This is a genomic window from Nocardia sp. MH4, assembly GCF_019266065.1.
Classification (GTDB): domain Bacteria; phylum Actinomycetota; class Actinomycetes; order Mycobacteriales; family Mycobacteriaceae; genus Nocardia; species Nocardia canadensis.
In genome coordinates this window covers 343,191-398,014 of record NZ_LPNR01000112.1, presented here as the reverse complement: position 1 = coordinate 398,014, position 54,824 = coordinate 343,191, and the positions used below count along the sequence as shown (strand labels likewise).

57 protein-coding genes (2 of these 57 cut by a window edge) are annotated in these 54,824 nt (G+C 70.0%); 36 read left to right on the top strand and 21 right to left on the bottom strand.

The window, feature by feature from the left end:
• Positions 1–815: the 3' portion of an FAD-binding protein gene (locus ATM97_RS24025; protein WP_308248598.1), read on the top strand. Its footprint begins 787 nt before the window's first position; 815 of the gene's 1,602 nt are visible here — the last part of the coding sequence; its start codon lies beyond the left edge, outside the window; its stop codon occupies positions 813–815.
• 9 nt (positions 816–824) lie between these two features.
• Here the strand turns inward: ATM97_RS24025 and ATM97_RS24020 are convergent, their stop codons facing one another.
• Complete coding sequence (locus tag ATM97_RS24020; RefSeq protein WP_218720370.1) at positions 825–1,157, bottom strand: plasmid stabilization protein; 333 nt, start codon at positions 1,155–1,157, stop codon at positions 825–827.
• 396 nt (positions 1,158–1,553) lie between these two features.
• On the opposite strand from ATM97_RS24020, the gene ATM97_RS24015 reads away from it, so the two are divergent.
• From ATM97_RS24015 to ATM97_RS24005, 3 genes are all read left to right on the top strand, one after another.
• Positions 1,554–1,991: an anti-sigma factor gene (locus tag ATM97_RS24015; RefSeq protein WP_218720369.1), complete on the top strand. Its 438-nt coding sequence runs from the start codon at positions 1,554–1,556 to the stop codon at positions 1,989–1,991.
• A 76-nt stretch (positions 1,992–2,067) separates the two neighbouring features.
• Complete coding sequence (locus ATM97_RS24010) at positions 2,068–2,904, top strand: RNA polymerase sigma factor SigF (protein ID WP_255588271.1); 837 nt, start codon at positions 2,068–2,070, stop codon at positions 2,902–2,904.
• A gap of 109 nt (positions 2,905–3,013) precedes the next feature.
• Positions 3,014–3,427, top strand: coding sequence for an STAS domain-containing protein (locus ATM97_RS24005; protein WP_218720367.1), 414 nt, complete (start codon positions 3,014–3,016; stop codon positions 3,425–3,427).
• Here ATM97_RS24005 and ATM97_RS24000 read toward each other — a convergent pair.
• From ATM97_RS24000 to ATM97_RS23990, 3 genes are read right to left on the bottom strand one after another with little or no spacing between them, the layout of a single operon-like run.
• Entirely contained in the window at positions 3,385–4,419 is a 1,035-nt protein-coding gene (locus tag ATM97_RS24000; RefSeq protein ID WP_218720366.1) for an iron-containing redox enzyme family protein, read from the bottom strand. The genes ATM97_RS24005 and ATM97_RS24000 overlap by 43 nt on opposite strands.
• Positions 4,416–4,628 (bottom strand): CDGSH iron-sulfur domain-containing protein, encoded by a 213-nt coding sequence (locus ATM97_RS23995; protein WP_218720364.1) that lies wholly within the window; start codon positions 4,626–4,628, stop codon positions 4,416–4,418. Before ATM97_RS23995 ends, ATM97_RS24000 begins: the two co-directional genes overlap by 4 nt.
• Positions 4,615–5,286 carry a HemK2/MTQ2 family protein methyltransferase gene (locus tag ATM97_RS23990; RefSeq protein WP_218720362.1) on the bottom strand — a complete coding sequence of 224 codons (672 nt, stop codon included), beginning with the start codon at positions 5,284–5,286 and terminating at the stop codon, positions 4,615–4,617. Before ATM97_RS23990 ends, ATM97_RS23995 begins: the two co-directional genes overlap by 14 nt.
• Before the next feature lie 155 nt (positions 5,287–5,441).
• Between ATM97_RS23990 and ATM97_RS23985 the strand changes: the two genes are divergently transcribed.
• Together ATM97_RS23985 and ATM97_RS23980 are read left to right on the top strand one after the other, a co-directional pair.
• Entirely contained in the window at positions 5,442–6,068 is a 627-nt protein-coding gene (locus ATM97_RS23985) for a TetR/AcrR family transcriptional regulator (RefSeq protein ID WP_218720361.1), read from the top strand.
• Between the two features lie 187 nt (positions 6,069–6,255).
• Positions 6,256–6,702, top strand: coding sequence for a hypothetical protein (locus ATM97_RS23980; RefSeq protein WP_218720359.1), 447 nt, complete (start codon positions 6,256–6,258; stop codon positions 6,700–6,702).
• 62 nt (positions 6,703–6,764) lie between these two features.
• On the opposite strand, the gene ATM97_RS23975 is transcribed toward ATM97_RS23980, so the two are convergent.
• Positions 6,765–8,432 (bottom strand): FAD-binding dehydrogenase, encoded by a 1,668-nt coding sequence (locus ATM97_RS23975; protein ID WP_218720358.1) that lies wholly within the window; start codon positions 8,430–8,432, stop codon positions 6,765–6,767.
• A gap of 84 nt (positions 8,433–8,516) precedes the next feature.
• On the opposite strand from ATM97_RS23975, the gene ATM97_RS23970 reads away from it, so the two are divergent.
• Positions 8,517–9,143 (top strand): TetR/AcrR family transcriptional regulator, encoded by a 627-nt coding sequence (locus tag ATM97_RS23970; protein ID WP_218720356.1) that lies wholly within the window; start codon positions 8,517–8,519, stop codon positions 9,141–9,143.
• 22 nt (positions 9,144–9,165) lie between these two features.
• Here ATM97_RS23970 and ATM97_RS23965 read toward each other — a convergent pair whose 3' ends face one another.
• The 4 genes from ATM97_RS23965 to ATM97_RS23950 form a co-directional block, all read right to left on the bottom strand.
• Positions 9,166–9,345, bottom strand: coding sequence for a hypothetical protein (locus ATM97_RS23965; protein WP_218720355.1), 180 nt, complete (start codon positions 9,343–9,345; stop codon positions 9,166–9,168).
• A gap of 49 nt (positions 9,346–9,394) precedes the next feature.
• Positions 9,395–10,081 (bottom strand): DNA alkylation repair protein, encoded by a 687-nt coding sequence (locus tag ATM97_RS23960; protein ID WP_218720354.1) that lies wholly within the window; start codon positions 10,079–10,081, stop codon positions 9,395–9,397.
• A 93-nt stretch (positions 10,082–10,174) separates the two neighbouring features.
• Positions 10,175–12,652: an aminopeptidase N gene (gene pepN, locus ATM97_RS23955; RefSeq protein ID WP_218720352.1), complete on the bottom strand. Its 2,478-nt coding sequence runs from the start codon at positions 12,650–12,652 to the stop codon at positions 10,175–10,177.
• Positions 12,653–12,722: 70 nt separating this feature from the next.
• Complete coding sequence (locus tag ATM97_RS23950) at positions 12,723–13,880, bottom strand: acyl-CoA dehydrogenase family protein (protein WP_218720351.1); 1,158 nt, start codon at positions 13,878–13,880, stop codon at positions 12,723–12,725.
• 187 nt (positions 13,881–14,067) lie between these two features.
• On the opposite strand from ATM97_RS23950, the gene ATM97_RS23945 reads away from it, so the two are divergent.
• The 10 genes from ATM97_RS23945 to ATM97_RS23900 all read left to right on the top strand — a co-directional run bounded on the left by ATM97_RS23945 (position 14,068) and on the right by ATM97_RS23900 (position 24,929).
• Positions 14,068–15,567 carry a CoA-acylating methylmalonate-semialdehyde dehydrogenase gene (locus ATM97_RS23945; RefSeq protein WP_218720349.1) on the top strand — a complete coding sequence of 500 codons (1,500 nt, stop codon included), beginning with the start codon at positions 14,068–14,070 and terminating at the stop codon, positions 15,565–15,567.
• Positions 15,568–15,573: 6 nt separating this feature from the next.
• Positions 15,574–16,713, top strand: a complete 1,140-nt coding sequence (locus tag ATM97_RS23940) for an acyl-CoA dehydrogenase family protein (RefSeq protein WP_218720348.1) — start codon at positions 15,574–15,576, stop codon at positions 16,711–16,713.
• On the top strand, positions 16,710–17,780 hold the full coding sequence (locus tag ATM97_RS23935) for an enoyl-CoA hydratase/isomerase family protein (protein ID WP_218720347.1): 1,071 nt from the start codon (positions 16,710–16,712) through the stop codon (positions 17,778–17,780). The genes ATM97_RS23940 and ATM97_RS23935 overlap by 4 nt, the downstream gene beginning before the upstream one ends.
• Positions 17,777–18,673 (top strand): 3-hydroxyisobutyrate dehydrogenase, encoded by an 897-nt coding sequence (gene mmsB / locus ATM97_RS23930; protein WP_218720345.1) that lies wholly within the window; start codon positions 17,777–17,779, stop codon positions 18,671–18,673. Before ATM97_RS23935 ends, mmsB begins: the two co-directional genes overlap by 4 nt.
• Positions 18,670–19,446, top strand: coding sequence for an enoyl-CoA hydratase (locus tag ATM97_RS23925; RefSeq protein ID WP_218720344.1), 777 nt, complete (start codon positions 18,670–18,672; stop codon positions 19,444–19,446). The genes mmsB and ATM97_RS23925 overlap by 4 nt, the downstream gene beginning before the upstream one ends.
• A gap of 31 nt (positions 19,447–19,477) precedes the next feature.
• A complete protein-coding gene (locus ATM97_RS23920; RefSeq protein ID WP_218720342.1) occupies positions 19,478–20,689 on the top strand; it encodes an acetyl-CoA C-acetyltransferase in 1,212 nt (403 codons plus the stop codon).
• A 2-nt stretch (positions 20,690–20,691) separates the two neighbouring features.
• On the top strand, positions 20,692–22,857 hold the full coding sequence (locus ATM97_RS23915; protein ID WP_218720341.1) for a 3-hydroxyacyl-CoA dehydrogenase NAD-binding domain-containing protein: 2,166 nt from the start codon (positions 20,692–20,694) through the stop codon (positions 22,855–22,857).
• A 5-nt stretch (positions 22,858–22,862) separates the two neighbouring features.
• On the top strand, positions 22,863–23,555 hold the full coding sequence (locus ATM97_RS23910) for a TetR/AcrR family transcriptional regulator (RefSeq protein ID WP_218720339.1): 693 nt from the start codon (positions 22,863–22,865) through the stop codon (positions 23,553–23,555).
• A gap of 39 nt (positions 23,556–23,594) precedes the next feature.
• Positions 23,595–24,092 carry an SRPBCC family protein gene (locus ATM97_RS23905; protein ID WP_218720337.1) on the top strand — a complete coding sequence of 166 codons (498 nt, stop codon included), beginning with the start codon at positions 23,595–23,597 and terminating at the stop codon, positions 24,090–24,092.
• Positions 24,093–24,197: 105 nt separating this feature from the next.
• The gene (locus ATM97_RS23900) at positions 24,198–24,929 is read left to right on the top strand and encodes a hypothetical protein (protein WP_218720335.1); all 732 of its coding nucleotides are present in this window, start codon (positions 24,198–24,200) and stop codon (positions 24,927–24,929) included.
• Positions 24,930–25,184: 255 nt separating this feature from the next.
• Here ATM97_RS23900 and ATM97_RS23895 read toward each other — a convergent pair whose 3' ends face one another.
• The gene (locus tag ATM97_RS23895) at positions 25,185–25,958 is read right to left on the bottom strand and encodes a uracil-DNA glycosylase (protein WP_218720333.1); all 774 of its coding nucleotides are present in this window, start codon (positions 25,956–25,958) and stop codon (positions 25,185–25,187) included.
• Between the two features lie 80 nt (positions 25,959–26,038).
• On the opposite strand from ATM97_RS23895, the gene ATM97_RS23890 reads away from it, so the two are divergent.
• Both ATM97_RS23890 and car read left to right on the top strand, forming a co-directional pair.
• The gene (locus ATM97_RS23890; RefSeq protein ID WP_218720331.1) at positions 26,039–27,565 is read left to right on the top strand and encodes a carboxylesterase/lipase family protein; all 1,527 of its coding nucleotides are present in this window, start codon (positions 26,039–26,041) and stop codon (positions 27,563–27,565) included.
• Entirely contained in the window at positions 27,562–31,062 is a 3,501-nt protein-coding gene (gene car / locus ATM97_RS23885; RefSeq protein ID WP_218720329.1) for a carboxylic acid reductase, read from the top strand. Before ATM97_RS23890 ends, car begins: the two co-directional genes overlap by 4 nt.
• Before the next feature lie 14 nt (positions 31,063–31,076).
• Here car and ATM97_RS23880 read toward each other — a convergent pair whose 3' ends face one another.
• Complete coding sequence (locus ATM97_RS23880) at positions 31,077–32,495, bottom strand: NAD(P)/FAD-dependent oxidoreductase (protein WP_255588269.1); 1,419 nt, start codon at positions 32,493–32,495, stop codon at positions 31,077–31,079.
• A 199-nt stretch (positions 32,496–32,694) separates the two neighbouring features.
• On the opposite strand from ATM97_RS23880, the gene ATM97_RS23875 reads away from it, so the two are divergent.
• On the top strand, positions 32,695–33,333 hold the full coding sequence (locus tag ATM97_RS23875) for a TetR/AcrR family transcriptional regulator (protein WP_218720326.1): 639 nt from the start codon (positions 32,695–32,697) through the stop codon (positions 33,331–33,333).
• Between the two features lie 13 nt (positions 33,334–33,346).
• Here the strand turns inward: ATM97_RS23875 and ATM97_RS23870 are convergent, their stop codons facing one another.
• Complete coding sequence (locus ATM97_RS23870; RefSeq protein ID WP_218720324.1) at positions 33,347–34,270, bottom strand: oxygenase MpaB family protein; 924 nt, start codon at positions 34,268–34,270, stop codon at positions 33,347–33,349.
• Positions 34,271–34,390: 120 nt separating this feature from the next.
• On the opposite strand from ATM97_RS23870, the gene ATM97_RS23865 reads away from it, so the two are divergent.
• Positions 34,391–35,062 carry a TetR/AcrR family transcriptional regulator gene (locus tag ATM97_RS23865; RefSeq protein WP_218720322.1) on the top strand — a complete coding sequence of 224 codons (672 nt, stop codon included), beginning with the start codon at positions 34,391–34,393 and terminating at the stop codon, positions 35,060–35,062.
• Positions 35,063–35,064: 2 nt separating this feature from the next.
• Here ATM97_RS23865 and ATM97_RS23860 read toward each other — a convergent pair whose 3' ends face one another.
• Genes ATM97_RS23860 through ATM97_RS23850 form a run of 3 tightly spaced genes read right to left on the bottom strand, consistent with a single transcriptional unit; the run spans position 35,065 to position 36,882 of the window.
• Positions 35,065–35,673, bottom strand: a complete 609-nt coding sequence (locus ATM97_RS23860) for a GDSL-type esterase/lipase family protein (RefSeq protein WP_218720320.1) — start codon at positions 35,671–35,673, stop codon at positions 35,065–35,067.
• Between the two features lie 44 nt (positions 35,674–35,717).
• Complete coding sequence (locus ATM97_RS23855; RefSeq protein WP_218720318.1) at positions 35,718–36,296, bottom strand: VanZ family protein; 579 nt, start codon at positions 36,294–36,296, stop codon at positions 35,718–35,720.
• 22 nt (positions 36,297–36,318) lie between these two features.
• Entirely contained in the window at positions 36,319–36,882 is a 564-nt protein-coding gene (locus tag ATM97_RS23850) for a TetR/AcrR family transcriptional regulator (RefSeq protein ID WP_218720317.1), read from the bottom strand.
• Between the two features lie 93 nt (positions 36,883–36,975).
• On the opposite strand from ATM97_RS23850, the gene ATM97_RS23845 reads away from it, so the two are divergent.
• Genes ATM97_RS23845 through ATM97_RS23835 form a run of 3 tightly spaced genes read left to right on the top strand, consistent with a single transcriptional unit; the run spans position 36,976 to position 39,201 of the window.
• Positions 36,976–37,446 carry a DUF4334 domain-containing protein gene (locus ATM97_RS23845; protein ID WP_218720315.1) on the top strand — a complete coding sequence of 157 codons (471 nt, stop codon included), beginning with the start codon at positions 36,976–36,978 and terminating at the stop codon, positions 37,444–37,446.
• Positions 37,446–38,534: an NAD(P)-dependent alcohol dehydrogenase gene (locus ATM97_RS23840; RefSeq protein ID WP_218720313.1), complete on the top strand. Its 1,089-nt coding sequence runs from the start codon at positions 37,446–37,448 to the stop codon at positions 38,532–38,534. The genes ATM97_RS23845 and ATM97_RS23840 overlap by 1 nt, the downstream gene beginning before the upstream one ends.
• A 28-nt stretch (positions 38,535–38,562) precedes the next feature.
• Positions 38,563–39,201, top strand: a complete 639-nt coding sequence (locus tag ATM97_RS23835; RefSeq protein ID WP_218720312.1) for a TetR/AcrR family transcriptional regulator — start codon at positions 38,563–38,565, stop codon at positions 39,199–39,201.
• A 13-nt stretch (positions 39,202–39,214) separates the two neighbouring features.
• On the opposite strand, the gene ATM97_RS23830 is transcribed toward ATM97_RS23835, so the two are convergent.
• Positions 39,215–39,874, bottom strand: a complete 660-nt coding sequence (locus ATM97_RS23830) for a TetR/AcrR family transcriptional regulator (protein WP_218720310.1) — start codon at positions 39,872–39,874, stop codon at positions 39,215–39,217.
• A 142-nt stretch (positions 39,875–40,016) separates the two neighbouring features.
• On the opposite strand from ATM97_RS23830, the gene ATM97_RS23825 reads away from it, so the two are divergent.
• The 5 genes from ATM97_RS23825 to ATM97_RS23805 all read left to right on the top strand — a co-directional run bounded on the left by ATM97_RS23825 (position 40,017) and on the right by ATM97_RS23805 (position 44,879).
• Positions 40,017–40,817, top strand: coding sequence for an alpha/beta fold hydrolase (locus tag ATM97_RS23825; RefSeq protein ID WP_218720309.1), 801 nt, complete (start codon positions 40,017–40,019; stop codon positions 40,815–40,817).
• Positions 40,814–42,262 (top strand): NAD(P)/FAD-dependent oxidoreductase, encoded by a 1,449-nt coding sequence (locus ATM97_RS23820; RefSeq protein ID WP_218720307.1) that lies wholly within the window; start codon positions 40,814–40,816, stop codon positions 42,260–42,262. The genes ATM97_RS23825 and ATM97_RS23820 overlap by 4 nt, the downstream gene beginning before the upstream one ends.
• Positions 42,259–43,923, top strand: a complete 1,665-nt coding sequence (locus tag ATM97_RS23815; protein ID WP_218720305.1) for a GMC family oxidoreductase — start codon at positions 42,259–42,261, stop codon at positions 43,921–43,923. Before ATM97_RS23820 ends, ATM97_RS23815 begins: the two co-directional genes overlap by 4 nt.
• A 20-nt stretch (positions 43,924–43,943) precedes the next feature.
• Positions 43,944–44,477: a DUF4334 domain-containing protein gene (locus ATM97_RS23810; RefSeq protein ID WP_218720555.1), complete on the top strand. Its 534-nt coding sequence runs from the start codon at positions 43,944–43,946 to the stop codon at positions 44,475–44,477.
• A gap of 78 nt (positions 44,478–44,555) precedes the next feature.
• On the top strand, positions 44,556–44,879 hold the full coding sequence (locus ATM97_RS23805; RefSeq protein ID WP_218720304.1) for a hypothetical protein: 324 nt from the start codon (positions 44,556–44,558) through the stop codon (positions 44,877–44,879).
• Positions 44,880–44,936: 57 nt separating this feature from the next.
• On the opposite strand, the gene ATM97_RS23800 is transcribed toward ATM97_RS23805, so the two are convergent.
• Positions 44,937–45,581: a TetR/AcrR family transcriptional regulator gene (locus ATM97_RS23800; RefSeq protein WP_218720302.1), complete on the bottom strand. Its 645-nt coding sequence runs from the start codon at positions 45,579–45,581 to the stop codon at positions 44,937–44,939.
• Positions 45,582–45,677: 96 nt separating this feature from the next.
• Between ATM97_RS23800 and ATM97_RS23795 the strand changes: the two genes are divergently transcribed.
• The 4 genes from ATM97_RS23795 to ATM97_RS23780 all read left to right on the top strand — a co-directional run bounded on the left by ATM97_RS23795 (position 45,678) and on the right by ATM97_RS23780 (position 49,162).
• Positions 45,678–46,049 (top strand): nitroreductase family deazaflavin-dependent oxidoreductase, encoded by a 372-nt coding sequence (locus tag ATM97_RS23795; RefSeq protein ID WP_218720301.1) that lies wholly within the window; start codon positions 45,678–45,680, stop codon positions 46,047–46,049.
• A 94-nt stretch (positions 46,050–46,143) separates the two neighbouring features.
• Positions 46,144–47,400 carry an MFS transporter gene (locus ATM97_RS23790; RefSeq protein ID WP_218720300.1) on the top strand — a complete coding sequence of 419 codons (1,257 nt, stop codon included), beginning with the start codon at positions 46,144–46,146 and terminating at the stop codon, positions 47,398–47,400.
• A gap of 25 nt (positions 47,401–47,425) precedes the next feature.
• On the top strand, positions 47,426–47,608 hold the full coding sequence (locus ATM97_RS23785) for a hypothetical protein (protein WP_218720299.1): 183 nt from the start codon (positions 47,426–47,428) through the stop codon (positions 47,606–47,608).
• Positions 47,609–47,692: 84 nt separating this feature from the next.
• Positions 47,693–49,162, top strand: a complete 1,470-nt coding sequence (locus ATM97_RS23780; RefSeq protein WP_218720298.1) for a hypothetical protein — start codon at positions 47,693–47,695, stop codon at positions 49,160–49,162.
• A gap of 123 nt (positions 49,163–49,285) precedes the next feature.
• Here ATM97_RS23780 and ATM97_RS23775 read toward each other — a convergent pair whose 3' ends face one another.
• Entirely contained in the window at positions 49,286–49,675 is a 390-nt protein-coding gene (locus tag ATM97_RS23775; protein WP_218720296.1) for a MerR family transcriptional regulator, read from the bottom strand.
• A gap of 50 nt (positions 49,676–49,725) precedes the next feature.
• Here ATM97_RS23775 and ATM97_RS23770 point away from each other — a divergent pair, with 50 nt between their 5' ends.
• Complete coding sequence (locus tag ATM97_RS23770; RefSeq protein ID WP_218720295.1) at positions 49,726–50,601, top strand: NAD(P)-dependent oxidoreductase; 876 nt, start codon at positions 49,726–49,728, stop codon at positions 50,599–50,601.
• Between the two features lie 4 nt (positions 50,602–50,605).
• On the opposite strand, the gene ATM97_RS23765 is transcribed toward ATM97_RS23770, so the two are convergent.
• Entirely contained in the window at positions 50,606–51,709 is a 1,104-nt protein-coding gene (locus tag ATM97_RS23765; RefSeq protein WP_218720293.1) for a glycosyltransferase, read from the bottom strand.
• A gap of 138 nt (positions 51,710–51,847) precedes the next feature.
• On the bottom strand, positions 51,848–52,573 hold the full coding sequence (locus tag ATM97_RS23760) for a Sir2 family NAD-dependent protein deacetylase (RefSeq protein ID WP_255588267.1): 726 nt from the start codon (positions 52,571–52,573) through the stop codon (positions 51,848–51,850).
• A 126-nt stretch (positions 52,574–52,699) separates the two neighbouring features.
• Here ATM97_RS23760 and ATM97_RS23755 point away from each other — a divergent pair, with 126 nt between their 5' ends.
• Positions 52,700–53,437: a hypothetical protein gene (locus ATM97_RS23755; protein ID WP_218720292.1), complete on the top strand. Its 738-nt coding sequence runs from the start codon at positions 52,700–52,702 to the stop codon at positions 53,435–53,437.
• On the opposite strand, the gene ppk2 is transcribed toward ATM97_RS23755, so the two are convergent.
• On the bottom strand, positions 53,434–54,369 hold the full coding sequence (gene ppk2 / locus ATM97_RS23750; RefSeq protein ID WP_218720290.1) for a polyphosphate kinase 2: 936 nt from the start codon (positions 54,367–54,369) through the stop codon (positions 53,434–53,436). The genes ATM97_RS23755 and ppk2 overlap by 4 nt on opposite strands.
• 204 nt (positions 54,370–54,573) lie before the next feature.
• Between ppk2 and ATM97_RS23745 the strand changes: the two genes are divergently transcribed.
• Positions 54,574–54,824, top strand: partial view of a sugar porter family MFS transporter gene (locus tag ATM97_RS23745; RefSeq protein WP_218720288.1) — the 5' portion only. It continues 1,228 nt past the right edge of the window; only the first 251 of its 1,479 coding nucleotides appear in the window; the start codon lies at positions 54,574–54,576; its stop codon lies off the right edge, out of view.

Sequence of the window (54,824 nt, the reverse complement as noted above, 5' to 3'; positions counted from 1 at the left end):
GATTCATCGCCAACGGCGCGATGGTCGCCCAGCACGCCCCCGACTACCCGTGGTCGCAGGGCCTGCCGCTGGGCACCGCGGGCGACGACGGCAGCGGCATCACCATGGCCCAGGCGATCGGCGCCGCCAGCGGCAAGATGGACGCGCTGTCGACCTGGCGCTTCATCGCCCCACCCAGCGCCCTGTTCGGCGCGATCGCCGTGAATGCGCTGGGTCAGCGCATGATCGACGAATCCCGCTACGGCGCCGCGCTCGGCGCGGCCGTGGCCACGAGTCCCGGCCACCGGGCATGGCTGCTGGTCGACGCGGAACTCGAAGCCGAGGCGCGCGCCCAGATCGGACCGCAGTCGGTGTGGTTCCAGCGCATGCAGACCGAGCGATTGCTGCGGATGGGGCGCGCCCGCGGCCGGACCGTCGAAGAGGCGGCCACCCGCGCGGGCGTCGACGCGGCCGCGCTGCGCGAGACGGTAGACGCCCACAACCGCGCTATCGACCACGATCTGCCCGATCCCCTCGGGAAGCCCGACGACATCCGCCGCCCGCTCCGCACCGGACCCTTCACCCTGCTCGACATCTCGTTCAGCGCCCGGCTGACCTACCCGATGCCGATGCTCACCCTCGGCGGCCTGCTGGTCGACGAGGACACCGGCGCGGTCCGGGCCGAGGCGGGCGGAATCGTGCCGGGTCTGTTCGCGGCGGGACGCGCCGCGGTCGGCATCTGTTCGAACTCCTATGTCAGCGGACTGTCGCTGGCCGACTGCGTCTTCTCCGGTCGCCGCGCGGGCGTGCACAGCGTGGCCCTGCGGGGGAGCTGACGCGAGGGGTCAGTCCCGGCCCAGCGCGTGGGCCAGCTGCTTCTTGTTCATCTTCGAGCGGCCCTCGATATTGCGGTTCCGGGCTTCCTCGTAGAGCTGATCGCGGGTGAGCCCGCGCGGTCCCTTCCGGTGCGCACGCTGACCACCGCGTCGCCCGGAGGACATATCCGTCCGGGACAGTCTGCTCGACGTCTTCGATTCCCCCGCGCGGGCGCGCTCCTTGTTGACGGTGCGGGCGGCGACCTCCTCTGCCCTGTCCTCGCCGACGCCACGGTCGCGCTGGGATTGCTTGATGTGCTGGTACTGGCGTTCGCGCTTGTCGCTCCACGCCTGCTGCGGCATGACCGCTCCCTCCTGCGGTGAGGTCCGATCTCGTTCATCGTGGCCGTACCCGGCGTCGGGAGGGGGAAACAGCGCGTGGCCACGGATTCCCGCGCGGGACTCCCGTGCTCGGGTCATCGATGCCTTCGTGACCCGGCGAAGTACTTCGCGTGATCCATCGCGATTGAGGTCGGCGGTGGTGGGTACGCGCGCCGTATGGAGGTCCTGCTGATCATTGCGCTCGTTGTCGTCGTCGCGGTAGTTCTGCTGAACCGAAGACGGTCCCCGAAGCGGCCCGACGAACCGGAGTCGACCGGGAACGACCCGAAGTGATGCCCGGATTGTCCTGTGCGAGAAGGGCAGCGGACGCGGGGTAGTCTGCGACCATTCGGTGGAGGTGTGCGAGGGAGGCGGCGCGTGCGAGACGAAGATCGTGAGACGACGCCGCGATCGAGAACGGTCGGATTCCAGGTCCAGGCCGAACTCGATCAATTGACCATGGCGCACGCGCTGGCCGAGACCGTTCTGCTCGTCGAGGGTTTCGCCCTCGACGAGATCACCGATCTGCTGCTGGCGGTGGACGAGGTGGTCACCGCCCTGGTGTTGGTCGCCGCGCCGGCGGCCGTCATCGAATGCACGCTGACCGGCGGCGACGGCGCGCTCGGTGCCCGCATCGCCACCCACGCCCGCACCCCGGTGGCGATCGACGAGAACGCCTTCGGCTGGCACGTCGTCGCCACCCTGACCGACGCGCTGAGCACCCACTACGAAGACTTCGATCCGCGCGGCAACGGCTACCCGACCGCCGTCGAATTCGGCTGGATCCGCCGGGTGCGCGGACCAGCGGCGTCCTGATCCACGCATAGTTTCCCGCCGGAAGGGGTATACCGGAGATATCCGAGAACACCGCCCGGAAGCGAGGCAACTGGCGATGACATTGGAAGCCCCCACAGCCGAACACTCGACCGCCCAGCGATCCCATTCGCGTGGTGACAGCTACGACAACATCGAACCCTGGTTCGAGAAGATGCGAGCACTGCCGCCCGGTGACGAGAACTACGCGGCCGTCCGGGCCGAAGTCATCCGCCTGTGTCTGCCGCTGGCCGATCACATCGCCCGGAAATTCACCGGCCGCGGGGAGCAGTTCGACGATCTGGAGCAGACCGCTCGGGTCGGACTCCTGCTGGCTGTTGACCGGTTCGACGTCACCCGCGGCTATACCTTCCTGTCCTTCGCGATCCCCACGATCATGGGGGAGGTCCGCAGGCATTTCCGGGACCGCACCTGGGCCGTGCACGTCCCGCGCAGGCTCAAGGAGATCCAGCAGCTGATCGGCCCGGCCACCGAGGACCTGTCCCAGCGCCTGGGCCGCGTCCCCAACGCCCAGGAGCTCGCCGCCGAACTCGATGTCGACCTCGTCGAGGTCACCAGGGCGCTCGTCGCGAGCAACGGCTACCAGACCAACTCGATCGACGGGTTCACCCAGGACGATCGCGACAACTCCGCCCAGCCGATCACCGACACCCTCGGTGCCGACGAGCCGTGCTATCAGCTGACCGAGGACGCGATCGCGGTCCGCCCGCTGATCGCCGCGCTGCCGAGCGAGGAGCGCCGCGTGCTGGTGATGCGGTTCTACGAGAATCTGACGCAGAGCGAGATCGCGCGGCGCCTGGGGGTCTCCCAGATGCAGGTCTCGCGAATCCTCGCGCGCACCTTGGGGTCGCTGCGAGAGCAGGCCCTCGGCGAGGAGCCGATGCCCGCGCAGTGACAGCGGTGCACGCGCGTGCCAGAATCAATCCAGGTTGAGACGTCCAGCCACCCCGGTCCGTCGCGGAGCCTCGCGGCGGTCCGTAATGCCCTCTCGAGCGGGAGGCCCCATGGCTGTCGTCGCTGGTCGTCGGCATGCGAGCCGGTTGCGCTGGTACCTCGGATCGTCGCGTGGGTGGGTGGCGCGGCGATTGCGACGTGCCGGTCGGCCCGGCTGCTGGGTCCTGTTCGCCGGTCGTGAGCTCGATGCCGCCCATCGACCCCACCTGCGGGCACTGCTGGATCGCACGCGGAGTTCCGGAACCCGGGTGATGGTCCTCGATCTGCGCGAGACCGAATTCCTGAGCATTCGCGTCGCCGCCTCGCTCGCCGAGATCAAAGCCGACGCCTGGCGGCACGGGATCGAACTGCGCCTGGTCACCGGCGGTGCGGCGGCCGAACGCGCACTGGAACTGGTCGGTGTCCGCCAGCTGTTTCGCTACTACACCTGCGTCGACGACGCGGTCAGGCCGCCGATCGACTGATCCCGCCCCGCGATCAGCGATGTCCGCTCCGCCGCCCAGCAGCTCAGCACGTGGTCGGCGAAGCGGTCCTCGAGCAGCGAGGTCGCCTGGATGCCGAACACGACGACGGCGGCGGCGTCGGGTTCGGCATCGAGCAGCGCGCCGATGACGTCGTGGCGCATCACCTGCTCGTGCACGGCGTCGGCTTCGACATGCTCGGCGTAGAAGTGCGCGCACGCGGGGTCCGGCAGCAGGGTGCGGGCGAGCTCGGCGAAGCGGCGCGAGGCCGGCGACGAGGTGATCTCGGCGGTCGCGAAATGCCCGATCGAGGCGGCCCGCAGGCCACGATGCAGCCCGAACAGCGACATCATGTCGACCAATGCCAGCATCGGCGCGGGCACCACATCCAGGTAGTGCAGATAGCGGGGATCGAGCCCGGCGCCGGCGAGCAGGTCGGCGTAGAGCCGCGCGTGGACGCGCTCGCCTCGGCCGCCGCCGAACTCGTCGAACTCCACCGCGACCAGCGCCGCCTTCGCCGTCCCGCGCAGCCGCGGGATCACCCAGGCGTAGGGGTCGGCTTCGATGTGGTGGTAGATCGAGCGGTGGACGAAGTACTCGCGCAGGTGATCGGCGGTGCCCTGCTCGGCGAGGAATCCGGCGATGCCGACGCCCTCGGGTGACGGTTCCAGGAGGCGGTCGAGTTCGCCGGTGACATCGGCGCCGCCGGGAACATCGGCGCGCAGGGCCGCGAGCAGGTCCGCCTCCAGGGTCGCGCGCAAGCGCAGCAGGCCCGGATCCCACTCCCAGTCGTCGTCGACACCGGCGAAGCCGTGATAGTGCAGTTCGTAGCAGGTGTGCAGGGCCAGCAGCAGATCGTCGCCGTAGGGGTCGTGCCCGGCGCCGGTCGGCGCGGTGGAACCCGGTGGGAGTGTCAGCAATTCGACGACCCCGGCGGAAAGGTCACCGCGCGGTGCGGGCAACTGGCGGTGGGGCGCGACGTCGACGGTCCTCACGCCGAGTCCGCCTGTTCGCGCCGACGGCGCAGGCGATGGCTGGTGTCGCACAGCGGGTAGATCGAGGAGCGCTTGCACAGGCACAGCGCGACCCGGAACCGATCGCAGTGCAGCACGCTGCCGTCGGGGGTGACCAGATCGACCGGACCGTCGATCAACGCGGGGCCGCTGTCGACGAGGACGACGCGCCTCGGCTCAGGAGTGGTCACCGACGGGACACGATGTTCGGTCGACACGGATCACCACCAATTCCTCGTGACGCTGTCCGGGCGCGAGATGGCCCTGCGCGGCCAGCCAACCGGCGCGCGAGCGCAGGACCGGCCCGAACGGGATGGTGTCGGAGGTGACCACCCTGGCATCGACACCGCGATCGCGCAGCTGCGCCAGACTGCGGTCGGTATCGCTCATCACCGAGTGCACGATCAACCCGACGCCGCGTTCGGTGAGCAGATCGGGCAGCGTCGCGCACAACCGGTCGAGCACATTCCTGCCGTCGGGTCCCGCGTCCCAGGCGAGCGCGGCGCCGCGGGCGGTGTGCGCCGCGGAGGGGACATACGGCGGGTTGGCCAGCACGAGGTCGAATCGCGCCAGCCGCAGTGCGGCGGTGAAATCGCCGTGCAGCAGTTGCACCGTGACGCCACGGAGGCGACAGTTCAGCCAGGTCGACATCAGCGCGGGCCAGGACAGGTCGACCGCTGTGACACTGTGCGCCCCCGCCGCGGCGGCGGCCAGGCTCAGCACGCCGGTGCCGGCGCAGACGTCCAGCACGCGTCCACCGCCCACCGGTGACAGCTCGCGCAGCGCTCGGCACAGCAACCAGGTGTCGGCCTGCGGGCGGTACACGCGCGGAGCGCGCACAACCAGCACGTCAGCGCTCCGCGACGGGTCGGCGAATTCGGGTCATGTGGACCGAATGCCCCGAGAGCGCCGGGGTAATCAGCACAGGACGGCTCGGTCCGCTGCCGCCACAATTTTGCACACCTTTGCGCAGATGTGGGAGGGTGGTGGGTGAAAGGACGTACGTGACTGCGACGACGCACTCGACCACCGCAGGCCTCGGGCCGCGCGCACTGGCCAACCGGCGACGGATCATCGCTGTGGCCGGGGACGAGTTGTTGCGTAATCCGCTGGCGAGCATGGAAGACATCGCCGCCGCCGCGGGCATGGTCCGGCGCACCCTCTACGGTCATTTCCCCACCAGGGAAGCGTTGATCGACGGCATGCTCGACGAAGCCTTCGAGCAGGTCGATCGGGCGCTGGACAGTATCGACACCGCGCAACCGCCCGCCAGGGCGATCGCCGATATGGCGGTCGCGCTGTGGGCCGTCGGTGACGGGTTCCAGCTGCTGCTCCGCCTGGAGGAAGCCGGGTCGCGGGCGCGGATGACCGACCGGCTCGCGCCCGTTCGCGCCCGCCTGGTCACCTTGATAGCCGCTGGTCAAGCCGACGGAACCTTCGCCGACCACCTTCCGCCCGCGGCGGTGTCCAGGGTACTCACGGCGCTGGTGCTCGCCTTGCTGAACGCGCACAGCGACGGTGAGTGGGTCGATGCGGACGCCGCGCGGGACGCGGCCCTGGCGTGCCTGCTCGCGACGGGCGTCGATCGCCGCGCGGCCGCCGAGATCGCGCACATCGCCGCGCGGCACTGACCGCGGTCTCGCGGCAGCGATCGCACCTCGAAACACGCTGTCCGCGAGGAGATCCGGGTGTGCTGTCGGGCACGCAGCCGGGGGTCTGTGAGTCCCCCCACGACCGCTTGCACACGCTTGTGCACCGGGCGTATTTTCACAATAGCGTGCAATTGCACGCAGGTGTGAAAATGTCGAAGGAGCGGATATGACCAGCCAGGTGGCAACCGTGCGCATGGCGTACGCGACCCAGACCTCCACCACCGGGGGAGCCCCCGTCGATGTGCCCTCGTGGACGCTGCGCGGAGTGGGCGCGATTCGCGTCCTGTACGGCATCGTCCTCTTCGCCGCGCTGATCCTGGGAGCCGACGTCGGCACCGGAATGGCCGTTCCGGTCTTCGTCGCGGCCGGGCTGGTATCGGTCCTGCTGGGCCTGGCCACCGTCGCGCTGACCCCGCGCCTGCTGGACCGCGATGATCTCGTGCTGGCCGCGGTGGTCGTCGACGCGGCCGTGGTGATCCTGGGTGTGGCCGCCCTCATGGTGGGCTGGGCGCAGTTCGCGATCTTCGGCGCGGCGGTCGTCCTCGCCGGAGTCGTGATCGCCGCGCTGTCCGCGGCGGTGGTCGCGATCGTCACGGCGGTGCGCGACGCCTGATCGGCCGACGCGGTAGCGGCACGGCGCCTCCGGAATTCGGAGGCGCCGTGCCTGTTTCGCTGTCAGGCGTCGGCGGCCGCCCGGCCCGCCGACCGCCCGGAGAAGATGCACCCGCCGAGGAAGGTGCCCTCGAGGGCGTTGTAGCCGTGCACGCCGCCACCGCCGAAGCCCGCGGCCTCACCCGCCGCGAACAGGCCGGGGATCGGGGTGCCGTCGGCGCCGAGTGCCCGCGAGTGGAGGTCGGTCTGGATGCCGCCGAGCGACTTGCGCGTCAGGACATGGAGTTTCACGCCGATCAGCGGCCCGGCCGCCGGATCGAGGATGCGGTGCGGTGCGGTGGTGCGGGTGATCCGGTCGCCGAGGTAGCGGCGCGAGTTGTGGATGCCTTGGATCTGGGCGTCTTTGCTGAAGGCGTTGTCGACCTGCAGATCCCGGGCGACGATCTGCTCCCGGAGTCGGTTCGGGTCGAGCAGGGGCTGCGCGGTGAGCGTGTTCATCTTCGCGACCAGCTCGTCGAGAGTGTCGGCGACCACCCAGTCCGCGCCGTGCTCCTTGAACGCCTCCACCGGCGCGGGCGCACCCTTGCTGAAGACGCGCTCCCGGATCATGCCGACCCGGTTCTTCGCGGTGATGTCGGGATTCTGCTCCGACCCCGACAGCGCGAACTCCTTGGCGACGATCCGCTGCGTGGTGACGAACCAGGAATGGTCGTGCGCGGCCAGGTCGGGGGTGGTGCGCAGGTAGCGCAGCGTGCCCAGGGTGTCGTAGCCGGGCAGGTAGGGAGCGGGCAGGCGCCGGCCCAGCGCGTCGAACCACAACGACGACGGACCGGGCAGGATCCGGATCGCGTGCTCGGGCCAGACCGGGTTCCAGTTGCGGATGCCTTCGGTGTAGTGCCACATGCGATCCCGGTTGACCAGCCGGACACCGGCGTCGGCGGCGATGTCCAGCATGCGCCCGTCGACATAGGCGGGCACGCCCGTGATCATGGTCGCCGGCGGCGCGCCGAGGCGCGTGGGCCAGTGTCGCCGGACGGTCTCGTGGTTGCCGCCGATGCCGCCCGTGGCGAGCACGACCGCGGCGGCGCGGAATTCGAACTCGCCGATCACGTCGCGGTTGGACGGTGCGCCGCGGTCGGCGTCGTCGTCGGCCAGGATCGCCCCGCGCACGCCGGTGACCGCGCCGTCGGTGCACACCAGATCGTCGACGCGGTGCCGATGCCGGAAGGTCACCAGTCCCTGGTCCGCGGCGCGCAGCGCGGACTCGGTGAACGGCCCGACCACGCCGGTACCGGTGCCCCAGGCCACGTGGAAGCGGGGGACCGAGTTGCCGTGGCCGTCGGCGCGCAGATCGCCGCGCTCGGCCCAGCCGACCGACGGCACGAATCCGATACCGAGATCGGTGAGGTACGAACGCTTCTCGCCCGCGGCGAACTCGACGTAGGCGCGGGCCCAGCGGGCGGCCCAGCTGTCCTCGTCGTCGAGCCGGTCGAATCCGGCGCTGCCGGACCAGTCGTTCCAGGCCAGCTCCAGCGAGTCCCGGATGCCCAATCGGCGCTGCTCGGGACTGTCGACCAGGAAGATCCCGCCGAAGGACCAGAATGCCTGCCCGCCGAGGTTGGCCGCGTTCTCCTGGTCGACCACCAGGACGCGCTTGCCCCGGCGCGTCAGCTCGTGGGTCGCGACCAGACCGGCCAGGCCCGCACCGACCACGATGACATCGGCATCCATCCGGACTACCTCCACTCTCCGCAAAAGCTTCACTGCTGTATCCGATACGCTAATGCATCGGATGATGAGAGGTATCGTCAATCCGTGAACACGACCGAGACGGCCAAGCCACCCCGCGTGACCCGGCGCCGGGCCGAGACCAGAGCGCGCCTGCTCGAGGCCGCATTCGCCGTGTTCGCCGAGAAGGGTTTCGGGCTGGTCCGCATCGAGGACGTGTGCGGTGCGGCGGGATACACCCGGGGTGCGTTCTACTCCCAGTTCGACAGCCTCGAGGAGCTGTTCTTCGTCCTCTACGACCAGCGCGCCACCTTGATCACCGAGCAGGTGCGCGCCGCGCTGGCCGCGGTCGACGATCCCGCCGACGTGCGCGGGTTCGTCGACCGCCTCGCGGCCACCCTGCTCCTCGACCGCGACTGGCTCCTGGTGAAGACCGATTTCCTCACGCACGCCGCCCGCCGTCCTGAGATCGCCGCCCGGCTGATCACCCACCGCGCCCAGCTGCGCGCGGCCATCGCCGACAAACTCGCCGCGAGCGGATTCACCGTGCCCCCGGAACTCGGCTCGATCGCCGAACTCGCCCACTCGGTCGTCGCCGCCTACGACGGCGTCACCGTCCAGCTCCTGCTCGACAACGACCAGCCCGCCGCCCGGGACTGGCTGTCCCGCTTGATCATTCGTCTCGGCGTGACAGGCCGGGACTCCGCCGGGTGAGGTGACCGGCGGGTTGCGACGATCAGGGGCAGTTGGCGTAGGGCCAGGTGGGCTTCAGGATCAGGCAGGTGACGGAGTTCAGTAGGTCGCTCGAGCCGGTGGCGCTGCCCGAGGAGGGCGTCTGGGCGGCGGCCGGGGCGCCGAGGGCGGTCACGACGGCGGCGGTGAGGATCAGGGTGGCGCTGAGGTGGCGATGGATCACGCCTTAAGTGAACCAGGGTGATTCCAGTTCTGGTGGGGTTTGCCCGCGACTAGGTCCGGGTACGGCGGCGGACCATTTCGGTGATCCAGATCGGGGCGTAGGGGGAGGTGCAGTGGGGCGGGGTGGGGTAGTCCTCGAGGACGCGGAGGGTTTCGCCGATGGTGATGGCGCGGGGGCGCAGGTCGGGGTGGTGGATGCCGATGGTCGCCAGACATTCGTTCATGGCCCACTGGAGGCGGTCAGGGGCGTCCTTCATCTGCTGCTCGATGAGGTCGAGCAGGTGCGGGAGGTCGAGTCCGTCGGGGGTTTTCGCGACGCGGTCGCTGGTCAGCGCCCAGCCCGCGGCGGCGACGACAGGGTCGGGGTCCGCGAACCAGCGGGTGCGCAGTTCCTCGACGTGAGGATTCTTCTTCACGATGTAGTTGACGAGCCAATCGCGCACCTTCGGGACGCGGGCGTCGCGCAGCATGGCGTCGAGCTCGGCCGCGGTGTAGGCCTTGGGGCGGCTGATCAGGATCGCGACGAGCCGGGCCGCGGTGTCGCCGGTCGCCCAGAGGTCACCGGCTAGCTCGTGCCGGGTTTTGAGCGCCTTCGCCACCGCGCGCAGCTTGGTCAGGTTGACCGCATGATCGTCGCCGTGCCGTTCGTTGACCGCGAGGATCTTCGGGTCGGCCAAGGTGGCCAGCTCGGCCAGCACCTCGTCCACCGTGGTCTGGGGCGCCGAACTCGTCGTCACGCCGGTCTCCTCCGCTGGTCGGTCCGTCCGCGCACCCAGCGTACGTCGGGCGGCGGCGGTCCCGACCTCGGTGTGCGAGGTCGGGGCCGTGAGTTACCGGCCGCCCGCGCGCACTCGCAGATCGCGCGCGAGATGGTCGCGTTGTTCGACCACCAAACGGCGCAACGCACCCGGCGCGTCGGCGTTCGCGGCCAGCCAGGCGTCGACCTGGTCGAGAGAGTCGGTGGCGGGGAACAGGCCGAGGACGATGCGCCGAGCGATCTCGATGCTGCGCTGCTCCCAGACCTCCCGCAGCACCGCGAAGTACTCGGCGTCGTAGCGGGCGATGAGATCACGGCGCTGCCCCGCGCGGAACCCGTCGATGACGGCGTCGAGGTGATCGTTGGTCAGCGTGGTGTCGCCGAGCGCCGCGGCCCAGTCGGCGGCCTTCACCTCCGGTTCCGGGCGGGCGGCCAGGGCCCGGCGGTGCGCGGTCCGGCCCGAGGCGGTGCCGTCGCTCGCGAGTTCGGTGTCCAGGTCGGCCTCGGTGGCGTCGCCCGTGGTGGCGAGTGCGGTCCACAGCAGCCAGCGCAGGTCGGGATCGAGGGCCAGACCGTCCGGTGCGGGCGTCGCCCCGAGGAGGATGCCCCGGATGTCGGCGGCACGGCGCCCGTCGACGGTGGCGGCGGTGGCGGTGGCCCGCGCCCAGGCCAGCTGGTCACCGGAACCCGGTGCCGCCGAATGCAGGGTGGCCCAGCAGGATTCGAGCCAGTCACCGCGCCATCGGTCGCGGTCCGCCGCGGGCAGGTAGTGGCCGATGGCGAAGGACGCGTTCGCCAGCACCGCGGCGAGCAGTGCGGTGTTCGACTCGGCGGGCGCGAAATCGCGGGCCATCCGCAGATACCGCTCGACCTCGAGCTCGCCGTCGCGCGCGGCGTTCCACAGTGCCGACCAGATCAATCCGCGGGCCAGCGGGTCGATGACCCGGTCCAGTGACCGTTCCACGGTGGCCAGCGATTCGGCGTCGAGACGGACCTTGGCGTAGGTGAGATCGCCGTCGTTGAGCAGGCGCAGCGGCGCGGGATCGAGGGTGAGCGGCGTCCGGTCGGCGACGATGTCGAGCTCCACCCGATCGCGGCGCACCAGATCGCCGGCGACGTCGAAGTCGTAGAGTCCGACGGCGAGCCGATGCGGACGCGGGTCGGTCTGCACGATCTCGCCGCCGTCGAGCGTCAGCGTCGACATCCCGGTCGTCTGCAGCCAGGCCCGGGCCCAGCCGGCCAGATCGCGACCCGAATCCGCGGACAGTTCGGTCAGCAGCTCGGCCAACGTCGTATTGCCGAACGCGTGCGTGCGGAAGTACCGGCGCACGCCGGTGAAGAACTCCTCGCGGCCGACATAGGCGACCAGCTGCTTGAGTACGCTGGCGCCCTTGGCGTAGGTGATGCCGTCGAAGTTGAGTTTGGCGGCCTCGAGGTCGCCGATATCGGCGACGATCGGGTGCGTCGTCGGGAGCTGGTCCTGCGAATACGCCCACGCTTTCCGGCGATTGGCGAAGGCCACCCAGGCGTCGGTCCACTCGGTGGCCTCGGCACTGGCGAGCGCGCCCATGTAGTCGGCGAAGGACTCCTTGAGCCACAGGTCGTCCCACCACACCATCGTCACGAGATCGCCGAACCACATGTGCGCCATCTCATGCAGGATCGTGTTGGCCCGGCCCTCGTACTGGGCGGCGGTGGCCGCGCCGCGGAAGACGTAGGCCTCGGTGAAGGTGACCAGGCCGGGGTTCTCCATGGCGCCGAGGTTGTATTCGGGCACGAAGATCTGGTCGTACTTGCCCCAGGGGTACGGGTAGCCGAAGTGTTCGGCGAAGAAGTCCAAGCCCTGCTCGGTCACCTCGAGGATCGTGTCGGCGTCGAGGTGGCCTGCCAGGGAGGCGCGGCAGAGGACGCCGAGCGGGATCGTGAGTTCGTTTCGCGTCCACGAGGATTCGACGCGGTGATACGGACCGGCCGCGATCGCGGTGATGTAGGTGGAGATCGGCAGGGTGGGGGAGAACTCGACCCATTGCCAGGACTCGCCGTCCTCGGTCGCGGCGATCGGCCGGTTCGACACCACTTCCCAGCCGGCGGGCGCTGTCACCACGAAGGTGAAGGGCGCCTTCATGTCCGGCTGTTCGAAGCACGCGAACACGCGACGCGCGTCGGCGGGCTCGTACTGGGTGTAGAGGTAGGTCGCGCCGTCGGCCGGGTCCAGGAATCGGTGCAGGCCCTCTCCGGAGCGGCTGTACCGGCCCGTGGCGCGCACGACGACCGTATTCGTCTCGGCGAGATGGCCGATCACGAGCCGGGCCCCGTCGTAGTCGACGGCTGCGTCCTGCCCGTTCACCGTCACCGATTCGACCGAGGCGCCGAGGAAGTCGAGCCAGGTTGCGTCCACGGTCGCGTCGAACTCGACGGTGGTCGTGGTGGCGAAGGTGTCCCCGGCGTGGTCGGTGGCGCCGGACAGGTCGAGGTCGACGCGGTAGTCGCGGACGGTGACCGCGGCCGATCGCGCGGCGGTCTCGGAACGGGTCAGGTTCGCGGTAGTCACGCGTCGATCCTGCCAGCCCGAGGCCCGTGACGCCGCCGGTCGGTGTCACGGGCTCGATCAGCTCCGGGTGTCAGAGGAAGCGGGCGATGAGGTCTTTCATGACCTCGTTGGCGCCGGCGTAGATGCGCGAGATGCGGCCGTCGGCCCACATCCGGGCGATCGGGTACTCCTCCATGTAGCCGTAGCCACCGTGGAGCTGGACGCAACGGTCGATCACCTGGGTTTGCTGATCGGTGGTCCAGTACTTGACCATCGCGGCGGTCTTGACGTCCAGCGCGCCGCGCAAGTGCTTCTCGACCGCGGCGTCGACGAAGGTGCGCACCACCTCGGCGATCGTCGCGCACTCGGCCAGCTCGAAGCGGGTGTTCTGCATGGCGAACAGCGGCTTGCCGAAAGCGTTGCGCTGCTTGACATAGGCCAGCGTCTCGGCGACGGCGGCCTCGATCGCCGCGGCGGCCGCGACGCCGCAGATCAGCCGCTCCTGGGGCAACTGCTGCATGAGCTGGATGAAGCCCTCGCCCTCGGCGCCGAGCAGGTTGGCCTGCGGCACGCGCAGCCCGTCGAAGAACAGCTCGGTGGTGTCCTGGCCCTTCTGGCCGATCTTCTTGAGCAGCCTGCCGCGCTCGAAGCCGGGGGTATCGTCGGCGACCTCGGCGACCACCAGGGACACGCCCTTGGCGCCCTGGGTCGGGTCGGTCTTGACGGCGATGATCAGCAGGTCGCAGTTGCGGCCGTTGGAGATGAACGTCTTGGCGCCGGTGATGACGTAGTCGTCGCCGTCCTTGACCGCCTTGGTGGCGATGTTCTGCAGGTCGGAGCCGGTGCCGGGCTCGGTCATGGCGATGGCGCCGATCCACTCGCCGGAGGCGAGCTTGGGCAGCCAGCGCTTCTTGTTCTCCTCCGAGGCGTAGGCGAGGATGTAGTGCGGCACGATGCCGGTGTGCACGCCGAGCTGCATGGCGGAATCGCCGCCCCTGACCTGCTCGGTGAACAGCACGGCCTCGTGGGCGAAAGTGCCACCGCCGCCGCCGTATTCCTCGGGAATCGACATGCACAGCAGCCCGAGTTCGCCGGCCTGCCGGTAGACCTCCCGGCTCGGGAAGCCCTGCGCGGCGAACTCCTCACGATGCGGCGCGACGGTGTTCGCGAAGAAGGTGCGGGCCAGTTCGGACAGGCCTTGCAGCTCCGACTCGGCGTCGGTGCCGCGGTCGGTTTCGGCGGTGGTCATCGGGTTCCTCTCCCTGATGTCGATGGGCTGCGCACCAGAGTGAGCAGTTGTTGGCGTTCTGTCAATAGAACGATCAGATGTTGACAAACCGCCAATAGTGCTGCCATGGTATCAATTGATTGGACATCCAACTATTGGAGCTCCTTTCACCTGCGCCCCGGCGCACCGACCCACGACAAGGACTGGCATGGTTCGCGAACTCACCCACTTCATCGACGGACAGCACGTCAAGGGCGCCTCGGGCGCGTTCGGTGAGGTGTTCGATCCGAACACCGGGCAAGTGCAGGCCACGGTTCCGCTGGCGAACACCGCCGAGGTCGAGGCGGTGATCGCCAACGCGGCCGCCGCGCAGCCCGGGTGGGCGGCGTTCAACCCGCAGAAGCGCGCCAGGGTGCTGATGAAGTTCCTGACCCTGGTCAACGACGAGATCGACAGCCTGGCGGCCCTGCTGTCGTCCGAGCACGGCAAGACCATCGCCGACGCCAAGGGCGACATCCAGCGTGGCCTCGAGGTCATCGAGTTCGCCGTCGGCATCCCGCACCTGCTCAAGGGTGAGTACACCGAGAGCGCGGGCACCGGCATCGACGTGTACTCGATGCGGCAGCCGCTCGGCGTCGTCGCCGGCATCACCCCGTTCAACTTCCCGGCCATGATTCCGCTGTGGAAGGCCGGTCCGGCGCTGGCCTGTGGCAACGCCTTCGTGCTCAAGCCCTCCGAGCGCGACCCGTCGGTGCCGCTGCGCCTGGCCGAGCTGTTCCTCGAGGCGGGTCTGCCGCCGGGGGTGTTCAACGTGGTCAACGGCGGCAAGGAAGCCGTCGACACGATCCTGCACGATCCGCGGATCAAGGCCGTCGGCTTCGTCGGCTCGACCCCGATCGCGCAGTACATCTACGAGACCGCGACCGCCAACGGCAAGCGTGCCCAGTGCTTCGGCGGCGCCAAGAACCACGCGATCGTCATGCCCGACGCCGACCTCGACGATGTCGCCGACCAGCTGATCGGCGCGGGTTACGGCTCGGCGGGCGAGCGCTGCATGGCGATCTCGGTGGCCGTGCCGGTGGGGGAGGAGACCGCCGATCGGCTGGTCGCGAAGCTGACCGAGCGGGTGCACAAGCTCAACGTCGGCCGCTCCGACGACCCGGGCGCCGACTTCGGCCCGCTGGTGGGGCGCGACGGCGTGGACCGGGTGAACAATTACGTCCAGATCGGTGTCGACGAGGGCGCCGAGCTGGTCGTCGACGGCCGCGGCCTGGTCGTCGAAGGCGCCGAGGACGGCTACTTCGTCGGCGCGAGCCTGTTCGACAGGGTCACCGCCGACATGCGGATCTACCGGGAGGAGATCTTCGGTCCCGTGGTGACCGTGGTCCGCGCCGAGGACTACGAGGAGGGTCTGCGCCTGGCCAACGAGCACGAGTACGGCAACGGCGTGGCCATCTTCACCCGCGACGGCGACACCGCCCGCGACTTCGCCGCGCGCGTGCAGGTCGGCATGGTCGGCATCAACGTGCCGATCCCGGTGCCGATCGCCTACTACACCTTCGGTGGCTGGAAGCGGTCGGGCTTCGGCGATCTCAACCAGCACGGCCCGGACTCGATCCGCTTCTACACCAAGACCAAGACGGTGACTCAGCGCTGGCCCGCGGGGCTGAAGGAGTCCAACGCCTTCGTCATCCCGACGATGGACTGAGCGGCCGTGTTCACTCTCAACGACGACGAACGCGCGATCGGCGAGACCGCGCGGCAGTTCGCCGACGAGTTCCTCGCGCCGAACGCGCTGGAATGGGATGAGCGCAAACACTTCCCGGTCGACGTGCTCCGCAAAGCGGGCCCGGTCGGCCTGGGCGGCATCTATGTGCGCGAGGACGTCGGTGGTTCGCACCTGCGCAGGCTCGACGCCGTGCGGATCTTCGAGGAACTGGCCACCGGGTGCCCCGCGGTGGCGGCCTACATCTCGATCCACAACATGGCGACCTGGATGATCGACGCCTACGGCACCGACGAACAGCGGCACCGCTGGGTGCCGGGTATGGCGTCGATGGAGCTGCTCGGCAGCTACGCCCTCACCGAACCGGGGGTCGGATCCGACGCGGCGGCCCTGAGCACCAGAGCCGTGCGCGACGGCGACGACTACGTCCTCAACGGTGCCAAGCAGTTCATCTCGGGTGCCGGCGCCAACGACGTGTACGTGATGATGGTGCGTACCGGCGGCGCGGGCGCGCGCGGCATCTCGGCGCTGATCGTCCCGGCCGACACCCCCGGCCTGACAGTGGGGCCGAACGAGCGCAAGATGGGCTGGAACGCCCAGCCGACCCGCCAGGTGATCCTGGAGGACGCCCGCGTGCCGGTGGCCAACCGGCTCGGCGCCGAGGGCGACGGCTTCGCGATCGCGATGAACGGGCTCAACGGCGGCAGACTCAATATCGCCGCCTGCTCGATCGGCGGCGCGCAGGCGGCGCTCGACAAGACCGTGCCCTACCTCGCCGAACGGCACGCCTTCGGCAAGCCGCTGGCGCGCAACGAGGCCCTGCAGTTCGACCTGGCCGACATGCGCACCGAGCTCGAAGCGGCACGGACTCTGCTGTGGCGGGCCGCGGCCGCGCTCGACGCCGGGGCGCCGGACAAGGTCGAACTGTGCGCGATGGCCAAGCGTTTCGCCACCGACGCCGGCTTCGAGGTCGCCAACAAGGCTCTGCAGTTGCACGGCGGCTACGGCTACCTGCACGAATACGGCCTGGAGAAGATCGTCCGCGACCTGCGGGTGCATCAGATCCTCGAGGGCACCAACGAAATCATGCGGGTGGTCGTCGCCCGCACCCTGACAGGAGCGGCATGACCGACGAACCCGAAGTGCTGATCGCCGTCGCCGACGGCCTCGGCCTCATCACCCTGAACCGGCCCAAGGCCATCAACGCGCTGAATCATCCGATGGCACTGGCCATCACGGACGCCCTGCGGGCATGGGCCGACGACGACGCGGTGCGCGCGGTCGTCGTCACCGGCGCCGGTGAGCGCGGTCTGTGCGCGGGCGGCGACATCGTCGCCATCCACGCCGACGCGCAAGGCGGTGCGGCGAATGCCGATTCACCGACCGGGGTGTTCTGGCGCGACGAATACCACCTCAACGCGCTGATCGGCCGCTATACCAAGCCGTACGTGGTGATCATGGACGGCATCGTGATGGGTGGCGGTGTCGGCCTGTCCGGCCACGGCAGCCACCGTATCGTCACCGAGCGGTCCCGAATCGGCATGCCCGAGGTCGGGATCGGTTTCGTCCCCGATGTCGGCGGTACCTACCTGCTCTCGCGAGCACCGGGCGAGATCGGCACGCATGTCGCGCTGACCACCGCGCGGATGAGCGCGGGCGATGCGATCGCGGCCGGCTTCGCCGACCACTACGTCCCGTCCGGCGCCCTCCCGGCGCTGCTCGACGCGTTGCGCACGACCGATGTCGACGCCGCGATCGAGAAGTTCGCCGAACCGGCGCCGTCGTCGGAGCTGCTCGCCCAGCGGAGCTGGATCGACGCCTGCCACAGCGCCGACACCGTCGAGGAGATCGCGGCCCGCCTGCAGACCGCCGACTCACCCGAGGCGACCAAGGCCGCCGAGGAGATGCTGGCCAAATCGCCGGTCTCGCTGAAGGTCACGCTGCGCTCGCTGCGAGCGGCGCGGGATCTGCCGAGCCTCGAGGCGGTGCTCGATCAGGAGTACCGGGTCTCGATCGCCTCGCTGCGCTCGCACGACCTGGTCGAGGGGATCCGCGCCCAGGTCATCGACAAGGACCGCAACCCGCGGTGGCTGCCCGCGACCCTGGCCGAGGTCGACGACGCGCAGGTCGCGGCGTACTTCGCCGAACTGGGCGACAAGGAACTCGGCGCGACCACGCAGGAGGCACGGCGATGAGCAAGAAGATCGGTTTTCTCGGACTCGGCCACATGGGCGCGCCGATGGCGGCGAACCTGGTGCGCGCCGGACACGACGTGCTCGCCTTCGATCCGGTGCCCGCCGCGCAGGACCAGGCGCGCGCCGACGGCGCGACCGTGGTCGAGCGCGCCGCCGACGCGGCCGTCGACCGGGACGTGGTGATCACCATGCTGCCCAACGGCAAGCTCGTGCTCGACGTGTACGCGGAACTACTGGCGGCCGCGGCGCCGGGCACGCTGTTCATCGACTGTTCGACCATCGACGTCGCCGACGCGAAAGCCGCTGCCGCGCAAGCGGTGGCGGCCGGTCACCGGCCGTTGGACGCCCCGGTCTCCGGTGGTGTGGCCGGCGCGACGGCCGGCACGCTGACCTTCATGGTGGGCGGTGCGGCCGCCGACTTCGCCGAGGCGCGCGAGGTTCTCGACGTGATGGGCGGCAAGGTCGTGCACTGCGGTGACGCCGGTGTCGGCCAAGCCGCGAAGATCTGCAACAACATGCTGCTCGGCATCTCGATGATCGGGCTGTCCGAGGCGCTGGTGCTCGGTGAACGGCTCGGCCTGAGCCATCAGTCGTTCTTCGACGTGGTCTCCACGGCGTCGGGCCAGAGCTGGGCGCTGACCAGCTACTGCCCGGTCCCCGGCCCGGTTCCCGCGAGCCCGGCCAACAACGACTATCAGCCCGGTTTCGCGACCGCGCTGATGTCGAAGGACCTCACCCTGGCCGCGAACGCTCTGCGCGCCAACGGTATCGACGGACAACTCGGCGAGCTCGCCGCCGCCATCTACGAGCGGTTCAACCAGACCGACGCGCGCCGGGACTTCTCGGCGATCGTCACCGACATCCGGGAGCGTTCCGGGGAGGGCACCGAATGACCACGTACGAGACGATCCTGCTCGAGCGCAAGAACCGGGTCGGCTGGATCACCCTGAACCGGCCCAAGGCCCTCAACGCGCTCAACACCCAGGTCCTCGACGACATCGTCGCCGCCCTGGACGAGCTCGAACGCGACGACGAGATCGGCGCGGTGGTGATCACCGGCTCGGCCAAGGCGTTCGCCGCGGGCGCCGACATCAAGGAGATGCAGCCCAAGTCCTACATGGACATGTTCATGGACGACTTCTTCGCCCGCTGGGACCGGCTGGCCCAGTTCCGCAAGCCCACCGTCGCCGCGGTTGCGGGGTACGCCCTCGGCGGCGGCTGCGAGCTGGCCATGCTCTGCGACATTTTGATCGCCGCCGACACCGCGCAGTTCGGGCAGCCCGAGATCAAGCTGGGCGTGATCCCCGGCATCGGTGGTTCGCAGCGCCTCACCAGGGCGGTCGGCAAGGCCAAGGCGATGGACCTGGTGTTGACCGGTCGGAACATGGGCGCCGAGGAGGCCGAACGGGCCGGACTCGTGTCACGCATCGTGCCCGCCGACGACCTGCTCGGGGTCGCCGCGGAGGTCGCCGAGACCATCGCGGCCAAGTCGCTGCCGGTCACCATGATCGCCAAGGAGGCGGTGAACCGGTCCTTCGAGACCACCCTCGCCGAGGGTATCCGCTTCGAGCGCCGCGTCTTCCATTCGCTGTTCGCGATCGAGGACCAGAAGGAAGGCATGAACGCCTTCGTCGACAAGCGCACCGCACAGTTCACCCATCGCTGACCTGTCAACGACGACACAGTTTCGAGGAACCATGACCGAGGCATTCATCTACGACGCGATCCGCACCCCGCGCGGTCGCGGCAAGAAGAACGGCGCCCTGCACGGCGTCAAACCGCTCGACCTGGTGGTCGGGCTCATCGAGGAGCTGAAAGTCCGGTACCCCGGGCTGGATCCGGCAGCGATCGATGACATCGTCCTCGGCGTGGTCTCCCCGGTCGGCGATCAGGGCGCCGATATCGCCAAGACGGCCGCGCTCGCGGCCGGACTGCCCGACACGGTCGCCGGCGTGCAGCTCAACCGATTCTGCGGTTCGGGTCTCGAGGCGGTCAACACCGCGGCGCAGAAGGTGCGCTCGGGCTGGGAACAGCTGGTGATCGCCGGTGGCGTGGAATCGATGTCGCGGATTCCGCTGGGCTCCGACGGCGGCGCGTGGGCGATGGACCCGGTCACCAACTACAGCACCTACTTCGTGCCGCAGGGTGTCAGCGCGGACCTGATCGCCACCATCGAGGGCTTCACCCGCGAGGATGTCGACGCGTTCGCGGTGCGGTCGCAGCAGAAAGCGGCCGCTGCCTGGTCCGGCGGCTACTTCGCCAAGTCCGTCGTGCCCGTGCGGGACATCAACGGCGCCGTCCTGCTCGACCACGACGAGCTCATGCGCCCGGACACCACGGTCGAGAGCCTGGCCGGGCTGACCCCGTCGTTCGCGGCGATGGGGGAGATGGGCGGATTCGACGCCGTCGCCCTGCAGCGGTACCACCAGGTCGAGAAGATCGATCACGTCCATCACGCGGGCAACTCCTCGGGCATCGTCGACGGGTCGGCACTGGTGCTCATCGGCAGCGAGGCCGCCGGTGCCGCAGCCGGTCTCACGCCGCGCGCCCGGGTCGTCGCGTCGGCCGTCAGCGGGAGCGACTCGACGATCATGCTGACCGGCCCGGTCCCGGCGACCGAGAAGGTGCTGGCCCTGGCCGGACTCACGGTCGACGACATCGACCTGTTCGAGCTCAACGAGGCCTTCGCGTCGGTGGTGCTCAACTATCAGAAGAAGCTGGCCATCCCGGACGAGAAGCTCAACGTCAACGGTGGCGCCATCGCCATGGGCCACCCGCTGGGCGCCACCGGCGCGATGATCACCGGAACCATGGTCGACGAGCTCGAGCGGCGGGGAGCCCGCCGCGCGCTGATCACGCTGTGCATCGGCGGCGGCATGGGCATCGCCACCATCATCGAGAGGATCTGACCATGACCGACACCATGATCGCCTGGGACCTCGGCGCCGACCGGGTGCTCGTGCTCACCATCGACGACCCGAACCAGTCGACCAACACCATGACCGAGGCGTTCGCGCGTGACCTCACCGCCACGGTCGACCGGCTCGAGGCCGAGAAGGACACCTACGACGGCGTGATCCTCACCTCCGGCAAGGACACCTTCTTCGCCGGTGGTGACCTGAACCTGCTGATGAACGCCACGCCGGCGACCGCGCCCGACATAGCCCTCGGCCTCGACACCTACAAGGCCGCGTTCCGCCGGCTCGAGACGCTGGGCAAGCCGGTGGTCGCCGCGATCAACGGCACCGCGCTCGGCGGCGGCTTCGAAGTCGCCCTGGCCACCCACCACCGCATCGCGCTCGACGCCAAAGGCAGTCTGCTCGGCCTGCCCGAGGTCACCTTCGGGCTGCTGCCCGGCGCGGGTGGCGTCACCCGGACCGTGCGACTGCTCGGCATCACCGACGCGGTGCTCAACGTCGTCGGCCAGGGCCAGCGGATGAAGCCCGCGAAGGCCCTGCAGGTCGGGATCATCCACGAGATCGCCGCCACCCGCGCGGAGATGTTCGACAAGGCCCGCGCCTGGATCGCGGCCAACCCCGAGGCGGCGCAACCGTGGGATGTGAAGGGCTACAAGCTCCCCGGCGGCACCCCGTCGAGCCCGGCGCTGGCGGCCAACCTGCCCGCGTTCCCGGCCAACGTCCGCAAGCAGCTCAAGGGCGCCCCGATGCCGGCGCCGATCGCGGTGCTGGCCACGGCCGTCGAGGGCGCGCAGGTCGATATCGATACCGCGTTCGCGATCGAGACCCGCTACTGCACCAACCTGATCTGCGGCCAGATCTCGACCAACATGATCAAGTCCCTGTTCTTCGACCTGGGGACGATCAACAAGGGCGGCAGCCGCCCCGAAGGCTTCCCCGTGCGCACGCCGGAGAAGGTCCTCGTGCTCGGCGCGGGCATGATGGGCGCGGGCATCGCCTATGTGCAGGCCCGCGCCGGCATGCAGGTCGTGCTGAAGGACGTCACGATCGAGGCGGCCGAGCGCGGTAAGGACTACTCGCGCAAGCTGCTCGACAAGGCGCTGCGCAGGGGCGCGATCAGCCAGGACGAGTACGACCGGATCCTCGGCCGCATCCACCCGAGTGCCGACCCGGCCGACGCCGCGGGCTGCGACTTCGTCGTCGAGGCCGTGTTCGAGGATCCGGGCCTGAAGCAGAAGGTGTTCGGCGAGATCGAAGCGCTGGTGAACCCGGACGCCCTGCTCGGCTCCAACACCTCCACGCTGCCGATCACCGATCTGGCCACCGGCGTGCAGCGGCAGCAGGACTTCATCGGTCTGCACTTCTTCTCGCCGGTGGACAAGATGCCGCTGGTCGAGATCGTCGTCGGCGAGCAGACCAGCGACGAGGCGATCGCCAGGGCCATCGACTACACCCTGGCGATCAAGAAGACCCCGATCGTGGTGAACGACAGCCGCGGCTTCTTCACCAGCCGGGTCATCGGCCAGTTCATGGACGAGGCGATCGCGCTGGTCGCCGAAGGCGTGCACCCGGCGTCGGTGGAACAGGCCGCCACCCAGGCCGGTTATCCGGTGGGCGCGCTGGCGCTGGCCGACGAGATCAATATGAAACTGGCGCAGAAGATCCGGCGCAGCCTCGAGGAGAACCTGCTCGCCGAGGGCAAGCGCTGGACCGAGTCCAGGGCGTATCCGCTGGTCGACGCCATGGTCGACGACTTCGACCGGCCCGGCCGGCTCGAGGGTCGCGGCTTCTACGACTACGACGCCGAGGGCAAGAAGCTGGGTTTGTGGCCGGGCCTGGTCGAGAAGTACACCCGCGACGATCACGGCATCCCGTTCGTCGACATGCAGGAACGGATGCTTTTCGCCGAATCCCTCGACACTGTGCGGTGTTTCGACGAAGGCGTGCTGCGCACGGTGCCGGACGCGAACATCGGCTCCATCTTCGGCATCGGGTTCCCGGCGTGGACCGGCGGCGTCGTCCAGTACATCAACCAGTACGCGGGTGGGCTCGCCGGGTTCGTCGCCCGTGCCGACGAGTTGCGGGCCGCCTACGGCGATCGGTTCGAGGTGCCGGAGTCGTTGCGGACCAAGGCCGCCGCCGGGGAAACGCTCGGCTGAGCGTCATGACGACGGACACGACTTCCCGGCCTCCGGTGCTGCCGGGCGCGGGGGTGACCTCCGCGCGCGGGGTGCGCGGCGACGGCAGACGCGCGCACCGCAGGCGCGCGGTTGTCGCCGCGGCTCGGGACGTGTTCGTCACCAACGGCTATCACGGCGCGCGCATGGCGGAGATCGGTGCGCGCGCCGGGATCAGCAAACCGGTGCTCTACGACCACTTCGCGAACAAGCTGGACCTGTATCTGGCGGTGCTGCAACAGTATCTGGACCGGATGGTCGACGGGGTCCGCGCCGCGGTCGCGGCCGAGACCACACCGCGCGCCCGGGTGCGGGTGGCCGTGTCGGCGTACTTCGACTTCGTCGACGAGGATCCCGGCGGCCACGTGCTGGTCTTCGAGTCACCGGTGCCGAGCGAACCGAGTATCGAGTGGCGGGTGCGCAGCGCGATGCGCGCGTGCGCCGATCTCGTCGCCGCCGAACTCCGCGCGGTCGGGGTCGGCGCCGCACCGGCCGATATGTATGCCTGGAGCCTGGTGGGCTCCAGCCATCTGGCTGCCCGCCACTGGCTCGACGCGGGCAGGCCGATACCCAAACAGGACGCCGTCGAGGTCGCCGCCGCCCTGTGCTGGACCGGATTGGCCGGGTACGAGCGCAGGCTCGACCGGGCGAACACCCACTACGACAAGCGATCGGCGTGAGCGATCACCGTCGCCACCGACTGAACGGATCGAACAGCTATGTCACCGTCCTTTGCCCTGCACGAATCCGATGACACCTTCCTCGCGACGGCCACCGACCGCTACGTGCACGTGGTCGACATCGCGGCGCCGCCCAGCGCCGTCTGGCGCGCGCTGACCGCCGACGACGCGCTGGTGTCGTGGTCGGCGGCCGTCACCGGGATGCGTTGGATCTCCCCGCCGCCCTTCGGTGTCGGGTCCACCCGGGTCGTCACCCTCGCGGGCGCCGCGGCGCTGACCGAACGTTTCTACCGCTGGGACGACGAGCGCCGGATGACCTTCACCGTCGACGCGGCCTCCATTCCCGGCCTCCGCCGCTTCGCCGAGGACATCCAGCTCACCCCCACCGCCACCGGTACCAGGCTGACCTGGACTTTCGCTCTCGAAGGCGGCCCCGCCCTGCGCCCGCTGCTGCGCCTGTCCGGCCCGATCACGACCCGCCTCACGGGGTCCATCGCCCGGGGCATCGTCGGGAAGGTCGAAGCCCAGGTGCACTGACTTCGTTGCTCCGGCTGCCCGCATCTCGCCGACGGAGGGGCGGCAGCCGGAGTGGCTTCGAATTCCTCGTGCGAAACTGCGTGTGCCCGACGTAACGTCGTCGCGGTGATCGACGGGGAAAACGAGGCACAGTCGCCGGCCACCGCGTTGTCGGCCCTCGACGAGGCGTTCGCCCGGGTACCTGCGCCCGCGTCGATCGCGGCGTGTCCGTGCTGCCGTCATTCCGGCGACTACGCGATCCTGCTGCGTCGTCGGCGCCGTGACCTGACGGGATCGGATCTGGGCGCCTACACCTACCGCGCTCTGACGACGGTGGGCTCGGCGACGGACTTTCGGTACCTGGCAGGGAGAATCCTGCAGCTCTCGCATACGCACGACGCGGCGATGCCGGACCTGGAGGTGGTCTACGGGAAATTGGGCCGAGCGGGCTGGCAGAGCTGGCCGGAAGCGGAAGCGATCACCGCGGTGATGGATGCGCTGTGGCGGGACCAGTTCACCGATGGCAGGCCGGAGGTGTCGATCGGCACTGTGCTGTGTGCGCTCGGGTCGGCACAGGGCACTGTCGCGGCTCGGTTGATCGAGTGGGGTGAACTTGCGGGCCATGCGGGGGTGCAGCGGCTGCACGAATTCGTCTCGCAGCACTGCCGGAGGAAAGGTGATGTCACGGTTCCCTCGAATGCCTACTGGGACAAGGGGTCGGGGGATTACGGCGAGCTGGTCGACTGGCTCAACGGTGGTGCGGCGCTCGGTGCCGTTGTCGCGGCCTTCGAGCGCGCGGACGATCCGAACACTCTGGAGCTTCTCTCGGAGATCCATGCGGTGCTCGATCGCGGTTGACCGAATGCGGGGGCGGGGGAGGGGTCGCCGGTGAGTCGACAAGACGGTGGGGGAGCGGAGCGAGTGCGAGCCACCGACGGCAGGCGAGGGGAGTGTCGGCGGCGCGCTCGGGAACGATCGCCCGGATCCGGGTCTTGGCCTGCTTCCCTGAACTCATCTCGAACATTAGGAGACGTAGATATGCGCATCTAAGAATGAATGTCATCCCTGTCGGATACCTTGCCCGACCGCGTCACCCACCCTTTCAAAAGAAGCTCAGGACAGGAGGGGTTGGTCAGCAGTGGGTCCGGACTCGGCGATCAACTGGGCGGTGCGGAAGACGTCTTCGATCATGGCCGGGGTGAGTCGGCCGGTGAAGGTGTTGTGCGGGCTGACGTGGTAGCAGCCGAGGATGGTGATCGTGCGGCCGTCCGGATGGGCGAGGGTGACTTCGGCGCCGTGGTCGAAGCGTGGTCGTGGGCGGGGGACGGTCCAGCCGCCGCCGGTGAGCACGGTGAACAGCGCCTGCCAGCCGAAGGCGCCCAGGACGACGATGACTTTCACCGTCGGCGCGAGCAGTTCCAGTTCTCTGCTGAGGAAGGGGGCGCACCGGTGGCGTTCCTCGCTGGTCGGCTTGTTCTCCGGGGGTGCGCAGTGCACGGGTGCGGTCAAGCGCGTGTTCAGGAGTTCGATGCCGTCGTCCACGCTGACCGGCTGCGCACCGGTCGCCAGGCCGACGGCGTGCAGCGCGGCGAAGAGAACGTCGCCGCTGCGGTCGCCGGTGAACATGCGGCCGGTGCGGTTGCCGCCGTTGGCGGCAGGCGCCAGGCCGACGACGAGGATCTCGGCGTCGTCGGGGCCGAAGCCGGGGACGGGGCGGGCCCAGTAGTCCTCGTCGCGGTAGGCGGCGCGTTTGACGCGGGCCACTTCCTCGCGCCAGGCGACGAGGCGGGGGCAGGCGCGGCAGGTGCAGATCAGGCTGTCGAGGTCGGCGACGCTCCGGGCATCTTCTGCCGCGAGCGGTGCGGTTTCCGGGGCGTCGCCGGCCATCGGCCCAGTCTAGTCGGCGGGGTTCGGCAGACGGCCGAACCACCTGCGCGGTACCGCTGGTACCACGTACTGTGGGGCGCATGGTGTCCACAGAGATCGTGACCGCCGACGGAGTCGTGCGCGGTCGTGCGGGCCGTCGAGTTGTCAGCTGGCGAGCCCTTCCCTATGCGGCCGCGCCCGTCGGAGAACTACGGTTCCGCGCCCCCCAACCCGTGCAACCCTGGACGGGGGTGCGCTCGGCGACCGAGTACGGGTTCGCGGCCATGCAGCACCCCAACGGTGCTCGCACCGGGGCCCGCACGTGGCAGCCGACGGGGGAGGACTGTCTGACCCTGAATGTGACCGCCCCGCTGACGCCGTCGGAGAGTCCGCGGCCGGTGATGGTGTTCATCCACGGCGGCGGGTATGTGATCGGCGCGGCCAGCATGTACTCGGGTGCACGGTTGGCGGTGCGCGGCGATGTGGTCGTGGTGTCGGTGACGTACCGGCTCGGCGCGATGGGCTATGTCGATTTCAGCGAGTTCTCCACGCCGGAAAGGCCTTTCGAGTCGAACCTGGGTCTGCGGGATCAGGTCGCCGCGCTCGACTGGGTGCGGCGCAATATCGCCGCGTTCGGTGGCGACCCCGCAAACGTGACCATCTTCGGGGAGTCGGCGGGTGCGCATGCGGTGATCTCGCTGCTGGCGACACCCGCCGCGGCGGGCTTGTTCCATCGGGCGATCGCGCAGAGCGCGCCGGCGGATTGGACATCCGAGCCTGCCGAAGCGCGCGAGTTCGCGCGCAGCTGCCTGGAACGGCTGGGCGCCGATCCCGCCGACGCGGCCTCGGTGCTGGCGACGGCGCCGGCGAGTGAGCTGTGCCGGGCGGCCGATCGCGCGCTGTACCGGACCCTGCGGGAACGTCCGGGCAGTTTTCCCTACAGCCCGGTGGTCGACGGGAAGTTCCTGCCGGAGGCGCCGATCGATGCGATCGCGGCGGGTCGTGCGCATCGCGTGCCGCTGATCATCGGCACCAATCGCGACGAGGCGACGTTGTTCCAGCGGTTCATGAAGTCGGTGCCGCACACGCCCGCCCAGCTCACGTCCACGTTCGGACGCTGCGCTCCAGGTGCGGAGCAGCGAGTGGTCCGCAGTTACCCCGGGTACCCGGCCGCGCGGACCGCGGTGCGGATCGGCGGTGACTTCATGTTCCTGCGACCGACCCTGGCCGTACTGGAAGGTCACAGCCGGTATGCGCCGACCTACGCCTACCGGTTCGACTACGCGCCCCGGGCGGTGCGCCTGGCCGGGTTCGGTGCGACGCACGCGCTGGATCTGGTGCCGGTGTTCGGCTGGGTCGACAGTCCGGTCGGCCGGGCGATGACGGCCGCGGGCGGTCGGCGGGCCTTTCTCGCGGTGCAGGATCATATGCAGGACAACTGGCTGACTTTCGCCCGGACCGGCGCGCCGCTGCCCGCGTGGTCGCCGTACACGGCCGAGCGCAGGGCGACCTGCATCATCGACCATCCGCCCCGGGTGCTGATCGATCCCGAGGCGGCGCGGCGGGAAGCCTGGTGCGACGTCCGGATCTCCGCGCTGGGTGGTCCGGTCGATCGGAACGGGGCATGACGGTCGAGCTGGACGCGGGCCGGCTGGCGGAGCGCATCCGGGCGCTCTACGCCGAGGACGAGCAGATCCGGGCGGCGACGCCGCTCGAGGACGTCCATGCGACGGTCACGACGCCGGGATTGCCTCTGGCACACATCGTCTCGACGGTGATGACCGCGTACTCGGATCGGCCAGCCCTGGGTGTCCGTCGCACCGAACCGGTCGTCGACGGCGGCCGCGTGACGCGCCGTCTGCTGCCGGAATTCGAGCTGGTGACCTACGGCGTGGTGTGGGAGCGGGCTCGCGCGCTGGCCGCCGCGTGGCACGGCGCGGGTGTCGGGGCGGGGGATTTCGTCGCGACGCTCGGGTTCACCGGTGCCGACTACACGGTGCTGGATCTGGCGACGATCCATCTGGGTGGGGTCGCGGTGCCGTTGCAGTCGGGAGCCGGTCTGACGCAACTGCGTTCGATCCTGGACGAGACCGAGCCGCGGGTCTTCGCCGTCGACACCGCGCATCTGGCGGCGGCGGTCGAGACGGTGCTGGCGGGCACGGCGCCGGACTCGCTGCTGGTGTTCGATCATCACGCGGACGACGACGATCACCGCGACGCACTGGCCGCCGCCCGCGCCCGGCTGACCGCGGCGGGGTCGACGGTCGCGCTGCACACGATCGACGAGGCGATCGCCCGCGGTCGTCGCGCCGATCCCGCGCCGCTGACGGTGCCTGCCCCGGGCGAGGATCCGCTGGCGATGTTGATCTACACCTCGGGCAGCACGGGCACGCCGAAGGGTGCGATGTACACCCATCGCCTGGTGGCGGCGGGCTGGCAGCCTGCCCGTCCGGTGGCGGTGCTGAATGTGAACTTCCTGCCGATGAGCCATATCGCGGCGCGGTTGACCTTGACCGGTGTGCTCGCGCGCGGCGGGACCGCGTATTTCGCGGCGGCGCCGGATATGTCGACGCTGTTCGAGGACATCGCGCTGGTGCGGCCGACGGAGATCTTCCTGGTGCCGCGAGTGTGCGACATGATTCTGCAGCGTTTCCGGCAGGAGGTGGATCGGCGGTCGGGGCCGGGCGTCGACGCGGCGGCGCTGGCCGAGGAGGTGCGTACCGAACTGCGGGAACAGTTCCTGGGTGGCCGGTTGATGACGGTGCTGTGTGGGAGCGCGCCGATCGCGCCGGATCTGCGGGAGTTCGTGGAGTCGGTGTTGCGGTTGCGGTTGCACGACGGCTACGGGTCGACCGAGACCGGGGGCGGTGTCATCTTCGATACGAAGGTGATGCGCCCGCCGGTGCTGGACTACAAGCTGGTCGATGTGCCGGAGCTCGGCTATTTCGCTACCGACAAGCCGTATCCGCGGGGTGAGCTGCTGCTCAAGACGACCACGATGATCTCGGGCTACTACCGGCGCCCTGATGTCACCGCGGAGGTGTTCGACGAGGACGGTTTCTGCCGCACCGGTGATGTGGTCGCCGAGCTGGCGCCGGACCGGCTGGCGTATGTGGATCGCCGCAACAATGTGCTGAAGCTGTCGCAGGGCGAGTTCGTGACGGTGTCGCGGCTGGAGGCGGTGTTCGCGGGGGCGGATCTGGTGCGTCAGATCTTCGTGTACGGCAGTAGCGAGCGGGCGTATCTGCTCGCGGTGGTGGTGCCGACGGAGGCGGCCCTGGCCGGGCCCGCCGGGGACGTGCGGGCGGCGGTGAGTGCGTCGTTGCATCGGGTGGCGGTGGCGGCCGAACTGGAGCCGTACGAGATCCCGCGCGACTTCCTGATCGAGACCGAGCCGTTCTCGATCGCCGACGGCCTGCTGTCGGGGGTCGGGAAGTTGTTGCGGCCCAAGCTGAAGCAGCGGTACGGGGAGCGGCTGGAAGCGCTGTACGACGATGTCGCGCGCGACCAGGAGGCGCAGTTGCGGCGGTTGCGCCGGGACGCGCCCGGTCTGCCGGTGTTCGACACGGTGGCCGGGGCGGCGCGGGCGGTGCTGGGGTGCTCGGCCGCGCAGTTGCGGCCCGAGGCACGGTTCGGTGATCTGGGTGGGGATTCGCTGGCGGCGCTGTCGTATTCGACGTTGCTGCGGGAACTGCTCGAGGTCGAGGTGCCGGTGAACGTGTTGCTCGGGCCGGACAGTGATCTGGCCCGGATCGCGGACTATGTCGGTCGGGAGCGTGCGCTCGGTGCCCGCAGGATCGATGCCGAGACGGTGCACGGTGCCGGGGCGACCGAGATCCGGGCGTCCGATCTGAGGTTGGCGGAGTTCCTGGACGCGGCGACGCTGGATCGGGCCCCGCAGCTGCCGCCCGCCGCGGTCTCGCCGTCTACGGTCCTGATCACCGGCGCGAACGGCTACCTGGGCCGGTTTCTCCTGCTGACCTGGCTGGAACGGCTGGCCCCGCGGGGTGGCCGGGTGATCTGTGTGGTGCGCGGTGGTGACGCGGCCGCCGCTCGCGCGCGCCTGGACGCCGCGTTCGACACCGATCCGGTGCTGCGCGAGCATTTCCGCGCGCTCGCCGACGATGCGCTCGAGGTGCTGGCGGGGGATATCGGTGAACCGAATCTCGGTCTGTCCGCCTCGACATGGCAGCGTCTTGCCGAGGAGGTGGAGCTGATCGTGCACTCGGCGGCGCTGGTGAATCATGTACTGCCGTATGGGCAGTTGTTCGGCCCGAATGTGGTCGGTACGGCGGAGGTGATCCGGCTGGCGTTGACGGCGACCCGGAAGCCGGTGAGTTATCTGTCGACCGTGGCGGTGGCGGCGCAGGGGGAGTCCTTCGCCGAGGACGGTGATGTGCGGGTGATGAGTCCGGTCCGGCGGCTGGACTCGAGCTATGCCAATGGGTACGGCAACAGCAAGTGGGCGGGTGAGGTGTTGTTGCGGGAGGCGTCGGATCGGTTCGGGCTGCCGGTGGCGGTGTTCCGGTCGGACATGATTCTGGCGCACAGCACCTATCGCGGTCAGCTCAATGTGCCCGACGTGTTCACCCGGCTGCTGTTGAGCGTGCTGGTGACCGGTCTCGCGCCGGTGTCGTTCTATCTGACCGACGCTCAGGGGCGGCGGCAGCGCGCGCACTACGACGGGCTGCCCGCCGATTTCGTCGCGGCGGCGGTCACTGCGCTGGGTGCGGGGGCGGTCGCGGGGTATCGGACCTACGACGTCGTCAATCCGCACGACGACGGCATCTCGCTCGACAGTTTCGTCGATTGGCTGATCGAGGCGGGGCATCGGATCGATCGGATCGAGGACTACGCGGACTGGTTCGCGCGCTTCGAGACCGCGCTGCGCGCGTTGCCGGAGGGGCAGCGCAAGCACACGTTGTTGCCGTTGTTGCAGGCGCACCGTCGTCCTGGGCGCCCGCTGCCCGGGTCGGCGCTGCCCGCGGACGGGTTCCGGGCGGCGGTGCGCGCGGCGGGGATCGGCACCGAGCGGGATATCCCGCATCTGGGTCGCGCGCTGATCGGCAAGTACGTCAGTGATCTGGTCGGCCTCGATCTGCTGGATGGGCCGGGGGAGGAGTAGCCGGCGGCCCGTGGTCAGTCGGGGCGGGACTCGCCGTGGGCCGCCGTCAGCAACGGTGTGCTGGGAGCCGGGGGCGGTGTCGACCGGGAGGGGGTGCCGCGCAGCGTGGTTCGGGTGATCAGGGCGTTGCGTGCCGCCACCCGGATTTCGCGGGCGAGGTCGGCGAGGACGGCCGGTATGTTGCGCTGATGGCGCAGCGCGCCGGCGACCAGCCGCAGCGCCAGGACGGGAGTGTGCAGGTCCGCCGGTGGCCGGGTGCGGGAGAAGATGCCGGTGGTGATCCGGGCCAGTTCGGGGTCGTCGGTGGCGCGGCGGTAGAGCTCGGTCTCCAAGGGGCGCATGGCTTCTCCGCGCGCCAGCCGGTTGGTCCAGTGGAAGATGGCGCGGCATTCGATGATGCGGCGGCGTTCCCAGTCGCGGAGGGCGCGGTCGAGGGTGGCGGGGTTGTCGAGGGTGTCGGCGACGGTTTCGGCGAGTAGTCGGCCGTAGTGCAGGGCGTCGCGGATGCCCTGGGCGGTCACCGGGTCTTTGAAGTGCCCGGCGTCGCCGGGCAGTGCCCAGCCGGGGCCGGTGGATCGGCGGAAGTAGGAGGAGATGCCGGTGGCGGTGCGTACGCGTCCGACGCGGTGGCAGCCGTTGAGCCGGGCCGCGAGGGCGGGAATGCGTTCGACGGCTTCGGTGTAGCGGCGTTCGGCTTCGCCGGGGCCGGAGCGTTCGCGGGTGGCGGGTGGTTGGACCAGGCTCAGGATCAGGCCGTCGTCGCAGGGGAAGGCGGTGCCGAGATCGGCGCCGGCGCGCCATTGCGCGGCGGTGTCTCGCGGGGTGTCGTCGGTGTCGCGCCAGTAGGCGTAGTAGCAGTCGCGTCCGCTGGGGACGGTGAGGAACGGGTCGTCGGCGCCGACGGCGCGGGCGATGGTGCTGTGTCTGCCGTCGGCGCCGACGACCAGGGCGGCGCGGATCTCGACGACGGCGCCGGAGCGGTCGGTGTATCGGACGCCGGCGCAGCGATTGTCGGCCCAGATCACCGAGGTGACCCGGCAGCGCTGGCGGACGTCGGCGCCCGCGGCGACGGCGGCGCGGACGAGGACGCCGTCGAGGCCGGTGCGGCGCACGCACATGGCGTAGTCGATACCGTCGACGGTGGGGAAGGTGGAGGTGATGCCGTATCCGGCGCCTTCGGCGTAGGCCTGGGTCAGTCGCGGGGCGCCGAGTGCCTCGACTTCGGTGAGTACGCCCAGTCGCTGGAGCTCGGCCAGCCCGGCGGGCCAGAGCAGGTGGGTGGACAGGGTGTCCGAGGGCAGGGCGGCGGAATCCAGGACGACGACTCTGCGGCCGGCTCGCGCCAACGTCACTGCGGTCGCCGAGCCGGCGCAGCGCGCGCCGACGATGACGACGTCGGCCGACTCGGCCGAGGTGACGGGGGAATCGAGCATGGGTACCGCCTCGGTCATCGAGTCTCGGACAGTGTGTCCGAGACGATGATCCGGTCGGCGGCGACCACTGTCAACAGCACACGGACGCAACGGATTCGCGCCCGCTCGCCCGTTGCCGATCCCTGGGCGGAGTGGAGGAGCACAATGGGCGCATGGTCGACGCATGTGCGCTCGCGGCCGAGCAGTCGAGGAGCCGCCGATGCCCTCGCTGACCCGTGTCCCGCGATCGGCCCGCAAACCGTCCGACGATCGGCGGACCGAGTTCGAGCCGCGGGTGTTACGCGCGGTGGAGGATCTGCTGGCCGACGGCACGCCGTTCACCGAGCTGGCCGTGCAGCGGATCGCCGCGGCGTCCGGGTCGGCCAGATCGACGTTCTACCGGTATTTTCCGGACAAGAGCAGGCTGTTGGTCCGGCTGGGCGAGTTGGCGACCGCCGATTTGTTCGCGGCGGCGGAGCGGTGGTGGAGTGCCGAGCACACCGATCGGCAGGCCGGTGTGGTGGTGGCAGCCGCGGCGATGATCGACGGTGTCCGCGCGCACCGCTATCTGCTGTTGGCTTTGAGCGAGGTCGCCGCTTACGACCGCGAGGTGGGTGCGTTCTGGCGGGCGCGGGTCGCCGCGTTCACCGAGCTGGTGGCGGCGCGTCTGGCGGCGGATCGTGCGGCGGGCCGGGTCAGCGCGCGGCTCGATCCGCGGGCCACCGCGTTGATCTTGACCTCGATGGTCGAGCGCACGATGGCCGTGGCCTGCTCCGGTGACATCGGGGTCGATGACGGGGAGCTGGCCACGGCGCTCGGGCGAGCCATCTGGTTGGTGGTCTACGGCGACGCGCCGTGAGCGGTGGTGTCGGTCAGCGGAGTGCGGCGTCGGGGGCGAAGGAGGTGAGTCCGACGTCGCGGTACTTGGTGACGAGTTTCTGGTACTTGCGCCGGTTGCGGGCCATGGGGGAGTCGGTCACCGAGGCGGGCAGGCGGTCGAACGCGATCCGCAGGGCTTTGGTGATCGCCTGGAATTCGCGCTCGTGGCGGCGGGTCCAGGGGTAGGGCATGCGGGCGCGGACGTCGGGATGCATGATGCCGCAGCCGAGCACCATCAGGAGGTGGCCGAGCGCGGGCGAGCTCAACCGCCACAGCGGGCCGGTGGCCGCGGGCAGGAAGTACGGGCGCGGGGCGTGGCGGACCGAGGCGACGGCGGCGTCGAGGGCGGGCGTGGACCGGAGTTCGGTAACTGCCATGTGCGTGTAGTGGGTGACGAGTTCGGTGTAGTCCTCGATCGGTCGCGACTTGCCGGGCAGGTGCAGGCCGAGGGTCTTGTGCCGGTAGTGGTCCCAGATGGCCTGGTTCTCGGCGAGGGTCGGTTCGGCGCCGGTGAGGGCGATGTAGGCGCCGCGCTGGACGAAGAACGTGGAGTAGAGGATCCAGTTCCATGATTGGGGGTTGAGCGCGGAGTACCGCTCCCCGTCCGGTCCGATCCCCTTGACGTCGCGGTGCAGGACCATCAGGCGCTGTGCTTCGGTCTCGCGGTCGGTGTCCTCGCCGTGGTAGATCAGCTGGTCGGCGGCCGCGGTGCGGACCGCGCGCGCCCAGGGCTGGTTGCGGGACCGTCCGGTGGCTTCGAGTGCGGCGGAGACGGGCGGCAGCATCGGCTGGTCGAACAGGCCGACGCTGAACAGGCTGAACAGGACCGAGCCGCCTACCCGCTCGAAGCGGGCGACAGCGTCGGAGACCTGCTCGGGCGTTGCCGTGGTCGCGAGATGGGGCACGGGGCAGGACATCGGGGGAACTCCTTTGTTCCGGTGTCGTGGACCACCGGCCCGGGCGACACTTAGGGCGCTATTCTGGTGTCGCGCGACTCCAGAAACTCGTGTGGTGTCAGAGTGCACCAGAATGGTGGGATGGTCAAGAGCATGGGTGAGGATTCCGCGAACACGGCCGCGCCGCGTGCCTACGCGGGGGTGGCAGCCGACGAGCGTCGGTCCCGCCGCCGCGCCGCCCTGTTCGAGGCGGCGCTGGATCTGCTCGCCGAGGGTGGCGCGCCCGCGGTCACCAAGCGCGCGGTGTGTACCAGGGCCCGCCTGAACGACCGCTACTTCTACGAGCAGTTCGCCGATCGCGACGCTCTGTTGTCGGCGTTGGTCGACGACCTCACGACCGAGGGCATCGCCGTCGTGGTCACCGCCACCCACACTGCCGGCCCCGACCTCGACAGTCAGGTCCACGCCGCCGCCGACGCCGCGCTGGGCTTCCTGGTCGCCGACCCGCGCCGCCACGCCCTGCTGCTGACCGCGCACAGCACCGAGGCGCTGCAGGCCGCGCGCCTGTCCACCCAGCACTCGATCGCCCGCGCCATGGCGGCGGTCGGCCGCGAGCTCGTCCCGGAGTCGGCCGACGACGAACTCGACTCCGACATGGCCGCCTACGCGGTGGTCAGTGGCGCGCTCGAGCTGGTCGCGGCGTGGATGCGCGGCGAATTCGACACCACCCAGGCACATCTCACCGACGTCATCGCCCGCCAGCTACTGCAGATCAGATTCGCCGGCAGCCCCCGCACGACCCCCGCCGGCTGACGTCAGCGGCGTGGCACGGCGATCCACTCGCGCCAGCCGCCGTCGAGCACGAGGTCGGCCAGCCGGCGATAGCCGCCGCTGCCCGGATGCGCACCGTCGCCTGCCAGCACCTCCGCGCGCCAGACCGGGTCCTCGGCCACGGCCGCGGTGATGTCGATGAACGGCACGTCGCGCGCGTGGCAGAGGGCGGACATCTGTTCGGCCAGCGTGGTGACGCGGCGCAGATGCGGTTCGCCCGCTTCGATCACCGGCGGCGGACCCACGACCAGCGGTGCGATCCCACGCCGGCGGGCACCGTCGATGATCGTGGCGAGATTGTCCAGGCTGCGAGCCGGATCGACTCGGACCGCGCCGTTCTCCTCGATCGCGTCGTTGGCGCCGAAGGACAGCACCAGTCGCTGGTCGGCCCCGCTCATCCCGCGCGGTTCGATCTCGGTCCAGCAGCGGCGCAGCACATCCTCGGAGGTGTTGCGCCGGATTCCGAGATTGAACGCGGTCGTGCCGACGCCGGTGGCCGCGAGGACGCGCCCCACCCAGCCGCGGTACTCGGGGTCACCGATCCCCTGGACGAAGGAATCGCCGAAAAAGAAGATACGAAGATCTGCGCTCACCGGGACGACAGTACGAGCGCGTGTGGGCGCCGCGCGCGACGGCCTCAGCTCGCCCAGCCGAGCCGGACCAACACCCGGTCACTGCGCGACGCCCCGGATTCCCGGCGCGCGACGTGGACGGCCGCCGACCACGCGCCGAGTCCGGCGCCGACGGCGTTGAGCAGGACGTCGTCGACCGAGGTCACCCGCCCCAGATCGAGGATGTACTGCAGGATCTCCAGCGCGGTCGAGACGACCGCGCCGACCGCTGTCATCCGCGCGACGCCCGACATTCGCGGAAACCGCAGCGGGAGCAGGAAACCCAGCGGCAGGAACACCATCAGATTGGCGCCCACCTGGACGAACGCGGTGCCCGGCGCCGCGCCGAGCGTGTCGAGGAGGTCCCGCAGCGGCATCAAGCTCACCGCCCGTGTTCCGGTGGCGGGCGTGAGGATCATCCACACCCACGGCAGCGTCGCGCCGACGATGCCGACTTCGGCGATCGACCGCCGCAGCGCGAGGCGACGCGGCAGCCCCGCGTGGAGCCGACGAGTGACGAGCAGCGCGGTAGCGGCCGTTAACACCGGCACCGCCACCGTCCAGGCGATCAGGACATGCCCCCACGACGTCCACACGCTCCCCATCGGCCCCACGATAGTGGCGCTGTTAGGGGGCGACGATGCGGGCGGCGGCGAAGACGGTCGCGGCGCGGCGGGTCGAGAGTTGCTCGATGTCGCCCCGCTCGGCGGCGAAGCGGGCCTGCATCGCGTTGGTGCGGGTCAGGTCGGAGAGCATGCGCAGCAGGATTACCGGCGGCACTGCGTCGGTGAGCAGGCCCTCGCGCTGACCGCGGCGCAGTTCGGCGAGTTTGGCGTCGATGGTGCGGCGCAGCAGCGGGCCGATGTGGGCGCCTTCGGGTTCCAGGTCCGACCAGGCCTGCAGACGCGCGTTGTCGGGGTGGGCGACGAAGTGGTCGAACAGGCGGCCGACGTAGGCGGGCACGTCGTCGGCGCTGAGCGCGGTCTCCTCGGCCGTTTCGGTGGTCCAGCGCTCGGTGACGGCCGCGTAGAGCTCGTTCTTGCCGGGAAAGTAGGCGTAGAGGCGGTCCTTGCTGGCGTGGGCGGCGTCGGCGATGCGGTTGATCCGGGCGCCCGCGATGCCGAATTCGGCGAACTCCGCCTTCGCGGCAGCGAGTATTCGCTCCCGGGTTGCCTCGCCTGCCGCACGCATGGCCGGAAGCCTACCCCCTTGCCGAACCATCTGGTTCGGAACTATGGTCCGTTCGGAACCAGATGGTTCTGGAATCGGCGAGACGAGGACACCATGGGCGCGGACAAGCCACGCTGGCAGCAACTCCGGGAGCAGACCGAGGGCGTCTCCACCGCCGAACTGGACGCGCTGTGGACCCGGCTACGCCCGGCCCGCACCGACGACATCCTCGGTGAGTGGCGCGGCGATGCCTTCCAGACCGGCCACCCGCTGTGCCGGGCGCTGCCCGCGAGCCGCTGGTACGGCAAGACCTTCCTCGCGGTCGACGACGCCAAGCCGCTGATCTGCCGCGCCGAGGACGGCACCCTGTTCTCCGATGTCGAACTGGGACAGGGCGAGGCGACCCTGTGGAACATCGAGTTCCGCGGCGAGGTGACCGCGACGATGGTCTACGACGGCCGCGCGGTGTTCGACCATTTCAAGTGGCTCGACGAGAACACACTGATGGGCATCATGAACGGTCGGGCGGAACTGGTGCTGTCCCGTGGCGAACACTTCTACTTCCTGCTGGAACGGGTGTCCTGATGCGCACCACGGCGGTCCTGTCGCGAGACCCGGCCGCGGCGTTCTCGGTCGAGGATATCGAGGTCGACGAGCCGCGCGCCGGGGAGATCCTGGTGCGCGTCACCGCGGCGGGCATCTGTCACACCGACCTGGTGACCCGGCGCGCGGGCGCGGCGGATCGGCCGATCCTGCTCGGGCACGAGGGCGCCGGTGTCGTGGCCGCGGTCGGGCCCGAGGTGGCGACGGTGCGGCCCGGCGACCATGTCGTGCTGACCTTCCGGCACTGCGGTCGGTGCTCGGCCTGCGTGGACGGGCGCCCGGCCTACTGTCAGCGTTCGGTCGCGCTCAACCAGTTCGGTCGCCGCGCGCACGACGCGCCACGGGTGCTGCTCGACGGTGCCCCGGTGCTGGACGGATTCTTCGGCCAGTCGAGTTTCGCCGGATACGCCCTGACCACCGAGGACAACACGATCGTCGTCGACCCGGCGCTGGATCTGGCTGTGGCCGCGCCGTTCGGCTGTGGTTTCCAGACGGGGGCCGGCGCGGTCCTGAACGTGCTGCGGCCCACCGCGGGTGCCTGGCTGGCGGTGTACGGTGCCGGCGCGGTCGGGATGGCGGCGTTGCTCGCGGCGCGCACGGTCGCGGGCGTGCGGGTGGTCGTCGTGGAAACCTCGGCGGCGCGGCGGGAATCGGCGCTCGCGCTCGGTGCCGAGGCCGCGCTGGATCCGGCCGAGGGGCCGACGGTGCCGCGACTGCGCGAACTCACCGGCGGCGGCGTTACCCACGCGATCGACACCACCGGTGTGCCCGCGGTGCTCGGTGACGCGGTCGCCGCGCTGACCACCGGGGCGACCGTGGTGGCCGTCGGGCTCGGCGCGGGGACGCCGCCGGTAGATGTCAGCGATATCGTGTTGCGCGGCAAGACGATTCGCGGGTGCCTCGAGGGCGACAGCGTGCCGTCGACGTTCCTGCCGCATCTGCTCTCGCTGTACGCCGAGGGCCGGTTCCCGGTGGACCGGCTCATCGGCCGCTACCCGCACACCGAGATCGACACCGCGCTCGCCGACCAGCGGGCCGGGCGCGTGGTCAAACCAGTGCTGACATGGTGAACGACGAACCCGGCGAACGGTCCCGCACATGACGATCCTGCACAGCGACATCCTCGGCACCGAAGACGAGGACACCCCGCCGAATTCGACGACCGTCGCCGCCCGCGCCGAACGGCTGCTCGCGGCGTTGAACGCGGCCCGCGAGGTCTTCGTCGCACACGGCTATCACGGCGCGAGCATGGATCAGATCGGCCTGCGGGCGGGCATGAGCAAGCCCGTGCTGTACACGCTGTACGCGAACAAGCTCGATCTGTATCTGGCGGTGCTGCAGCATCATCTGGATCGGATGGTCGGCGGGATCCGCAGCGCGCTGGCCGGGGCGACCGGGCAGGAAGACAAGGTCCGGCGCGCGGTGCTGGCCTATTTCGACTTCGTCGACGAGGACCCGGACGGGCACGTGCTGATCTTCGAGTCGCCGGTGCCCAGCGAGCCGAGCGTGCGGTGGCGGGCCCGGCACGCCTTCGGTGAGTGCGCGGTACTGGTGAGTGCGGAGTTGCGTGCGGCCGGGATGGACGACGCGCGGGCGTTCACCTGCGCGTTCGGTGTGGTCGGCGCCAGTCATCTGGCGGCGCGGCAGTGGCTGGACACGGGCAAGCCGATTCCCAAGCGGGACGCGGTGGAGACGACGGTCGCGCTGTGCTGGAACGGGCTGGCCGGAATCGGCTGACCCGATTGCGGTCTCAGTCGGTGACGGCGGGCAGGGGACTGCCGTCGAGGAGTTCGTCGCTGGGTAGCCGGCCGATGAGCACGGCCAAGGCGCGTTTCCAGCGGCGCACGACCGCCTCGCGTTCGCCGAGGGTGCCGGTGAGCATGGCCGTCATCGACAGGCCGGTCAGCAGATCGATGGTGAATTCGACGAGGATCTCCGCGCGCGGGTCCGCGGCGTACGGTTCGCCGACGACCTCGAGGTAGAGCCTGCGCATCTCGGTGAAGACGCGGCGCTCCTCGTGCACGAGACGTTCGCGGAGCTCGGCGTCGGTGCGGGCGGCGACCCACAGGTCCAGCGCGGTGAAGAAGGCGGGGCTGTTCAGGTCGCGCCAGGCCAGGTCGACGACCGATTGCAGCCGGTCGCGTCCGGGTGGCAGGAGTTCGGCTTCGCGCTGGAACTGCTCGAGCCGCAGATCCACGACGCGGGTGGTGGCCGCGATGAGCAGTTCGGCGCGGGTGGGGAAGTGGTGCTGCACGGTGCCGCGGGCCAGTCCGGCGCGTTCCTGGACGGCGCTGACGGTGGTCGCGGCGTAGCCGCGTTCGAGCAGGCATTGCGCCGTGCAGTCGAGGATCAGGGCCCTGGTCGAGGCCCGGCGTTCGGCCTGGGTGCGGCGCGGTTGTTGCAGGGTCACCCGACAAATCGTACGCGCTGACGGTAAGTATGAGCGAACGCCGGGCGAATCTTCCCCCGATTGCCTATTGACGCAGCGCCAGTGACCTGGTGCAATCGAGAAACCGTACGCAGTAACTGTTTCTTCTGAGTGAAGGGCTGCGATGACGCAGATCTCTCATATTCGCCGGGGCACCGGCTCGCCGATCGTGCTGGTGCACGGTCTCGGCAGCCGCTGGCAGATCTTCGCGCCGGTGATCGATCTCCTGGCCGAGCGGCACGAGGTGATCGCGCTCGACCTGCCGGGATTCGGTGCGTCGCCGGAACTGCCCGGTGTGCTGCCCGGCCCGCGCGGGTACGCCGACTGGCTGGCGCGGTGGCTCGGTGACCACGACATCCGGCACCCGCACGTCGTCGGCAGCTCCATGGGCGGCGGCATCGCCCTCGAGCTGGGCCGCACCGGGGTCGCCGCCGCCGTCACCGCGTTCTCCCCGGTCGGCTTCTACGGGCGTCCCGGCCTGCGCTGGGTCCAGGGATCGCTGACCGCCATGCGCGCGGTCGCCCGCGTCGCCGGTCCGGCCCTGGACAAGGCGGTCGAGTACCGCGCCGGGCGGGCGGCGCTGCTGGCGGTGATGTTCGGGCAGCCGACCCAGGTGAGGCCCGACGCCGCGCGAATCGACCTGGCCGGGCTGGCGGGCGCGACCGCCTTCGCCGCCGCCCGCGACGATTTCGCCACCTATGTCCTGGCCACCGGTGACGACCCCGGCGCGCTGACCACGATCCCGGTGACGATCGCCTGGGGCACCCGCGATGTCGTGCTCACCCACCGCACCCAGAGCGCCCGCGCGCGAGCGGTACTGCCGTTCGCCCGCCACACCGACCTGCCCGGCTGCGGCCACCTGCCGTTCAGCGACGCCCCTGAGCTGTGTGTTCGGACCATCCTCGACAACCGGAGTGCTCCATGAAACCTTCGATCGCGGTCATCGGCAGCGGATTCGGTGGCCTGGCCGCCGTGATCGCGTTGAAGAAACGGGGCTTCGACGACATCATCGTCTTCGAGAAGGCCGACGACGTCGGCGGCGTGTGGCGCGAGAACACCTACCCCGGCGCGGCCTGCGATGTGCCCTCGCCGTTCTACTCGTATTCCTTCGAGCCGAATCCGCGGTGGCCGCACCGCTTCTCGCGGCAACCGGCGATTCTGGACTACATCCGTGACGTCGCCGACAAGTACGACGTGCGCCGCCACATCCGCTTCGGCACCGAGGTCACCGGGGCCGAGTTCGACGACGCGACGGGTCGGTGGACCGTGCGCCTGGACTCGGGCGAACAGGTCCGGGTCGATGTCGTCGTGCCCGCGGTCGGCCAGCTCTCACGTCCCGCGCTGCCCGCCATCGAGGGCCGGGAAAGCTTCGCGGGCACCACTTTCCACTCCGCGGAGTGGAACCACGACATCGATCTGACGGGCAAGCGCGTCGCGGTGATCGGCACGGGGGCCAGTGCGGTCCAGTTCGTGCCCGAGATCCAGCCGCGCGTGGCGAAGCTGACCCTGTTCCAGCGCACCGCGCCCTACATCGTCCCGCGCCCGGACCGTGAATTCGGTTCCCTGCACCACCGGGTGTTCGAGAAGTTGCCGGTGACCGAGCTGGCCGAGCGCGGCACCTGGTACAGCGTGGTCGAAGGGCTCAGCCTGGCCTGGGTCTACGCCAAGCCGCTGGCCGCCGCCATCCGGGCGATCTCCAAGTGGCACATGCGCAGGCAGACCGCGGCCAAACCGGGCCTGTTCGAGCAGGTGTGGCCCGACTATCCCATCGGCTGCAAGCGGATGCTGTTCTCCGACAACTACCTGCCCGCGCTGACCCAGCCGAATGTCGAGGTGAGCACCGACAAGATCACCGGGATCACCCCGACCGGGGTGTGCACCGCCGACGGCCGCGAACACGAGGTCGACGTCATCATCTGGGGGACCGGGTTCAAGTCGACCGAGTTCCTCGCGCCGATGTCGATCACCGGCGCGGGCGGGCTCGCGCTCGACCAGGAATGGCGCACCGGCGCGCACGCCTACTACGGCATGACGGTGCCGCGGTTCCCGAACCTGTTCATCATGTACGGGCCCAACACCAATACCGGTGGTGGCTCGATCATCTACTTCCTCGAGACCCAGGCCGAGTACCTCGGTGACTACGTGGCCCATCTGGCCGCCACCGGCAAACCGCTGACCGTGCGGCCCGAGGTCGAACAGGCCTACGACACGCGTATCCAGGCTCAGCTCACCGACAGCGTGTGGAGCCGGTGCTCGTCGTGGTATCGGCAGGCCGACGGCCGCATCACCACGAACTGGCCGCTGCTCGGCATCCAATACAAGAAGCAGGCGCGATTCGACGCCGCCGACTACGAGGTGATCTCCGCATGACTGACTACGACTACGACGTGATCGTCGTCGGCTCCGGATTCGGTGGCAGCGTGACCGCGCTGCGCCTGACCGAGAAGGGCTACCGGGTCGGTGTTCTCGAATCCGGCAGGCGCTGGAACGCCGAGGACTACCCGAAGACGAACTGGAACATTCCCAAGGCCATCTGGGCGCCGCGGCTGGGTCTGACCGGACCGCAGCGCATCAGCGTGCTCGGCAAATGCCTGGTGTTCAGCGGCTCCGGCGTCGGCGGTGGCTCGCTGATCTACGGCAACACCCTCTACGAGCCGCTGCCGGAGTTCTACCAGGACCGCGCGTGGGCGCACATCACCGACTGGAAGAGCGAACTCGCGCCCTACTACGACCAGGCCAAGCGGATGCTGGGTGTCGTGGAGAACCCGCGGATCGGCCCGAAGGACGAAGTGCTGCTGCAGGTCGCGCGCGGCATGAACGTCGCCGACACCTTCCATCGCACCCAGGTCGGGGTGTTCTTCAACGAGGGCGAGGAAGGCGTCGAGGTCGACGACCCCTACTTCGGCGGCGCCGGTCCGCGGCGGGCGGGCTGCATCCACTGTTCGGACTGCTTCACCGGCTGCAAGCACAACGCGAAGAACACCACCACGGTCAACTACCTGCATCTGGCGGAAAGCCGGGGCGCGCAGGTGCATCCGCTGACCACGGTGACCTCGGTGGCGCCCGACGGTGCCGGCGGCTACCGGGTCGAGACCGTCGCCTCGAACGGGTGGCTGCGCAAGCAGCGGCGCACGTTCACCGCCCAGCAGGTGGTGTTCGCGGCCGCGGCGCTGGGCACCCAGAAGCTGCTGCACAAGCTGCGCGCCGACGGCACGCTGCCCCAGCTCTCGCCCCGGGTCGGGGAGCTGACGCGCAGCAACTCCGAGGCGATCATCGGCGTCACCAGCAAGTCCCGCAAGGACTTCTCCCAGGGCGTGGCCATCACCTCCTCCATCCACCCGGAGCCGCAGACCCACGTCGAGGTGTGCACCTACGGCACCGGGCAGAACGCGCTGTTCCTGCAGACGGTGCCGATGGTCGACGGTGGCGCGTTCCGGTTCCTGCGCCTGCTGCTGACGATCCTGCTGCACCCGATCCAGTTCCTGCGGTCGCAGAACGCGCACGGCGCCTCGAACCGGTCGGTGATCCTGCTGGTCATGCAGTCGCTGGACAACTCGCTGACCTCGTACCTCAAGGGACGCAGGTTGGTCACCAAACAGGGCAGCGGCGAACCGAATCCCGAGTGGATTCCGCTCGCGCACGAGATCGCCCGCAAGTACGCCGACGAATGCGACGGTGTCAGCGGCAATATCGCCACCGACATCTTCAACATTCCCGCCACCGCGCACTACATCGGCGGCTGCACGATCGGTGACTCGAGCGATACCGGCGTGATCGACCCCTACCAGCGGATCTACGGCTACCCCGGCCTGCACATCGCCGACGGCAGCGCGATCACCGCGAACCTCGGGGTCAACCCGTCGCTGACCATCACCGCGCAGGCCGAACGCGCGATGGCGTACTGGCCCAACAAGGGCGAGGCCGATCCGCGCCCAGCCCTGGGTGCCGCCTATCAGCGGGTCGCGCCCGTCGCCCCCGCCCATCCCGTCGTGCCCGCCTCGGCGCCGGGCGCGCTGCGGTTGCCCGCATGAGCCGTTCCGGAGAGGACTCCATGACCGCCACCGATCACCTCGCCGCGCTCGGCTCCGCCTGCGACAGGGCGGACGCGCTGGCCCTGTTCGACAGCCTCCCGGCCGTCTCGCCTGCCGAGCTGACCGGCCGATGGCACGGGCGCGAGCTGGCCACCGGGCACGGGCTCGACGGGTTGCTCGAGGCCTCGGGCTGGTACGGCAAGCAGTTCGACGGCCTCGACAGTGTGCACCCGCTGCTGTTCTGCGATCCCGCGGGCGAGATCTTCGCCGTCGACCCGAAGAAGGTGCCGCTGGGGGTGGCCGACAAGGTGCCGCACTCGCTGGTGCGGCGCGGCCGCGGACTGCTCGGAGTGCTGAAGCCGGTCTTGCGCACTCGTCGGTACCGGGCCAGGTTGCGTTCGGTACAACATCGCGGAGTCGTGACGGCGGCGATGGTCTACGACCACCTGGCGATCATCGACGTGTTCCGCCGGGTCGACGAGGACACCGTGTTCGGTCTGATGGACTTCCGTGACCTCCCCGATCCCTATTTCTTCGTTCTCGGTCGGGACTGACGCACAACTCCGCTGGTAGTTCGGCGCGATCAGGGGTAGGCATGGGATACGGGACGCTCGTCGAAAGGACGGCAGGCCATGGCTACACACCCCGATCCGTGGGCTTCGCACCGCGATCCGCACGTACACAGGTTCCCTGATACCGAACGCACCTTCCGCTCCCACGCGGGGGAGTCCATCCAGGACTCCCTCAACTGGCCCGGTTTGTTCCTCATCGGTGTCGGCATCGTCTTTCTCGCCGCGACCTTGACGGCCGCGGGTTCCGGCTTCGCCGGGTGGGCAGTGATCGCAGGGCTGATCTGCGGTGTGTGCCTGCTGTCGGGAGTGGCGATCGTGCTGGCCGAACATCGCCGGATCAAGGTCGGCGAGGGACTGCACCTGACCGATCCCGCCGGTCACTGAGTGCGGCGGTAGTCCACGTCCGGGCGGGTGCCCACCCGCCCGGTGATGGTCGTCGTGTCAGGCGCGGCGTAGTTCGAGCGCGTCCAGGATCAGATCGAGCCCGTAGGCGAACTCGGCGGTGTGGTCGTAGCCCGGGCGCAGGGCGTGCTCGACGATCAGTTCGGTGAGATGCGGCAAGTCCTCGGCGGGCAGGGTCGCGAGGATGTCGGTGGCGACCTCGGCGACCTCACCGGGCGTCCTCACGGGCAGGTTCGCTTCCTGTAGGACGTAGCCGCCGACGTAGCTGTCGATGAGTGAGATGGCGTGCGCCGCCATGGGCAGGCTGAATCCGGCGGTGCGCAGCACCCCGAGGACGGCGTCGTGGTGGCGCAGTGTCGCCGGGCCGGGGTGGCGCCGGGAGTCCATGAGTCCCAGTGCCCAGGTGTGCTGGGACAGGACCCGGTGCGCGGAGGCCGCGCGGGCACGGATCGCCTCGCGCCAGTCGTCGCGGTCGGTGGGGGGTAGGTCGATGGCGGCGAACACCGTGTCGACCACACCGTCGAGGATCGCGTCCTTGTTCGGCACGTGGTGATACAGCGACATCGCCTCCACCCCGAGTTCCTGGGCCACCCGCCGCATCGTGATCGCTTCGGCGCCGGCGCGGTCCGCGACGCGGATGGCGGCGTCGAGGACGCGTTCGCGGCTGAGGGGTGGTCGGGTCACGGCAGCTCCTGGGCTCGGAAGTGTTGACAAGCTTACAGTCGTAAGACAGCCTTACCTATGTAAGTCCATCCGGGATGTCGCAGGGAGGAGAACCCGATGCCGATGCCGCGGTGGTGGGGTCAGATCAACAAGCGCGTGTTCAATCCGCGCGCGATCGAGGGCGGGAAATCGCCGGTGCTCATCCATGTCGGCCGACGGTCGGGGACGACGTATCGCACGCCCCTGGACGCCTATCCCGTCGACGGGGGCTATGTGTTCGTCCTCGTCTACGGCGCGCGCTGCGACTGGGCGCGCAACGTGCTGGCCGCGGGCCGGGCCCGACTGCGGGTCGACGGGCGGGAGCTGGAACTGACCGCACCGGTCGTCGTGGGCGAGGACGAGGCATTCCGGGCGCTGCCCGAGAATGTGGCGCGGCCGCCGAAGCTGCTGCGCATCACCGAGTTCCTGCGGATGGATCTGGTGGCCTGATTCGCGCACGCCGAGTGAAACGCTGGACACGAGCCGATCGTGCGCGAAGGAAACGATTGGACGGACGTCCACCTTTGCCGCACTGTTGACGACCATGAGCGAACATCCCGCCCAGCGGCGCACTCTCGCCGTGCTCGTGGCGGCCCAGATCTTCAGCGGAGCGGGACTCGCCGCGGGTATCACGGTCGGCGCGCTGCTGGCGCAGGACATGCTCGGGTCGACCGGATTGGCCGGACTGCCCAGCGCCATGTTCACCGTCGGGTCGGCGGCCGCCGCGGTCGGTGTCGGCCGGATCTCGCAGCGCGCCGGGCGCCGGGCCGGTCTCACCGTCGGCTACCTGGTCGGAGCGCTGGGCAGTTTCGGTGTCGTCGCCGCGGCGGTCACCGGAAGTCTCGGGCTGTTGTTCGCCTCGCTGATCGTCTACGGCGCCGGTACCGCGACCAGCTTGCAGGCCAGGTACGCGGGCGCCGACCTCGCCACACCCGCGCATCGGGCCCGCGCGATCAGCACGGTGCTGGTCGCGACGACGGTGGGCGCCGTGGTCGGGCCGAATCTGTTGCATCCCATGGCGAGTCTGGCCACCGCCTGGGGAATCCCGCCGCTGTCGGGGCCGTTCGTACTCTCCGGTGCGGCCTATCTGCTCGCCGGTCTGGTGCTGTGGGTGCTGCTGCGGCCGGATCCGCTCGTGCTGGCCCGCGAGCTCGTCCGCACCGACGAACCCACGGCGGCGGCCGAGCTCGCCGCAGGCAAGACCTGGTCGGCGCCGATCGTGGCGGGCGCGACCGTGATGGTGGTGACCCAGCTGGTGATGGCGGCGGTGATGACCATGACCCCGATCCACATGCAGCACCACGGCCACGGTGTCGGTGCGGCGGGCGTGGTGATCGCGGTGCACGTGGCGGGAATGTATCTGCCCTCGCTGCTGTCGGGTCTGCTCGTCGACCGGATCGGCGCGGGGCTGGTCGCCGTCGCCGCCGCGGGGACCCTGGTCGCGGCCGGTCTGGCCGCGGCGCTGGCCCCGCCGAGTTCGGTCCTCGCGCTGGCCGCCGCCCTCGGCCTGCTCGGGCTCGGCTGGAACCTCGGGCTGGTCGCGGGCACCACGATGATCGCCGACGCCACCCCCGTCGCGACCCGTGCCCGCACGCAGGGCACCGTCGACGTCGGGATCGCCGTCGCCGGGGCGGGCGGCGGACTGGGCTCGGGACTGATCGTCGCGGCGGCCGACTACCCCGGCCTGGCCCTGCTCGGTGCGGCGATCGCCCTGCTCATCGTCCCGGCGCTGGCCTGGAGCAGCCGCAGGCCCCGCGCCGACGCGCAGGCGCCGGCGCTCGACGCCCGCGTCGACGGGTGAGCGGTGATCATGCGATGATCGCCGGATGACCGGCCCGGCCAGCACCACCCGCATCCTCGGCCTCCTCGGTGGCGTCGCTGTGATCCTGCTGCTCACCAACTGGAGCGCGATGCGTGCGGTCGCCTACGCCGTCATCTGGTCGCTGGCGGCGGTGGTCCTGGTGGTGCGCGAGCGTCGACGGCCCGCTGCCGGCTCCACCTCGGAGTAGCCGGGCACAGGCGGCAATCGTGTGGACCGGACGATCCGGCGACCCTAGGATCGTCGGATCGTTTCCGGGCAGTGGGGGTAGGTCGTGTCAGCCGTACGCAGCGGTGCCAGCTGGGTGGTCTCGTTCGTCCCCCTGTTCTCGCTCGGCCTGCTGACCTGGCCGCTGTTCGCCGTCCTGGCCGTCCGGGCACGGTCGTGGCCGTTGGCCGGTGCCGCCCTCGGATACCTGGGTCTGTTCGCGGTGGAGGTGTGGGCGAGCGAGCCGGACCCGGTGCGCGACACCATCTTCGACCTGTGTCTGTTCGTGCTGATGGTGGGCGGCACCGCCCACGCGATCGCGGTGCGGCGGCGATGGTTCGCGAGCCCGCCCGTGGTCGGCGATGTCGACGTGGTGGCCACCGAATACCCGGTGGCCGGCGCAGGCGCCGTCGCGGCCGAGCCCGCCGGGTCCACGCTGAGCGCCGAATCCGAGCCTGTGCAGCGGTTGCTCGACGAGATCGACCAGCTCGTGGACGCGAGCATGCGCGACGGCGAACCCCGGGTCGGCTACGACTACGACGACCCGACCTACCCGGACTGCCCGAACCCCTACTGCGGCGAATCCTGGCACGGGCTGGCCATCACCCGGCAGATGGAGCTGATGCGTCACTACGGCGAGGTCGACCTCGACTACGACTACCGCGCCGACGACAGCCTCGTGCTGTGTCCGGGTTCGGCGTTCGAGGGGGAGTGGCCCGCCCCGCCCAGCGTCGAGGCGGCAAGAGGGGAGCCGGAAATCGTTGTCGTGCAAGCAGAGCCGGCGCCAGAGCTCGATCCGCGAGCCGAGGCCAGGGCCTTGGCCGACCGGCTGTGGACCGCCCTCGCGCGACCGGCGCAGGCCCTCGTGGTCACGACGTGGCTGCTCGCGTTCGTCTCGATGTTTCTGGCACCCGCGCACTGGCGCTGGCTGACGGTGATCGTCGGTGCGGTGGCGCCGATGTGTGTCGGCTGGCTCTACGGGCGGCGCGGTGACCTGTTTCCCGCGGGCTATGTGCGGACCCGGTTGCGGGCCCGGCCCATCGTGGTCGGGGCTGTCGGGCTCGTGGTGTGCGCGGGCTGGCTGCCGTTCCGCTGGGCGCGCACGCCATCGCTGGGCCCGGCGGAAGGATACTTCGCGCTGATCATCGCCTGTGTGGTGGCGTGTGTCGGGCACGCGGTCGTGCAGATCGCCCGGGTGCTGCCCGTCGGTGCCGCCGAGAACGAGACCGAGGCGAAGGCGCACGGTGAGAACCTGGTCGTGCTCGGGTTCGGCTGGATGCTGTTCGGTCTGCCCGTCACGCTGCTGTTCGGCTGGATCGCGAGCTACTGGGCGTATCAGCCCGGCGCCATGTGGGCGGCGGTCGCGGTCCTCACCCTGCTCGTGCTGACCTTGTTCCTCGAAGCCGGCGCGATCAAGATCCTCACGAAAGCCCGTGACGACGGCGACATTCCGATGCTCGTGTTCTTCACGATCGGCGCGGGCGCCCTGCTGGTGTGGTCGTTGCTGCGCATCGCGGAGACCACCTTCCAGCCGTGAGCTCGGTCGTCGGCGCGAATGGGGGGGTGCAGATCCGCATGGCTGGAACCCGGTGCCCGGCTCGTGAAGCAACCGGCCGGGGCGCCGCTGCACCCCACTGTGCGCCCGCCAGGCCTTCGAGCCTCAGGCGGGCACATCCAGCGGCGGATAGCTGTCGCCACCGGTACGCTCGGCGGCCGCGATGTAGTCGGCGAGCGCGTCCCGGGACCGGGTGAGCCGATCGATCTGCTCGGTGATCCGGCGCATCCGTGATCGCATGGCGCCCAGCAACTCCGGGCAGCCGGGCAACTCGGGAACCTCACCCTGCGCGCACGGCAGCAGGAACGCGATGTCCTCGGAGGACAGTCCCGCGCCCAGCAGATGCCGGATCTGCTGGACCCGCAGCACCGAACCCTCGTCGTAGACGCGATAGCCGTTCGGGCTCCGCTCGGCAGGCAGCAGACCCTGCGCCTCGTAATAGCGCAGCTGATGGGCGTTGACACCCGTCCGATGGCTCAGTTCCCCGATCCGCATCCGCATCCTCACTTGACCTTCACACCGGTATGAACGTCGACGATGCTGCCATGGACAACACCACCGCCACACCCGTCACCGTTCTCGGACTCGGCCTGATGGGCCGCGCACTCGCCGGCGCGTTCCTCGACGCCGGCCATCCCGTCACCGTCTGGAACCGCACGAGCGCCAAGACCGAGCAGCTCGTCGCCCGCGGCGCACACCGCGCCGCGACCGTCGGCGAGGCCGTCGCCGCCGGACCCCTCACGATCGTCTGCGTCACCGACTACCGGGCCGTGCGCGCCCTGTTCGACGATGTCGCGCCCACCGGCACGACACTGCTCAACCTGACGTCGGGTGACTCGGCCCAAGCCAGGGACACCGCCCGCTGGGCCGCAGAGCACGGTGTCCGCTACCTCGACGGCGCCATCATGGCGATCCCCTCGACCATCGGCACCGCCGAGGCTGTGATCCTGGTCAGCGGAGCAGCCGAGGACGTCACCACGCACCGATCGACGCTGGAAGCACTCGGCACCGTCAGCCATCTCGGTGCCGACCACGGCCTGGCCTCCCTCTACGACGTGGCCGGTCTGGCGATGATGTGGAGCGTGCTCAACGCCTGGCTCCAAGGCACGGCGATGCTGCGGACCGCCGGGGTCGACGCGGCCACCTACGCCCCGTTCGCCCAGCAGATCGCCACCGGTGTCGCGACGTGGCTGCCCGGCTATGCCGCCCAGATCGACCGGGGCGCCTACCCCGCCGAGGTCGCCGCCCTGGAGACCGACGTGCGGTCGATGGCGCATCTGATCGAGGAGTGCGAGGCGCTGGGTGTCAACGCCGAGCTGCCGGTATTGATCAAGGCGATGGCCGATCGCGCGATCGCCGCCGGGCACGGCGGCGAACAGTATCCGGTGCTGATCGAGGAGTTCGGCAAGCCGCACCACTGATCGCTCAACGCGCGGCCAGGAGCGCGACCACCTCGTCGGCGACCTCGTCGACGCCGGGCATCGCGGCGATCTCGCTCGCGACCGATGCGGCGGTGGTCGCGAGGTCGCGGTCATCGATCAGGCTCGTGAGGTGCGCGGCCGTGATCGAGCGGGCGGCCACCGCGATCCCGGCGCCGCGGCGTCGCACCGCGGTCGCGTTCCAGGCCCGATCGCCGGGAGCGGGGGTGGCCAGCTGCGGGACACCGGCCTGGAGGGCGGCGAAGACCGAACCCGCGCCCGCGTGGTTCACCATGGCCGTGCAGTGCGGCAGGGCTTCGTGCAGGGCGATCCAGCCCGTCGTCGTGACACCAGCCGGAAGTGCGGTGGCGCGCTGGATCTTTCGATCGGGCCGGACGATGACGATCTCGGCGTCGACCTCGGGGGCCGCGCGCACGATCGCACGCACCATCGCGTCGGGGCCGTCGCCGAGCATCGTGCTGCGCGTGACCAGAATGCGGGCGCGCGTGGACGGTTCGCGCAGGAACGGAGGGGTGCGGGCCTGGGGCGGGGCGTACGGGGTGTAGCGCAGCGGACGCCCGCTGACCTCGACGATGCTCGGCGGCGCGATCGACAGGGTCCGCACGGGCGCGGGGAGATCGGCGTCGGTGAGCAGCCGCAGCAGTTCCCGGCGGATGACGGTGCCGTCGTCGAGGGCGATGTTGTGCAGGAGCGTGGGAACACCCAGCTGGGCGGCCACGATCGCGGCGGCCGAGGCGAACGGTTCGTGCACGATCAGCTCCGGCCGGAACTCACGGGCCGCCGCGAGCAAGGGCGCGAGCATCGGCCGATTGGTGACGGCGAAGACCCGTGCGCCACCCCGCGCATCGGCCATCCCCTGCGCCGACCGCACGGCCAGCAGGGGCTGGGCCCCGAGCCCGCGCACCGCCGAACGGACGTAGTCGATCGGGGGAGCGACCTCGGCGACCGGAAGCTGCGTGCGCACGGCCGCGGTGGCGGCGCCTCCCGTGGCGATCATGACCCGATGTCCGCGCCGCTGCAGGCGGGCGGCCAGCGGCATCATCGGAAACAGGTGCCCGAGTAGTGGCATGGCCACGAACATCACTCGCATCAGGCCTCCGTCGCTGCCGTGGCCGCGTCGTCGGCCGTTCGAGTGCTACGAAACAGAAGCGCGGCGGGTTCATTCGGTGCCGGTGTCGACGGTCATGACCCGGCACCAGCCGGGTGGCCGCCCTCGCGCCGGGCCGCATCAGCCGAGGGTGGCCAGGAGGGCGGGCAGAGCGGTGCCGATGGGCTCGCGGATCACCTCGTCGGCGAGGTCGTCGTAGGGCGTGGGTTCGGCGTTGACGATGATCAGCCGGGCGCCGTGCTCGGCGGCCACCCCGGCCAGCGACGCGGCGGGCTGGACCTGCAAGCTCGTGCCGACCGCGATGAACACGGTGCACGCCTGGGCGATCGTCATCGCCTGCGCGAGCACCCCGGGATCGAGGGCCTGGCCGAACATGACGGTGGCCGTCTTGAGAATGCCGCCGCAGCGCAGGCAGGCCGGATCGTCCTCGCCCGCCGCGATCCGTTCGAGGGCGGACTCGGTGGTCGTGCGGTCACCGCACTCGGTGCACACCGCCGTGCGGGCGTTGCCGTGCAGTTCGACGACCTTGCGGTCGGGCAGGCCGGCGAGCTGGTGCAGGCCGTCGACGTTCTGGGTGATCACTCGCACCGCCACCCCGCTCGCCGCCAGCGCGGTTACGGCGTGGTGGGCGGCATTCGGCTCGGCCCGCCAGGCCGGGTGTTCGCCGCGCATGAGCCAGGAGCGGCGACGGATGTCGGGATCGCGCATGTAATAGTCGTAGGTGACCAGCTTCTGGGCGTCGGGATCGCGCTGCCACAGGCCCTGCGGGCCGCGATAGTCGGGGATCCCGCTGTCGGTGGAGACACCGGCGCCGGACAGGATCGCCACGAGAGGTCGGCTGGTCATGCGGTTCAGCGTAGGTCGGTCGGTCGGCGTGGTCGACGAGAATTTCCCGCCGATCTCGATGAGGGGTGCCGAATCTGGCTATTGTACGCTAAAGTCTGCCTGGATGTACACAGCGGAAGGTGGACGATGTCGTCGACAGCAGTGAAGCAGCAGGTGCTCGAACTCGGTGGAGCATTCATGATCTCGCGTGAGGCCAGGGAATTCGGGCAGGCGGTCGGGGTCCCCGGCTTCCACGGCGCCTACACCCGCGGACGCGGCGGCGTCCTCGGTGACGTCGACGCCGATGTCGTCGCCGCGGCCTTCGGCTTCTTCGAGCCCGGATGCGTCCGGGCCGCTTGGGAATCCGTGCCGCTGCCCGCCGCCGACGCGGCCGCGGCCTACCTCGCGGCCTGTCACGACTTCGGTCGGCGCAAGCTGGCCGCCTACGACGACGCCGACCGGCTCGCCGAGCTGCTCGGCCGCGTCGTCGCCGCGGCGCCGTCGACCGGGCTGCCGCTGTTCGCCGGCTGGCGCGCGATGCCGCTGCCCACCGACGGCCGCGCCGCCGCCCTGCAATTGACCCATGTGCTGCGGGAACTGCGCGGCGGCCTGCACCTGATCGCGGTGCTGGCCCAGGGGCTCACCCCGTTGCAGGCGATCCTGATCGCGGGATCCCCGGTGTCGGACGGTCCGACTCACGCGCGCATGCTCGGCTGGTCCGAACCGTTCGAGCCGATCACCGACGAGCACCGGGCCCGCTGGGATGCCGCGGAGACCTTGACCGACGAACTCGTCGCACCCTGCTTCGACGCCCTCGACGCGGCCGAACGCGACGAACTGGCCGCGTTGATGTCGGCCGCGCACACCGCCGCCCTGGTCCGTTAGGAACCGATCACGTCGCGACCGCGGCCCACGATCAGCGGGTCCGCGGTCGCGACGATCTCCGCGTCCTTGGTGTCGTACTCGAAGCGGTTGAGCACGTACCGCATCGCGTTGAGCCGGGCCCGCTTCTTGTCGTTGCTCTTGACCACGATCCACGGCGCGTGGTCGGTGTCGGTGTGCTCGAAGTTCTCTTCCTTGGCCGCCGTGTACTGCTCCCACTTGTCGAGCGAGGCCAGGTCCATCGGGGACAGCTTCCACTGCCGGACGGGGTCGACCTGGCGGATGGCGAAGCGGGTGCGCTGTTCCAGCGGCGACACCGAGAACCAGAACTTCACCAGGTCGATGCCGTCGTCGACGAGCATCTTCTCGAACAGCGGGGCCTGGCCAAGGAACCGCCGATGCTGTTCGGGCGTGCAGAAGCCCATCACCCGCTCCACACCGGCCCGGTTGTACCAGGACCGGTCGAACAGCACGATTTCCCCAGCTGCGGGCAGGTGCTCGACATACCGCTGGAAATACCACTGGGTGGATTCGCGGGCCGAGGGCTTCTCCAGCGCCACCACCCGCGCGCCGCGCGGATTCAGATGCTCCATGAACCGCTTGATGGTGCCGCCCTTGCCCGCGGCGTCACGGCCCTCGAAGACGATGACGATGCGCCGCCCGGTCGCCTTGATCCAGTTCTGCAGTTTCAGCAGCTCGATCTGCAGCAGCCGCTTGTCCAGCTCGTACTCGGTGCGCGACAGGCGTTCGTCGTAGGGGTAGCCCTCGCGCCAGGTGTCGACGATCAGCCCGCCGGGCGCGGTGAGCAGCACGGGATCGTCGTCGTCGCTGTCGTCGACGGTGAACGCCGTGGTGTCGGCGAGGTTCACAGCGGTGGCGAGATCGGCGATCTCGCTGACCTCGCGGGGGATCTGACGCGTCTCGACATCGGTCATCTCGCGGACGCTAAGCCACGAGCGTGACGGCGAGGTGAACGCGCGGTGTGGGACCGCGGCGCACCGGGTCGTGGCCGGGCCTTCGGCCCGCGTCGGTGGTGAGCGTGTCCTGGACGGAGCGACCCGCGGGTCGGGGCATACTGCGACCAGACCACACAGCGACCAGCGTGGCAGGGATGCCGCGCCGCGGAGAGGACGACGCCGATGTCCGACGGAGGTTCTTTCACCGACCAGTCCGCTGCTCCCGACGACGAGAGCGCGCCGGGCAGCCACATCATCCGGATCGCTTCCGTCGCGGCGCTGGGTGGTCTGCTGTTCGGTTTCGACAGCGCGGTGATCAACGGCGCGGTGGCGGCGATCCAGGACGAATTCGGTGTCGACGACGCCGTTCTCGGCTTCGCCGTGGCCTCGGCGCTGCTCGGTGCCGCCGCGGGCGCGATGACGGCGGGCCGCAT

What these genes read in the sequence shown, in the direction of transcription:
- ATM97_RS23890 (WP_218720331.1), top strand. Translation starts at nt 26,039, where the DNA reads ATGGTGTCCACAGAGATCGTGACCGCCGACGGAGTCGTGCGCGGTCGT.
- ATM97_RS24010 (WP_255588271.1), top strand. Translation starts at nt 2,068, where the DNA reads ATGACATTGGAAGCCCCCACAGCCGAACACTCGACCGCCCAGCGATCC.
- ATM97_RS23925 (WP_218720344.1), top strand. Translation starts at nt 18,670, where the DNA reads ATGACCACGTACGAGACGATCCTGCTCGAGCGCAAGAACCGGGTCGGC.
- ATM97_RS23980 (WP_218720359.1), top strand. Translation starts at nt 6,256, where the DNA reads ATGACCAGCCAGGTGGCAACCGTGCGCATGGCGTACGCGACCCAGACC.
- ATM97_RS23945 (WP_218720349.1), top strand. Translation starts at nt 14,068, where the DNA reads ATGGTTCGCGAACTCACCCACTTCATCGACGGACAGCACGTCAAGGGC.
- ATM97_RS23770 (WP_218720295.1), top strand. Translation starts at nt 49,726, where the DNA reads ATGGACAACACCACCGCCACACCCGTCACCGTTCTCGGACTCGGCCTG.
- car (WP_218720329.1), top strand. Translation starts at nt 27,562, where the DNA reads ATGACGGTCGAGCTGGACGCGGGCCGGCTGGCGGAGCGCATCCGGGCG.
- ATM97_RS24020 (WP_218720370.1), bottom strand. Translation starts at nt 1,157, where the DNA reads ATGCCGCAGCAGGCGTGGAGCGACAAGCGCGAACGCCAGTACCAGCAC.
- ATM97_RS23850 (WP_218720317.1), bottom strand. Translation starts at nt 36,882, where the DNA reads ATGCGTGCGGCAGGCGAGGCAACCCGGGAGCGAATACTCGCTGCCGCG.
- ATM97_RS23835 (WP_218720312.1), top strand. Translation starts at nt 38,563, where the DNA reads ATGACGATCCTGCACAGCGACATCCTCGGCACCGAAGACGAGGACACC.
- ATM97_RS23810 (WP_218720555.1), top strand. Translation starts at nt 43,944, where the DNA reads ATGACCGCCACCGATCACCTCGCCGCGCTCGGCTCCGCCTGCGACAGG.
- ATM97_RS23895 (WP_218720333.1), bottom strand. Translation starts at nt 25,958, where the DNA reads ATGGCCGGCGACGCCCCGGAAACCGCACCGCTCGCGGCAGAAGATGCC.
- ATM97_RS23765 (WP_218720293.1), bottom strand. Translation starts at nt 51,709, where the DNA reads ATGCGAGTGATGTTCGTGGCCATGCCACTACTCGGGCACCTGTTTCCG.
- ATM97_RS23775 (WP_218720296.1), bottom strand. Translation starts at nt 49,675, where the DNA reads ATGCGGATCGGGGAACTGAGCCATCGGACGGGTGTCAACGCCCATCAG.
- ATM97_RS23755 (WP_218720292.1), top strand. Translation starts at nt 52,700, where the DNA reads ATGTCGTCGACAGCAGTGAAGCAGCAGGTGCTCGAACTCGGTGGAGCA.
- ATM97_RS24005 (WP_218720367.1), top strand. Translation starts at nt 3,014, where the DNA reads ATGGCTGTCGTCGCTGGTCGTCGGCATGCGAGCCGGTTGCGCTGGTAC.
- ATM97_RS23825 (WP_218720309.1), top strand. Translation starts at nt 40,017, where the DNA reads ATGACGCAGATCTCTCATATTCGCCGGGGCACCGGCTCGCCGATCGTG.
- ATM97_RS23760 (WP_255588267.1), bottom strand. Translation starts at nt 52,573, where the DNA reads ATGACCAGCCGACCTCTCGTGGCGATCCTGTCCGGCGCCGGTGTCTCC.
- ATM97_RS23870 (WP_218720324.1), bottom strand. Translation starts at nt 34,270, where the DNA reads ATGTCCTGCCCCGTGCCCCATCTCGCGACCACGGCAACGCCCGAGCAG.
- ATM97_RS23915 (WP_218720341.1), top strand. Translation starts at nt 20,692, where the DNA reads ATGACCGACACCATGATCGCCTGGGACCTCGGCGCCGACCGGGTGCTC.
- mmsB (WP_218720345.1), top strand. Translation starts at nt 17,777, where the DNA reads ATGAGCAAGAAGATCGGTTTTCTCGGACTCGGCCACATGGGCGCGCCG.
- ATM97_RS23905 (WP_218720337.1), top strand. Translation starts at nt 23,595, where the DNA reads ATGTCACCGTCCTTTGCCCTGCACGAATCCGATGACACCTTCCTCGCG.
- ATM97_RS23875 (WP_218720326.1), top strand. Translation starts at nt 32,695, where the DNA reads ATGCCCTCGCTGACCCGTGTCCCGCGATCGGCCCGCAAACCGTCCGAC.
- ATM97_RS23975 (WP_218720358.1), bottom strand. Translation starts at nt 8,432, where the DNA reads ATGGATGCCGATGTCATCGTGGTCGGTGCGGGCCTGGCCGGTCTGGTC.
- ATM97_RS23785 (WP_218720299.1), top strand. Translation starts at nt 47,426, where the DNA reads ATGACCGGCCCGGCCAGCACCACCCGCATCCTCGGCCTCCTCGGTGGC.
- ATM97_RS23880 (WP_255588269.1), bottom strand. Translation starts at nt 32,495, where the DNA reads ATGCTCGATTCCCCCGTCACCTCGGCCGAGTCGGCCGACGTCGTCATC.
- ATM97_RS23815 (WP_218720305.1), top strand. Translation starts at nt 42,259, where the DNA reads ATGACTGACTACGACTACGACGTGATCGTCGTCGGCTCCGGATTCGGT.
- ATM97_RS23920 (WP_218720342.1), top strand. Translation starts at nt 19,478, where the DNA reads ATGACCGAGGCATTCATCTACGACGCGATCCGCACCCCGCGCGGTCGC.
- ATM97_RS23795 (WP_218720301.1), top strand. Translation starts at nt 45,678, where the DNA reads ATGCCGATGCCGCGGTGGTGGGGTCAGATCAACAAGCGCGTGTTCAAT.
- ATM97_RS23845 (WP_218720315.1), top strand. Translation starts at nt 36,976, where the DNA reads ATGGGCGCGGACAAGCCACGCTGGCAGCAACTCCGGGAGCAGACCGAG.
- ATM97_RS23865 (WP_218720322.1), top strand. Translation starts at nt 34,391, where the DNA reads ATGGTCAAGAGCATGGGTGAGGATTCCGCGAACACGGCCGCGCCGCGT.
- ATM97_RS23820 (WP_218720307.1), top strand. Translation starts at nt 40,814, where the DNA reads ATGAAACCTTCGATCGCGGTCATCGGCAGCGGATTCGGTGGCCTGGCC.
- ppk2 (WP_218720290.1), bottom strand. Translation starts at nt 54,369, where the DNA reads ATGACCGATGTCGAGACGCGTCAGATCCCCCGCGAGGTCAGCGAGATC.
- ATM97_RS23910 (WP_218720339.1), top strand. Translation starts at nt 22,863, where the DNA reads ATGACGACGGACACGACTTCCCGGCCTCCGGTGCTGCCGGGCGCGGGG.
- ATM97_RS23855 (WP_218720318.1), bottom strand. Translation starts at nt 36,296, where the DNA reads ATGGGGAGCGTGTGGACGTCGTGGGGGCATGTCCTGATCGCCTGGACG.
- ATM97_RS23805 (WP_218720304.1), top strand. Translation starts at nt 44,556, where the DNA reads ATGGCTACACACCCCGATCCGTGGGCTTCGCACCGCGATCCGCACGTA.
- ATM97_RS23950 (WP_218720351.1), bottom strand. Translation starts at nt 13,880, where the DNA reads ATGACCACCGCCGAAACCGACCGCGGCACCGACGCCGAGTCGGAGCTG.
- ATM97_RS23790 (WP_218720300.1), top strand. Translation starts at nt 46,144, where the DNA reads ATGAGCGAACATCCCGCCCAGCGGCGCACTCTCGCCGTGCTCGTGGCG.
- ATM97_RS23840 (WP_218720313.1), top strand. Translation starts at nt 37,446, where the DNA reads ATGCGCACCACGGCGGTCCTGTCGCGAGACCCGGCCGCGGCGTTCTCG.
- ATM97_RS23935 (WP_218720347.1), top strand. Translation starts at nt 16,710, where the DNA reads ATGACCGACGAACCCGAAGTGCTGATCGCCGTCGCCGACGGCCTCGGC.